Origin of the sequence: Xanthobacter agilis (genome assembly GCF_021730435.1) — a bacterium.
Taxonomy (GTDB): domain Bacteria; phylum Pseudomonadota; class Alphaproteobacteria; order Rhizobiales; family Xanthobacteraceae; genus Xanthobacter; species Xanthobacter agilis.
The window spans coordinates 1-55186 of record NZ_JABWGX010000011.1 but is presented as its reverse complement, the minus strand read 5'-3'; the positions used below and the strand labels follow the sequence as shown (position 1 = coordinate 55186).

Here is a 55186-nt window from a genome sequence, read left to right as displayed (position 1 = left end):
GCCGCCGGGCCCTGATCGCCGACTTCAAGAGCACCAATTATTCAGTGGTGGATGCGGACCTTATCGAGCGCATCTATGCCCTGCTCTATCAGCAGCAGGTGACCGGCGACCACCGTCATCAGGTTCGGCGGCTGACGCAGGTGACCCATGCCCAGGCGGTGGGTGGCGCGGCCGACGGCGCCATCCGGCTCGACCTGTCCATGGGTCCGGACGGGGTGGCGGGAGCGGAAATCTATGATGCGGTGGTGCTGGCCACCGGCTACAGCCGCGACGGCGGCCGGGCGCTGCTGAGCGGGCTGGAGCCCTATGTTGCCATCGGCGCGGTGGGCCGCGACTACCGGCTGGCGACGGTTCCTGAATTCCGTCCGGCGGTGTTCGTCCAGGGCACCAACGAGGGCACGCACGGCCTGTCCGACACCCTCCTGTCGGTACTGGCCACCCGTGGCCAGGAGATCGCCGATGCGCTGATCGCCGCCTGCGCGGCGGCCGAGGTGGCGGCCGAGACGCAGATGCTGCGCCAACTGGCACGGATGTGATGGAGCGCGCGCCGGCCCGGCTGGTGCTGCTGCCCCACGCGGGCGGGTCGGTGGCCGCGCTGCCGTGGCGTGCCCGCTTGCCGCGGGCGGTGGCGGAAGGCGTCGTCGATCTGGAGCTGCCGGGGCACGGCCGGCGGTTCGGCGCGCCGTTCGCCCCCAGCCTGCGTGCCCTTGCCGCCGCGCTCGCCGCCGACATTCGCGCGGCGGTGGGTGATGTCCCGGTGCTGTTCCAGGGGCATTCCATGGGCGCTCTCCTTGCCTATGAGATCGCGCGGGAGCGGTGCGCGCAGGGCGGCGCGGTGGCCGGTCTCGTTCTGTCGGGACGGGCGGCGCCCCGCTGGCCGGCGGCGCGCGACGCGCCCCCGCGCCACCTGTGCGCCGATGCCGTGCTGGTGGACGAACTGCGCCGCCTCGGCGGCACACCGGCCGAGGTGCTGGCGGCGCCGGACCTCATGGATCTGGTGTTGCCGGTCGTGCGCGACGATTTCCGCCTGGTGGAAACCTATCGATGGGAGCCCGGTCCGCGGCTTCGCGTGCCGGCGGTCGTCCTCGGTGGCAGGGACGATCCGGCGACGTCGCCCGCGGCGCTCGCGGCGTGGGGCGAAGTCATTACCGGTCCCTTGCGGGTGGAGCACTGGCCGGGCGGCCACTTCTTTCCCTACCCCGAGCCGCAACGGCTGGCCGATCTGATCGGGCATTATGCCGTCGCCGCCCCGCTTCCCGCCGGCGCGCACGCGGGCTGAGGCGGAAGGCGGGCGGAACTTTAAGTGAAACCGCCGGGCGCCGGTCGACGCGGGCGGACATCGCGGCCGGTTCCCTGCCGGAGGGACCGGCGCCCGCGCTCAGCTCACCACGGCCTGCCCGTCGCGGCGGGGATCGCTGGCGGCGGCGTAGCCTTCCACCGCCGGGTCGCCCATGCGCCAGATGAATTGGCCGGCGCCGAAATCCTGATAGGTGTCGTGCAGCACCGCGACCTCGTGGCCGAGCGCCGCGAGCCCGTCCAGGAGGCCCGGCGGGTTGCCGGGCTCCAGATTGATGGACAGGCCCTGGTCGAAGCGCCAGCGCGGCGCGTCGCAGGCGGCCTGGGGATTCTGGGCGAAGTCGAGCATGCGCACCAGGGTCTGCACATGCCCTTGCGGCTGCATGTTGCCGCCCATGACGCCGAAGCTCATCACCGGTGCGCCGTCCTTGGTGAGAAAGCCGGGAATGATGGTGTGGAACGGGCGCTTGCGCGGCGCCACCCCATTCGCGTGATCGGGGTCGAGGGAGAAGCCGAAGCCGCGGTTCTGGAGCGAGACGCCCCATTCCGGCAGCACCACGCCGGAGCCGAAGCCCATGTAATTGCTCTGGATGAAGCTGACCATCATGCCGGAGGCGTCGGCTACGGTGAGATAGATGGTGCCGCCCCGGACCGGATTGCCCGGCGCGAACGGCTGGGCCCGGCGCCGATCGATCAGGTGGGCGCGCGCGGCGTGCCCCCGGTGGCGAGCGCGCGATTGACCCGCCCGGCCGCACCGCGGGCGGCCAGCGGCTCCAGCACGAGGCGCAGGGCGAACACCTCCTCCACATCCTTCACCGTGATCGGGGCGACGCGGTATCCGTGGCGCGGCATGGACACCACGACCCCGTCCTGGATCAGCCGCTGCAAGGCGATGCGGCAGCTGGCCTTGCCGATGTCGAGGCGTTCCATCAGTTCCGCCTCGGTGAAGCGGGTGCCCGGCAGGAACCGGCAGGAGATGATTTCGCGCCGCAGCAGGTCGTAGGCCAGGTTGCCCTTCAGGGTGGCGCTGGGAACCTCAAGGACTGTTCCCGAACCCGATGCCCGATTGTGTCCGCGATCCTCGGTCACCTTGATCACTCCTCAGCAGCTTAGTGAGCATCTTAGTGAGAAGCCTACAGGGTTGCAGTGACGCATCAAAGATAAAAGAGGATGCAGATGAGATATATATAAATACTTGAAATAAAATTATATTACAGAATGCCGGCGCCAAGGCGAGCGCTTTCTGTGGGAAACCTACAGTGGGCCGCTCAAGATTTGCCCACGCGCCTGTCGCCGGCGGGGCGACACCGCCGTGGCGGGAGGGCTATGGCGGGTCGCGTCAGGTCGCGTTCAAGAGGCCGTCGGGGGTCCTTCGAGCGCGGCAGAGGAGGTGCTGCCGCCGGAATGACCGGCCTCGCGCACGACCTCGGCGATCTGTTCGAGCTGCGCCGACAAAGGGGTCGTCTTTCGCCAGACCATGCCGATGGTCCGCGAGGGGCGCGGGTGCGCCAGATGCGCGATGGAGACGGACGCGAGGCGGGTCTCCAAGGGCACCGCCATGTGCGGGATCAGCGTCACCCCGATGCCGGCGCTTACCATCTGCACCAGGGTGGTGAGCGAGCTGCCCTCGATCAGATCCTGAGGCGGGCGCAAGGGCATCCGGCAAAAAGACAGGGCCTGATCGCGGAAACAGTGGCCCTCCTCAAGCAGGAGCAGCCGCATCTCCTGCAGCCCTTGTGTGCCGGGCACCGGCCGGCCCTCGTCCGCGGCGGGGCGGACCAGGACGAACTCTTCCTCGAACAGGGGGTGTTCGCTCAAGGCGGGCTCGGAGAGCGGCAGGGCCACGATGGCGGTGTCGAGCCGGCCCCCGACGATGTCGGCCACCAGCTTCTGTGTCACCGCCTCGCGCGGGCGCAGGTCCATGTCCGGGAACCGGCGCGCGAGGCGCTTGATGACCGCCGGCAGCAGGTAGGGCGCGACGGTGGGAATGACGCCGAGCCGCAACGGGCCCGTTATCGGGCCGTTGGAGGCCCGTGCCAGCTCGTCCAGCTCATCGACAGCACGCAGAATGCCGCGGGCGCGGTCCGCCAGTTCCGCTCCCAGGGGCGTGAGCCGGACCTGCCGGCTTCCCCTTTCCACCAGGGGGGCGCCGAGGATCTCCTCCAGCTCCTTCACCTGCACCGACAAAGCCGGCTGCGAGATGGCACAGACCTGCGCGGCGCGGCCGAAGTGTCCATGCCGGGCCAGCGCCTCGAAGTAACGAAGCTGCTTCATGGAGATGTCTGTCATAAGAATTTCATATCAAAGCGATTAGAAAATGCAAATTTTAATTATCATTATCCTGATGTAGCTTGAACTCGCAAACCGGGGCGCGCAGCCTGCGTCATGACCCCGTGCCGACGGGGCCGGGAGCGATGCGCCACGGCAGCGGTTGGCGAACGCCACGCGGTGGAATTGGAGGGTCAAGGGCATGAACGAGACGAAACCCGCCGGTAAATGTCCGGTGATGCACGGCGCCAATACGGAAATCGGCGAATCCATCATGAGCTGGTGGCCGAAGGCGCTCAATCTCGACATTCTCCACCAGCACGACACGAAGACCAACCCCATGGGGCCGGGCTTCAACTATCACGAGGCGGTCAAATCCCTCGACTTCTCTGCCCTCAAGGCCGACATGCTGGCCCTCATGACCGACAGCCAGGAGTGGTGGCCGGCGGATTGGGGCCATTACGGCGGCCTCATGATCCGCATGTCGTGGCACGCGGCGGGGTCCTATCGCGTGGCCGATGGCCGTGGCGGCGCCGGCACCGGCAACCAGCGTTTCGCGCCTTTGAATTCCTGGCCGGACAATGTCAGCCTCGACAAGGCGCGCCGGCTGCTGTGGCCGATCAAGAAAAAATACGGCAACAAGGTGAGCTGGGCCGATCTCATCGCGCTGGCCGGGACCATGGCCTATGAATCCATGGGTCTGAAGACCTTTGGCTTCGGTTTTGGCCGCGAGGATATCTGGTCACCGGAGAAGGATGTCTATTGGGGACCGGAAAAGGAGTGGCTCGCGCCCAGCGACAACCGCTATGAGAATGTCGATAACCCGGCCACCATGGAAAACCCGCTGGCGGCGGTGCAGATGGGCCTCATCTATGTGAATCCGGAAGGCGTGAACGGTCATCCGGACCCGTTGAAGACCGCCGCGCAGGTCCGCGAGACCTTCGCCCGCATGGCCATGGACGACGAGGAAACCGTCGCCCTCACCGCCGGCGGCCATACGGTAGGCAAGACCCACGGCAATGGCGACGCCGCCAAGCTCGGTCCAGCCCCCGAAGCGGCGGAGGTGGACCAGCAGGGCCTTGGTTGGGCCAATCCCGACCAGAACGGCCTTGCCAGCCGCGCCGTGACCTCGGGCCTGGAAGGCGCGTGGACGACTCATCCGACCACGTTCGACATGGGCTTCTTCGAGATGCTGTTCGGCCACGAATGGGAGCTGCGCAAGAGCCCGGCCGGGGCCTGGCAGTGGGAGCCGGTGGATATCAAGGAGGAGGACAAACCGCGCGACGCCAGCGACCCGTCGATCCGGCACAACCCCATGATGACCGACGCCGACATGGCCATGAAGGTGGATCCGATCTATCACGCGATCTGCCGTAAGTTCATGGCGGACCCGGAATATTTCAAGGACACCTTCGCCCGCGCCTGGTTCAAGCTGACCCACCGCGACATGGGCCCGAAGGCGCGCTACATCGGTCCCGACGTGCCCGCCGAAGACCTGATCTGGCAGGACCCCGTTCCCGCCGGCCGCACCGATTACGATGTCGCGGCCGTCAAGGCGGCCATCGCCGCGAGCGGGCTCACGGTGAGCGAACTCGTCGCCACCGCCTGGGACAGCGCCCGCACCTTCCGCGGCTCCGACATGCGGGGCGGCGCCAATGGCGCGCGCATCCGCCTCGCCCCGCAGAAGGATTGGGCGGGCAATGAGCCGGAACGCCTCGCCAAGGTGCTCGCGGTGCTGGAGCCCATCGCCGCCAAGGCGGGGGCGAGTGTCGCCGACGTCATCGTGCTGGCCGGCAATGTGGGCGTGGAGCAGGCGGCCAAGGCGGCGGGCTTCGACGTCACCGTGCCGTTCGCGCCCGGTCGCGGCGATGCCAGCGCCGAGCAGACCGACGCGGCCTCGTTCGAGGTGCTGGAGCCGATCCATGACGGCTATCGCAACTGGCTGAAGAAGGATTACGCCGTCAGCGCGGAAGAACTCATGCTCGACCGCACCCAGCTCATGGGCCTGACCGCCCATGAAATGACAGCCCTGGTGGGCGGCATGCGGGTTTTGGGCGCCAATCACGGCGGCACCCGACATGGCGTGTTCACGGACCGCGAAGGTGCGCTGACCACTGACTTCTTCGTCAACCTGACCGACATGGGGCATATCTGGAAGCCGGCCGGCAACGGCCTGTTCGAGGTCCGCGATCGCAAGACCCATGCCGTGAAGTGGACCGCTACCCGCCTGGACCTCGTTTTCGGCTCCAACGCGATCCTGCGCGCCTATGCGGAGGTCTATGCCCAGAACGACAACACCGAGAAGTTCGTGATGGACTTCATTGCCGCCTGGGCCAAGGTGATGAATGCGGACCGCTTCGATCTGAAGCGGTGACGCCGCCGCCTCTCCCGTCCGCTCAGGGCGGGGGAGGCGTCTTTTTCTTGCGCAGCGCCCGTCCATGTGGCGTGAGAAAAAGCCAGCCGAGGATGCCGGTGACGCCCAGCGCGTAGCTCATGAGATCGGGGCGGACGGCGAACCGAAGAAGCGGGTTCGCGCCGTGGAGATTGCGCCAGAGGATGATGTGGCGTTGCCGGGTGTCACGGGTGCGGAACACGCAGGGCGAGACGCTGTTTCCGCGCGCGAAGAACGCAAGGCTCAAGCCCTCGTGATCCAGGCCATGGGTTGCCGCATAGGCTTGGCATAAGGGCTTGATCGCCGTGAGCGCCACCCACCAGGACATCAGGCTGGCCACCAGAACCACGGCGCTGAGCATCGTCATGAGCCGGATCGCCCTCTTTGCACGAGCGATGTGGGCCTGGAACTGCGGTGGCGGAGCGCACTGGGGCTGCGGGCGCATCAGTCGGCCAGAATCTCGACAAAGCGTCGGGCGACCCACCCCGTTCTGCACGGGCCAAGATAGGCCCGCCGGTCGGGTTTCGTCGCCGGTATGGTTTCGCTGAACTGGCATCGCTCGGCCAGGGACGGGCCGGCGCCCGTGTCGCCGACGTGGTCATAGATGATGCCGATGAAGGCATCCGCCTGACTGTCCGCCGGGTGGGTGGCGATGACGAAGGTGCCCGGACCGAGCCGGTCGATCTCGGCGGCGCGCACCGTGGGGCCCTCGCGCACAGAGACGAAGCCGTCGCCGCCCGCCTTGAGACCGACGATCCTGGCGATGGCGCCGCCGGGGTCGATGGGCCGGCCATCGAGAACGATGGGGTTGACCGTGACCGGCTGCGGTCGGTGCTCCGCGGCCACGGTGACGAGCCCGGACCCGAAGAGGAGGGCGGCGCCGCAAAGGCATCTCAACCATGCTGTTGTCATCGATGCGATCCGGCAGGTGCCGTGGTGGCGGCACCGGGGAAGCGAGCATGGGGACCGGTGCGGGGGATGCCGGGGCATGCTCGCTCCCCGGATCAGGGGCACGGTCCGACGCGCTTTCCGTGCGAAGTCAAAATCATGGGCGGCGCGCCGGGAGACGTCATGGTGACCTTTCCTTCCATGGTCGTGCGCCGGTAGTAGAATTCGGCCGTTTGAAGGAGGGAGTCGCAGGTCTGGCGGAAGGTCACGCGTTCAGCCTCCGCCGTCACCTCTTCGATCTTGCAGCCCGGGGCCTGGGCCTTGATGGCCTCGCGGATGTCGTCGGCGGAACCGCGCGCGCCGCGTGCGCTGTCTTCATCGATGCAGCGCGCGTCGACCGAGGACATGGCGCCGGATGCGCCGCTCTTGAATTGCGATTCGAATTCCCACTGACCCGGCTGCATCCGCTCCTGGGCCCGAGCCGGCGTGGTGCCGCCCGTGGCCGCAAGGGTGGTGATGATGGCAAGGCAGATCACGCGCGGGGCGGGGAAGGGGTTGACCATGGGAGGATCCCTGCGGTTCGGGTTCTGGGCGGGCACTGGCGGGCGGGCTCAGCGCTTGACGAGTTCGACGCGACGGTTCTTCGCGCGGCCGGCATCGTCATCATTGGGGGCGATGGGCGCGGCCATGCCGGCGCCGAACGGCGTGAGCCGCGGTGGCGCGATGCCCCGCCGTTTCAGATCCTCCACCACGGCGGTGGCGCGGCGGCGGGAGAGATCGACATTGTAGTCGAACGCGCCCTTGGCATCGGTGTGGCCGGTCACCACCAGGGAGAGGGCGGGATCGGCTTTCAGCAGCTTTGTGATCTCGTCGAGGGTGGCTTGAGATTCCGCCTTGATGTCGGCCTTGTCGAAATCGAACTGGATGCCGTAGAGCGCCACCCGCCCATCGGTGGAGAGGGCCTTCGTCATGGCATCGGCATCGACGAAGGCGATGCGGCCGGTTTCGACGGGCTTTTCCTCCACCACGATCACATGCAGCAGCGGGCCGCTCCTGCTCTCGCCCACATAGATGGCGGCGTAGACGTCGCCGGTGGGGCGCGCGGCCCTGGCGAGCAGGTAGCGCACGCCGTCGCCATAGCGGTAATTGATGGCGCCGTCCCCGGCGAATGCGCTCATGCGGTACGGGCTCGCTGGGCCCTTCATGCAGTTTGCGCCGGCGCAAGCGTAGAGAAGCTCGAAGCCCTTGGCCTTCAGCGCATCCTCATAGTTCCGCATGATCTCCAGGGCGGACCGGTCCTTCGGCGCGTCGTAGCGGATGCGGGTGACCTTGCCTTCGAGCGTCAGCGAATTGCCGTCGGTGAATTTTTCGCCGTCCGCCTTGAGATCCACCGGGGCGTTGAGAAGATGCTGCTCGTCAAAGGCGACGGCCTCGTAGCTTGTGATCTGGGCGCCGTCATAGCGCCCGACCAGCGGATGGTCCTTGCCGCCGGGAAGATCCTTGGCAAGAGCTGGGGCGAGGCTGAGCAGCATCACGACGGCAAAAGCTGAAGGTCGGGTGGTGCGGCGGCATTTCGGCATGGGGCGAGGTCCTCCCGAACAGGGCCGGCGCCCGGGAACGCGGTGGCCTGGGAACGGTGTTTACAGCCCCCGGCAACTGCGCAAAATTCCCTCTCGGGGGAGTGTTTGGCGTTTCCTCCGCAGGGAGGCGGTCCATGGCGCGGCGGGTCGCCAAGAGGATGTGGCACGAACTCGAACTCGTCTGCTCGACGGGCGTGGGGATCGCGGCCATCGCCCCGCACGCGTGCCGGATCTTGCGCGAGATCGTGGGCGCGGATGCCGGCGCCATCTTCTGGATGGACGAGCGCGGCTTGCCCACCGGCTTCTTCCACGAAGATTCCACCCCCGGAGCCCGCGATCTGTTCGCCAATGCGTTCGAGCGCCTCTTCACCGGCGAGGCGGAACTCAACGTCGCCACCCTGGTGCGCAGGACCGGGGCGGCGGCGGGCCACCTGCTGGTGCCGCCGACAAGCTATTGGGTCTCCAATACATACAACTTGCTGGTCCGGGCGAGCGGCCACCACCACACGATCGACCTGCGCATCGACCACGACGGGCGCCCGCGCGCCGTGGTGCTGTTGTTCCGGGTGCGGCGCCGTCCCTTCAACGAGGAGGATTTGGCCCTTCTCAAGCTGTCCGCCGACCTGCTCCGCCGCGCCTTCGTGCCCGTTCCCGGCTCAGACCACTGGGTGGCGAGCGCGCCGCCGGCTCACCTTGTGGTCGATCGCGCCGGCCGGGCGTTGCTGTTTGCGTCCGATGCGGCGCGGCTGCTCCTGCAGGACGGCAACCATGTGGCGCAGGGTGTGCCCGGCGATGGCCCGCTGCGTGAGCCGCCAGCCTTCGCCGGCTCCCTGTGCGCGCGGTTGTCGTGTGAGCCGCGGCCCAGCACGACATTGTCGGCACCCAATGGGCGGTTGGTGGCCTTCGCGGAACAATTGGGTGCGCCTGTTGGCGCCCCTGTCGTGCTGCTGACGCTCCAGGCGGAAACGCCCACCCGCCTGGGGATCGTCGAGCGCATCCTCGGACAGGACGTTTCCCCCAAGCAGAAGACCATCCTTCTGGCCGCCGCCTCGGGCGCATCGCGATCGGAAGCCGCGCAGTGCACGAACACCAGCCCGGAAGCGATGAAGAAGCACCTGGTGGCGATTTTCGCCGCCACCGGCGCGCGCTCGTGGGTGGACCTTGGCGCGATGTTCGGTGGCGCGTGATCTGTTCTGCCGGCCCGGAGGCTTCGGAGCCTTGGCCGGTTACTCGGCCGCACGGACATCGCTGCGGACCGTCGAGGTCACGCCTTATTCGTGACGCGAACCGTTATCCGCTGCGTTTGAAAGGGCTTTGAGGCCCACATCCGCGTGCGTCGTTTCGCAAGGAACCATGCCCCTTCGGCGGCCGCGTCATGAGACGTGGCCGGGGTGGTGCTGCCGGTCGGCGCGCGTCGCGGGATCGTCAGAAAAAGCGGGCCGGGTCCTGAAGGGTGTCGCTTGAGCCGTCCTGAAACTGCTGCTGACGGTCGAGACGGTTGAAGATCTCCCGCAGCCGCGATTCCACGCGCAGCATCCAAAGCAATGCCACCACCGTCACCACGGAGAGGATTGCGATCGTCATGCTCTGGCCCTCATGTTTCGGAGTGCGTCCCCACGGGCAGTCCGATGGTCCACGAAAACACCATTCCGCCCAAAACGCCGGTGGCTGAATCGAAGTTGCAGCAAGTCTCGTTTGCCAGCAACGGCATTTTGCGCGCAGGTGGCCACCTGCGGCTTTCGCACGCATGCGGGGGCGTGCGGGCGCGTACCCGTCAGGCCAGGGTGACGCGCCAAGCTGCCGAAAGGGAATAGCGCATGGGCGCGAACCGTTGCCAAAGTCGGCTCATGTCCGCGCAGCCGATCTCGTCGGAAGCCACCTGCGCCGCCGATGCCGTGGGGTCCGGCAGCCCGAGGCGTCGGGCCGCGTCCGCCAGCGCGTCGCTGGTCAGAAGCGGGTCGGTGTGAAGGGCGAGCGCTGCGCGGCCCATCAGGCGGTGGATGGCGCCGTCGTCCGAAGCGAAGGCGCCGATCAGCAGGCGCAGGGTCCACGCGGGTCGGGGTGGCGTAGCGCCAAGCGGATGGGCACCGGCCGCATGCAAAGGCGGGTGCGGGGCTCGCGTCTCCAATGCGAGGGCGTGGAGATGGATGAACAGGCCGAACTCCGGGGCCCGCCAAGGCGAACTCACGAGAACGCTCGGTTGGCCGGGCAGGTCGGCGATGGCCGTCTCGAGGCGGGTCCTCAGGGCTTCCACGGCAATGGCCGGGAGATCGGCTGCGCTCATAGGTCCTCCGTCGGCGGGGGCCTGGGGTCAGCTTGCGCTGCGCAGGCGCCAGGCGGCAGCGGCGAACGCGGCGCAGGCGAGTGCGGTGAAAATGGCGAGGCCGTGCACATGGAATTGCATGGACACCCCCGACAGCAGTGGTCCCACCAGTGCGCCGAACCCCCAGAACAGGCCGCTTACCGCATAGATGCCCACCAGGTCGCCGCCCTTGAAGCGGGCGCCGACGATGGTGATCATGATGGTGTAGATGCCCACGAAGGCGCCGCCCCAGACGAACAGCAGCGCATAGGTCGCAACCGCATGCCCGAGGACGAAGGGCCACACCGCGGCCCCCAGCGCCGAGGCCACCGCGAGCGCGATCACCAGACGGCGCCGGTCCATGGTGTCGCCGAGCCAGCCGATGGGCAATTGCAGCACGATGGCGCCGATCATCATCACCGACATCAGGCGCGTGGCGTCCTCCACCCCCCAGCCCAGGCCGATGGCATAGAGGGCGAGGAACGACAGGCCGGCGGTCTCGACGGCGGCGTTGAGCGCGGTCGCCGTGAGTGCCAACGGGGCGAGGCGCAGGTAATGCACCGGGGAGTCCACGGTCGGCTCGTCGAAATGGGGGGCCGGCACCTGGGGGGAGGCGACGAACACCGCCGCCGTCAGGCAGATCGCGGCGCCGAGCGCGTAGGGCACCAGTCCGGATGTGCCCACCAGCGACAGGATGATGGGGCCGAGCGCGAGACCCATCGACAGCGCCGCCGTATAGGCCGCCATGGCGCGAGCGCGGGTGGACTCGGTGGACAGGGCGTTGATCCAGGTCTCCGAGGTGACGAACAGCGCTTCGGCGGCCATGCCCAGTAACAGGCGCAGGGGAAACCACAGCCAGATCGCGGGCATGGCGGGAAACGCCATCAGCGTCAGCGCCGACAGGATGACCGAACCGATGATGACACCCCGCGCCCCGAGGCGTGCCACGATGCGCGGCAGCAGCATGGCGGTGACCAGCACGCCGATGGCGTGCATGGCGGCATTGGCGCCGATGAGCGCCTCCGACAGTCCGTGCTGGGCCAGGCCGAACGCCACCAGCGGCGCGCTCAGGGAATACGTGAGGCCGAACACCGCCGCCGTGGCGATGACGGCGCTGCGCGCCAGGATGTGGCGACCCGGCGGCGGCGCGCCGGCGTCGGCGGTGGCGTCCGTTGACGTCATGATGCGCTTTCCCCAGGAGTGGCGGCTTTTCGGGAGGTCAGGCGGCGCAGGAAGTCGGAGAGCCGGACCACCCAGGAGGCGGCGCCGGGCTCCACGATACGCTTCAAGGTGCGCGCATAGTCGAGCACCATGCCGGGGGTCCAGCTCATGGCCTCGGCGCGGGAGCGGATGTAGGCGGCGGCCCACAGGTCCGGGTTCAACATGAGACGCCCAAGCCGCACCCAGGGAAAGCGGGCATTGAGCGTGCCTTCCAGCGCGGAATCCAGCGCCGCCGCGACCGCCACCGAGCAATTGCGATTGGTGAGATTATAAGTGTTGTCCTGCCGGTAGCCGGCCCAGTAGGCGCGCAGGCGGCGCGCGTCATAGATGGAGAATTGGACCTTCTGGTCGGCGTCGCACCACTGGGCGGATTCATAGCCGTAGGACGGCTGGAAGCGTCCGCGCACATTGTTGTCGGCGGAGGCGCGCAGCATGCGCGCGAACTGGGCCGTGCCGGCCTCGATCTCCTCGGCCGGATAGTGGCTGATATAGACGTCCGGCTTCATTTCCAGGGCCGAATGGCCGGTGGAAATGGAGCCATTGGCGTCGACGGCGGCGATGTAGCGATCGACCAGAAGCCGACGCTCCCGCACATCGGCGGAGCCCACGGGGGTCCACACATAGACGGTCATGGGTTCGGCCTGCCGCCGCGGCCGCGGCGGCGGCGCATCGTCCGCATCCACCAGCACGGGCGCGTTGTCGTACCAGTTGCGCCGGCCGAACAGGGGCAAGGCGAGGATCGCCACCTCGTCGAGATGAGTGCGCAGCATCAGGCTGGTGCGCAGGATCACCCAGCCCGAGACCACCAGCAGCAGGCTGACGAACAGCGGCACGTTGAGCCGATAGGACATGGGCCAGCCGGTGACCACGAACAGCGCGAGCACCATTTCGGCGATGCCGATGGCCACCATGATCCGCCACCGCGGAAAGCGGATCACCGCCGACGAGGCGATGCGCGCCACCCCATCGACGGCAAAGGCGATGGCGAACAGAATTGCGACCGCCAGATCATTGTGAAAGGGCAGATCGGCGATCAGCACGCCGAGCGTGACGAGCAGCGCTGATCGCGCAAGGCCGAAGATCCGGCCGGCCATGTTCGGGCTGCCGAGCGCGATGAACAGGCCGAGCAGCCCTTCAAACAGGAACACATAGCCGAACATCTCTGTGGTCACGGACACCACGCCGTCCACCATGTCGGCCAGGATGAGCACCGCCAGGGCGAGCAGCACCATGGCGACGATGAAAAGCCCCCACCATCGCCGGCGCAGCGCGCGCGCGCCGACCAGGATGAACGCAAGCTGCACCATGGGGGTGGATTCCTCTACGCACGCCAATGAACGTGCGGACAAGATGGCTTGACCCGATGGCCGGCCGCAACAGCGAAGTGCGCCCGGCCACAGGTGCTTAGGGCGTATCGTTACAGAATGGTGCCATGCAGGAACAGCCAGGCCACCGAGAAGTAGATGACGATGCCGGTGACGTCCACGAGCGTGGCGATGAAGGGCGCGGAGGCGGTGGCGGGGTCAAAGCCCAGCCGCTTCAGCGCGAACGGCAGCAGCGAGCCGGCCATGGAGCCGAACGTCACGATGCCGATGAGGGCGGCGCCGATGGTGACGGCGAGCAGCCTCCAGTATTCGCCATAATCGAAGATGCCGGCTTCCTGCCACACCGCGATGCGGATGATGCCGATGACGCCGAGGATGGAGCCGAGCACGATGCCGGTGGGCAATTCGCGCAGCGCCACCCGCCACCAGTCCCTCAAGGTCACGTCCCGCAGCGCCAGGGCGCGGATGATGAGGGAGGTCGCCTGCGATCCCGAGTTGCCGCCCGAGCTCATGACCAGCGGGATGAACAGGGCGAGGACGATGGCCTTTTCGAGCTCGTCCGAAAACACCTGCATGGCCGAGGTGGTGAGCATTTCCGAGAGGAACAGCACGCACAGCCAGCCGGCGCGCTTCTTGATCATCTGTAGGAAGGAGATGTCGAGATAGGGCTCGTCGATGGCTTCCATGCCGCCCATGCGCTGGACGTCCTCGGTCTGCTCCTCGATCATCGCGTCGATGACATCGTCCACAGTCACGATGCCGATGATGTGGCCGGTGGTGTCCACCACCGGGACCGCCAGGAAGTCGTACTTGGAGATGGTGCGCGCCACTTCCTCCCGCGAGAGGGTGGGGGACACGGTAATGGGCGCGTAAGGCTGCGCCACGGTGGTGATGTTGGCATCCGGCGCGCCCGAGATGAGCCGGCGCAGGGTGACGGTGTTGATGAGCCGGCGGGTCACCGGATCAAGCACATAGATGGCGTAGATGGTCTCGCGGCTGCCCTCCACGGCGCGGACGTGGTCGAGGGTCTGCTGCACGGTCCAGTCGGAGGGCACGCTGACGAACTCGGTGGTCATCAGCGATCCGGCCGTGCCTTCCGGGAAGGTCAGCAGGTGGTCGATGGCGACCCGTGTTTCCGGCGTCATGCCGTTGCGCAGACGGGCTCGGGCCTCGTTGTCCACCCAGCGCAGAACGTCGACGACCCGGTCGGCGGACATGCCTTCCAGGAGGGCTACCGCCTTCTCCTGGGGCAGGGCCTCGATCACCTCGCAAGCGTCGTGGAACTGCGGCTGGTCGAGAACCTCGATCGCCCACGGAAGTGGCATGGCGGCGACCACGTCGGTGGCCTCCTGCGCCGTCTTGGCGTTCAGGAATTCGACGATGTCCGCGACGTGCTCGTGACCGAGGCGGCCGACCAGCGCGTGCGATGCAGTTCCGGCCATGGCATCCTCGTTGATCTTGCTCAGGTTCATCCCACTTCTCCCCCGTACAACGCCCCCCGCGACTGGTCTAGGAGCCGGCCAACGATTTGATGGCCTGTCGGTGCGGCAATGTGGCAACGACAGGCCTCGGGGAATCTCTAGTCTGCCGGTGATGACAGTATCAAATCACCGCCGGCGGGAATGTCAGACCGCCGCGAAGTTTCCGTCATCATTCATGATTTCCAGCCGGCCGCTGGCAACGCCGAAATAGGCGCCATGCAGCTTGAGGTCTCCCGCGGCCACCCGCTCACGCACCCAGGGGAAGCCACTCAGATTGGACAGCGAGAGCTTGACGCAGCACTGCTCGCAAAAGCGCTGCCTCAGCTCTCCGGGCAGGCCGGACTGCTCGGCCATGCGGCGCGCCGGCTCGGCGATTTCCATCCATTCGGCGACGAAGTCCTCGGCCCCGGGGGGCGCGCCGTCGAGCAGGGCATGCACGCCACCGCACTGGGCATGCCCCATCACCACCACCTGCTTGACCTTGAGCACCCGCACCGCGAACTCGATGGCGGCCGAAGTGCCGTGGTAGTTCGCATCCGGCTGGTAGGGAGGCACCAGATTGGCCACGTTGCGGACGATGAACATCTCGCCCGGACCGGCGTTGAAGATCATCTGTGGATCGACTCGGCTGTCGGAACAGGCAACGACGAGGGTTTGCGGCTTTTGTCCCTTGGCGGCGAGCTGCTCGAACACCTGCCTGCGTTCCGGCCAGGCCACTTCCCGGAAGCGCCTGTAGCCCGCGATTAGATCATCCACCGCGTTTCTCCTGACAACCATAAGCTCGGGCACCGAAGTCCGGCGCGGCGCGCGCGTCAAGGGGCGCGGCGACAAGATTCATGTCGCGGATCTGGCCGGCACGGGCGCTGTCATGTCCGCGCGGTTTGCCTACGCCAGCGGCGCGGCTGGTCAATAACTGATCGCCTGCCTGTTTTATGTTCAATGTGATGGTATCATACGGCGCCTTTTGGTGTCGTACGCGTTTGACCTGAGAAATCCCGGTTGCGAACACAGGATTCCGCCATCGTCGTCGCCATTGGCATAGCCCTTGCTGTCCCACCGTGTCCGGATGGGCGGTCCGGGGGCGCTCCAATTGCGGCCCGCGTGACGAAGATCACCGAGGGAGACGGGAATGCTCGGGTTGTTCAAAAGGGCGACGACGGGATTGAAGCGCCTCGCCGCCGTGTCGGCGCTCGCGGCCCTTGCGGCCGGCGCCGCGGGTGCGGCGAGGGCGGAGGACACCATCAAGGTCGGCATCCTCCATTCCCTGTCCGGCACCATGGCCATCAGCGAGACCACGCTGAAGGACGCCATGCTGATGCTCATCGAGGAGCAGAACAAGAAGGGCGGCGTGCTCGGCAAGAAGCTCGAGGCGGTGGTGGTGGACCCCGCGTCCAACTGGCCGCTGTTCGCTGAAAAGGCGCGCGAGCTTATCACCAAGGACAAGGTGGCGGCCGTGTTCGGCTGCTGGACCTCGGTGTCGCGCAAGTCGGTGCTGCCGGTGTTCAAGGAATTGAACAACATCCTCTTCTACCCCGTGCAGTATGAGGGCGAAGAGAGCGAGCGCAACGTGTTCTACACCGGCGCCGCGCCCAATCAGCAGGCCATTCCGGCGGTGGACTACCTTGCCAATGAGGAGAAGGTGGAACGCTGGGTGCTGGCCGGCACGGACTATGTCTATCCCCGCACCACCAACAAGATTTTGGAAGCCTATTTGAAGTCCCGCGGCGTGAAAGCCGAGGACATCATGATCAATTACACGCCGTTCGGTCATTCCGACTGGCAGACCATCGTGGCCGACATCAAGAAATTCGGCTCCCAGGGCAAGAAGACGGCGGTGGTTTCCACCATCAATGGCGACGCCAATGTGCCCTTCTACAAGGAGCTGGCCAACCAGGGGGTCAAGGCCACCGACATTCCGGTGGTGGCCTTCTCCGTGGGCGAGGAGGAACTCGCCGGCATCGACACCAAGCCGCTGCTCGGCCACCTCGCGGCATGGAACTACTTCATGTCCATCGACACGCCGGAAAACAAGGACTTCATTGCCAAGTGGCATGCCTTTACCAAGGATCCGAAGCGCGTGACCAACGACCCCATGGAGGCCAGCTATATTGGCTTCAACATGTGGGTGAAGGCGGTGGAGAAGGCAGGCACGACCGATCCCGACAAGGTGATCGCGACCCTGCCCGGCATCAAGCAGGCGAACCTCACCGGTGGCATCGCCGAAATGCTCCCCAATCACCACATCACCAAGCCCGTCTTCATCGGCGAGATCGAGGGTGACGGTCAGTTCGACGTGGTGTGGAAGACCAAGGAGCTGATTCCGGGCGAGGCCTGGTCGCGTTACCTCGAAGGTTCCAAGAGCCTCGTGGCCGACTGGGTGAAATACAATTGCGGCAACTACGACACGGTGAAGAATGTCTGCCTCGGCGCAGCGGCCAAATAAGGCGCCGCGCGCCCCGGTTCGTCCCGTTCGCCTCGGGTGATCCCGGTCGGCCTCCCGGTGGGGGCCGGCTCAGGTGGAGGCGAGGGGTCATTCCGCAAAGCAAAGCTCTCGGCCGCGCGGAAGGGCCTTACACCCGGCCCTCTCCCCCCTGCCCGGGGAGAGGGCGCACACCGGCCACCGGGCCGCATCCGTCCACCCCGCCGCGACGCCACGGCCCCGTCGCGCGGGGTGGTTCGGGGACCCGATGGCGCGCTGATCCCGTCCGGTGGGGCGGTTCCAGCCGCATCGTGTGCCCCATTCCGCGCGACCCAACCCTCTGGGGCGCGTCCGTTCAGCTCTGGATGTCCCGCCCATGCGCAGTCCAACCCCGCCCCGTCATGGCCTGTCCAAGCGAAGACGCCGCGCGTGGCCGCCGTCGGCGCCGGGCGTTGGAGCGCGGCGCTGGGTGCCGGCGGCGATGCGCGTTCTGATCCTGCTCTGTGGTCTGATGACGGTGGCGGCAGCGGCGCGGGCAGAGACGGCGCCGGACCTGACGCCTATGGTCGCGAAATTCGCCACCGACAGCTATTCCGACACGGCCGATGCCCTGGCGGCGCTCTCGTCCAGCGGCAGCCCCCGCGCGGCGGCCATCGTGGCGGCGCTGGCGGACGGGCGCCTGCTGTTCGATCCCGTCACCAAGGCGGTTCTTGTCCGCACCAAGGCCGGCGGCCTTGAGGAGGCGGCCACCGGCGCCCCGGTGGCGAGCGCGCCGGCCGATCTCTCCCCGGTGCGGGCCAACAATCGGGTGCGGCGGGCGATCGAGGCGGCGGCGGGCGCGCTCTCCCTGCTCGATGCCGATCCCGCCCGGCGCCGCGAGGCTGCGGCCGCCGTGTTCAAGTCTCGCGACGCGGCCGCGCTCGCGACCGTGGACGCCGCGCTGGCGCAGGAGACGGAGCCCGAGGTGAAGGTGGCCCTGGCCGAGGCGCGCGCCGCGATCCTCATCGGCAAGGCCGATGCGCCGGAAGCTGAACGGGTGGCGGCGGTGAAGCGCCTCGCCGCGCGCGGGGATCAGGAGGCTCTTGGCCTCCTGCGTACGGTACCAGCCGATGCTCCCGCTGCCGTGACGACCGCCGCGACCGCCGGCATCGCCGCCATCGAGGGCAATCTGAAGTTCTGGGCGGTGGCGCAAAACGTCTGGTACGGCCTGTCCCTGGGCTCGGTGCTGCTGCTTGCGGCCATTGGTCTTGCCATCACCTTCGGCGTGATGGGCGTCATCAACATGGCCCATGGCGAGATGGTGATGCTGGGCGCCTACACCACCTTCGTGGTGCAGAACATCATCCGCACCTCGGCGCCGGCGCTGTTCGACTGGTCGCTTGCGATCGCCCTGCCGCTCGCCTTCCTGTTCACCGGTCTGGTCGGCATCCTGATCGAGCGGACGGTGATCCGCTTCCTCTATGGCCGTCCGCTGGAAACGCTGCTCGCCACCTGGGGGGTGTCGCTCATCCTGCAACAGGCGGTGCGCTCCCTCTTCGGGCCGACCAATCAGGAGGTGGGCGCACCGTCCTGGATGTCGGGGGCGTTCCAGGTGGGGCAGATGTCCATCACCTGGAACCGGTTGTGGATCATTGTGTTTTCGCTGCTGGTGTTCTTCGCTCTGCTGCTGGTGCTGAAGCGCACGTCGCTCGGCCTCTATGTGCGGGCGGTGACGCAGAACCGGCGCATGGCGGCGGCCATGGGCATTCGCACCGGGCGCATCGACGCGCTCACCTTCGGCCTCGGCTCCGGCATCGCCGGCATCGCCGGGGTGGCGCTCTCGCAGATCGACAATGTGAGCCCCAATCTCGGGCAGGGCTACATCATCGACAGCTTCATGGTGGTGGTGTTCGGCGGGGTGGGGAATTTGTGGGGCACGCTGGTGGGCGCCTTCACCCTCGGCATCGCCAACAAGCTGCTGGAGCCGTTCGCCGGCGCCGTACTGGGCAAGATCCTGCTGCTGGTGGCCATCATCCTGTTCATCCAGAAGCGTCCGCGCGGCCTGTTCGCGCTCAAGGGCCGGGCGGTGGAATCATGAGAGGCATCATCGATCGCACCGGCGGCATCTTCCTCGTCCTCGTGCTGGCGGCGGCGGTGCTGGTGCCCGCCTCCAATCTGCTGCTGCCCGAGGGCAGCGCGCTGCATGTGCCCGACTACATGATCCCGCTCCTGGGCAAATATCTCACCTATGCGCTGCTGGCGGTGGCGGTGGATCTGGTGTGGGGCTATTGCGGCGTGCTCTCCCTGGGCCATGGCGCCTTCTTCGCCTTGGGCGGCTATGCCATGGGCATGTATCTGATGCGCCAGATCGGCCCGCGCGGGGTCTATGGCAATCCGGTGCTGCCGGATTTCATGGTGTTCCTGAACTATCACGAGCTGCCGTGGTTCTGGCTCGGGTTCAACTGGTTTCCCTTCGCCATGGTCATGGTGCTGCTGGTGCCGGGGCTGCTCGCCTTCGTGTTCGGCTGGTTCGCGTTCCGCTCCAGGGTCACGGGCGTGTATCTTTCCATCATCACCCAGGCCATGACGTTCGCGCTGATGCTCGCCTTTTTCCGCAATGACATGGGGTTCGGCGGCAACAACGGCCTCACCGATTTCAAGGACATCTTGGGTTTTTCGATCCAGGCGCCGGAAACGCGGCTCGTGCTGTTCGTGGCCTCGGCGCTGGCCTTGGCGGCGGGCTATCTCATCTGCCGGGGGCTGGTGACTTCCAAATACGGCAAGGTGCTGGTGGCGGTGCGCGATGCGGAAAGCCGCACCCGCTTCCTCGGCTACCGGGTGGAGAATTACAAGCTGGTGGCCTGGACCCTCTCGGCCATGCTGGCGGGGGTGGCGGGGGCGCTGTATGTGCCACAGGTGGGCATCATCAATCCGGGCGAGTTCGCGCCCGCCCAGTCCATCGAGATGGTGATCTGGGTGGCGGTGGGCGGACGTGGCACGCTGGTGGGCGCGGCGCTGGGCGCGCTGATCGTGAACGCGGGCAAGACCTGGTTCACGGGCGTGCTGCCGGAGGCGTGGCTGTTCGCCCTCGGCGCGCTGTTCGTGGGGGTTACGCTGTTCCTGCCCAAGGGCGTGCTGGGCCTGGGCGCCCAGCTCTCGGGCCGGCTGAGGAGACCTGAGCCGGCCGCTCCCTCGCCCACGCCCACGCCCGCGGAGTGAGCATCATGAGCCTCACCCCCCTGAACGCCCGGCAGCTCGCCGCCAAGACCCTGGCGGGGGCGCCTTTCCCCGGCACCACCGCGGCCTCGCCGCCGGAGGTGGTGAAGTCGCCCGGTGCCCGCTCGCTGGAGGCGGACGACCTCCTGCTTACGGCCGCGCGGCCGCCGCGCGATCCGCAGGCGCTGACCTCGGCTCTGCTCTATCTCGACGCCATCACCGTCTCCTTCGACGGCTTCCGGGCGCTGAACGCGCTGTCCCTTGTCATCGGCGACAAGGAGATGCGGGCCATCATCGGCCCCAACGGCGCCGGCAAGACCACCATGATGGATGTCATCACCGGCAAGACCCGGCCCAACACCGGCACGGCCCTGTTCGCCGGCGTGCACGATTTGACGGCGCTGGACGAGGCGTCCATCGCCCAGCTCGGCATCGGCCGTAAATTCCAGACCCCCACCGTGTTCGACATGCACACGGTGGAGGACAATGTTTTGCTCGCCGTGAAGGCGGACCGGCGCGCCTTCGCCAACATCACCTGGCACCGCACCGCCCACGAGCGCGCGCGGGTGGACGAGCTGCTGGAGCGCGTGCGTCTTCAGGACCAGCGCCTGCGCCGCGCCGGCGACCTCTCCCATGGCCAGAAGCAATGGCTCGAAATCGGCATGCTGCTGGCCCAGGAGCCGCGCCTGCTGCTGGTGGACGAGCCCGCCGCCGGCATGACCGACCAGGAGACGGCGGACACCGCGGTGCTCTTGAGGGAAATCGCCAAGACGCGGTCGGTGGTGGTGGTGGAGCACGACATGCAGTTCGTGCGCGACCTCGACGTGAAGGTGACCGTGCTGCACGAAGGCGCGGTGCTGGCCGAAGGACCCCTCGACCAGGTGAGCGCCGACGCGCGCGTCATCGAAGTCTATCTGGGAAGGTGAGCGGCCCATGCTGAAGGTGGAGAATCTCGACCTCTATTACGGCGCCGCCTATACGCTGAAGAAGGTCTCGCTGATGGCGGAGGCGGGCAAGGTCACCTGCGTGCTCGGGCGCAACGGGGTGGGCAAGACCTCGCTGCTGCGCGCCATCGTTGGGCAACGGCCCATCGCGGGCGGCTCCATCACCTTGCAGGGGGAGGAGATTTCAAGGCTCTCCACGCCCGATCGCGCCGCGCGCGGCATCGGCTTCGTGCCCCAGGGGCGCGAGGTGTTTCCGCTGCTCTCGGTGAAGGAAAATCTGGAAACCGGATATGCCCGCCTGAAGGCCAAGGACAAGTTCGTGCCGCAGGAGGTGTTCGAGCTGTTCCCGGTGCTGAAATCCATGCTCGGGCGACGGGGCGGCGACCTCTCCGGCGGGCAACAGCAGCAACTCGCCATCGGCCGGGCGCTGGTCACGCGTCCGCGCCTGCTGCTGCTGGATGAGCCGACGGAAGGCATCCAACCCTCCATCATCAAGGACATCGGCCGCGCCATCTCCTATCTGCGCGACAAGGGGGATATGGCCATCGTGCTGGTGGAGCAGTATTTCGAGTTTGCGCGGGAGCTGGCCGACAGCTTCATCCTGATGGATCGCGGCGAGGTGGTCGCGTCGGGCGACAGGAGCGGACTGGATGGAGACGACGTGCGCCGCCTCATGGCCATCTGAGGCCGGCCGGCCGGCGCCACGGCGCCAGCGCAGCGAAGGGCGGGTGCATGTGGCGGCGGCGGTGTTCGGCTCCGTCTCGCGCCTGTCGGACCTTGCCGAAAGCGGCGCCCTGCGCGCCCGCCTGCCACGGGGGGCCGAGGGGGTGGAAGCGGTGGTGGTGAACACGGCGGGCGGGGTGGCATGCGGCGACCTGTTCCGCATTTCCGCCACCGCCGGGGCCGGCGCCCATCTGACGCTGACGACCCCCGCCGCCGAGAAGGTCTATCGCTCCGATGGCGCGGTGTCGCGGATCGAGGTGAGCCTTTCGGCCGGTGCCGGGGCGCGGCTCGAATGGCTGCCCCAGGAGACCATCCTGTTCGACCGCGCCCGCCTTGCCCGACATTATGCGGTGGAGCTGGACCCGGCCGCCACCTTCCTGTCGTTCGAGGCGCTGGTGCTCGGCCGCCTCGCCCATGGGGATGCGATGGGGGAGGGGCACCTGGAGGATCACTGGCGGGTGCGTCGCGCCGGGCGGCTCGTCTATGCCGATGCGCTGCGTCTGTCCGGCCCCATCGGCGCGCTGCTGGCACGGCCGGCGGTGGCGGCGGGCCACCGGGCGCTCGGCACCCTGCTTTATGTGGCCCCCGACGCCGAGGGACGGCTCGACGAGGCTCGCGCCCTGCTCGAAGGGGCCGGCTGCGCGTGTGGCGCGAGCGCGTGGAACGGCCTGCTGGCGGTGCGCTGGCTCGCCGCCGACAGCGCGGCCCTGCGCCGGGCGGCGGGCGCGTTTCTGATCGGCTTCCGGGGCACGCCGCTGCCCCGCGTGTGGGCCACCTGATGGAGCGGCCGTCCGGGCTTGACCTGTCAGGAGGGTCATCCATCCTGGGCATGACGTATTCGGAACCGGTATGCGTTCGCCATCGGTGGATCGCCGGGGCCGGCCCGAAGGGACAAGGAGACACGCCGTGTTGCTGACGCCGCGCGAGAAGGACAAGCTCTTGATCGCCATGGCCGCCGAGGTGGCCCGAAAGCGCCTCGCCCGCGGGGTGAAGCTGAACCACCCGGAGGCGGTGGCGCTCATCACCGACTTTGTGGTGGAAGGCGCCCGCGACGGCCGCACGGTGGCCGAGCTGATGGAACAGGGTGCCCGCGTGCTCACCACCGATCAGGTGATGGACGGCATCGCCGACATGATCCACGACATCCAGGTGGAGGCCACCTTTCCCGATGGCACCAAGCTCGTCACCGTGCATCACCCCATCCGCGGCGCGCCCTCGGAGCTGGTGCCCGGCGAGATCGCGGCAGGTCCGGGCGAGATCATTTTCAACGCCGGTGCCGAGCCGGTGGAACTCACGGTGGCCAATACCGGCGATCGGCCGATCCAGGTGGGCAGCCACTACCATTTCTTCGAGACCAATCCGGCCCTTGCCTTCGAGCGGGAGAAGGCGCGCGGCATGCGGCTCGACATTGCTCCCGGCACCGCGGTGCGGTTCGAGCCGGGTGCTACGCGCGTGGTGAAGCTGGTGCCGTTCGGCGGCCAGCGCGAGGTTCATGGGTTCCGGGGTGCGGTGGCGGGGAGACTTTGATATGGCGGTTCAGCATTATTTCGGCGGGTGCCAGTGCGGCGCCGTGCGCTACGAGGTGGATGTGGATCTCGACCGCACGGTGACGTGCAATTGCTCCCGCTGCCGACGGCTCGGCGCCATCATGGCGTTTACGCCGGAAGCCGCCTTCAAGCTGGTCTCCGGCGAAGGGGCGACCACCGAATATCTGTTCAACACGCGCCAGATCCACCACCTGTTCTGCGCGACCTGCGGCATCCAGTCGTTCGCGCGGGGCGCGGCGCCGGACGGCACCGTGATGGTGGCCATCAATGTCCGTTGCATCGACGGGGTGGACGTGAAGAGCCTTTCCCCCATCGAGCATGACGGCGCGAGCCACTGAGGAGCCGGAAATGTCCGCCAAGATGCCCCGCGCCACCTATGCCCAGATGTTCGGCCCGACCCAAGGCGACAAGGTGCGGCTCGCCGACACCGCCCTCTTCATCGAGGTGGAGAAGGATTTCACACGCCATGGGGAGGAGGTGAAGTTCGGCGGCGGCAAGGTCATCCGCGACGGCATGGGGCAGTCCCAGGTGGCCAATGCCGGTGGCGCCATGGACACGGTCATCACCAATGCCGTCATCCTCGATCATTGGGGGGTGGTGAAGGCCGACGTGGGCCTCAAGAACGGGCGCATCGCGAAGATCGGCAAGGCCGGCAATCCGGATATCCAGGATGGGGTCGACATCATCATCGGCCCCGGCACGGAGATCATTGCCGGGGAAGGCAAGATCCTCACGGCGGGGGGCTTCGACAGCCATATCCACTTCATCTGCCCGCAGCAGATCGAAGAGGCGCTGGCCTCGGGCATCACCACCATGCTGGGCGGCGGTACCGGCCCGGCCACCGGCACCTTCGCCACCACCTGCACCCCCGGCCCCTGGCATATTGCCCGCATGATCGAGGCGGCGGACGCCTTCCCCGTGAACCTTGCCTTTGCCGGCAAGGGCAACGCCTCCAAGCCCGCGGCGCTGGAGGAAATGGTGCTGGCGGGGGCGGCGGCGCTCAAGCTGCACGAGGATTGGGGCACCACCCCCGCCGCCATCGACTGCTGCCTCACGGTGGCGGATGCGCTCGACGTGCAGGTGATGATTCACTCCGACACGCTGAATGAAAGCGGCTTCGTGGAGGACACCATCGCCGCCTTCAAGGGCCGCACCATCCATGCCTTCCACACGGAAGGGGCGGGCGGGGGCCACGCGCCGGACATCATCAAGGTGGCGGGCCTGCCAAACGTGCTGCCGTCCTCCACCAATCCGACCCGGCCCTATACCCGCAACACCATCGACGAGCATCTCGACATGCTCATGGTGTGCCACCATTTGGATCCGGAGATCGCCGAGGATCTCGCCTTTGCCGAAAGCCGCATCCGCAAGGAGACCATCGCGGCGGAAGACATCCTGCAGGATCTCGGCGCGCTCTCCATGATGAGTTCGGACAGCCAGGCCATGGGGCGGGTGGGCGAAGTCATCATCCGCACCTGGCAGACGGCGGACAAGATGAAGCGCCAGCGCGGCCACCTGCCGGGCGAGAGTGGCAACGACAATCTGCGCGCGCGGCGCTACATCGCCAAATACACCATCAACCCCGCCATCGCCCACGGCATGTCGCGCCACATCGGCTCGGTGGAGGCCGGAAAGCTCGCCGACCTGGTGCTGTGGACGCCAGCCTTTTTCGGCGTGAAGCCTGATCTCATCATCAAGGGCGGCGCCATCGCCATGGCGCAGATGGGCGATCCCAACGCCTCCATTCCCACCCCCCAGCCGGTGCACTACCGGCCCATGTTCGGCGCCTACGGCCGCGCCCTCAGCCGCACCTCCCTCACCTTTGTCTCCAAGGCGGCGCTGGAGGACGGGCTTGCCGCCCGGCTGGCCGTGGCCAAGGAGCTGGTGGCGGTGGAGAACACCCGCTCCGGTATCTCCAAGAAAAGCATGGTGAACAACGACGCCACCCCGGTCATCGAGGTGGACCCGGAAACCTATGACGTGCGGGCCGATGGCGAGCTTCTGGTCTGCGAACCGGCGGAGGTGCTGCCCATGGCGCAGCGCTATTTCCTGTTTTGAGGCTGGCGGGCCGCCCCGAAAGGGCGTCCGGGGAAGAGGCGTCAGCGGGCCGGCGCCCGTCTACGGGATGGTATAAGCTGCCATCGGGAGAGGATCCCGGAGGAAGAGATGATCCGCGCCACTGTTGTTGTCCGCCGTCCCGCCGTCCGCGCTGAGCGGGTGGCCGATGAATTGACCCTCGACCATCAGGCCCGGCATCGCCGCCGCTTCGCCTTCACCACCGACGGGGGCCTTGCCTTCCTGCTCGATCTCGACAAGGCGACCGTGCTCGACGACGGCGATGCGGTGAAGCTGGAGGACGGGCGGCTGGTGCGTATCAAAGCCGCGCCTGAGCGCCTGATCGAGGTGCGCACCCATAGCCCGCTGCGCCTCATGAAAGTGGCCTGGCACCTCGGCAATCGCCATGTGCCGGCGGAGATCACCGAGGACGCCATCTATTTCGCCGAAGATCATGTGCTCTTGGACATGGTGCGTGGCCTTGGCGCCAGCGCCACGGCGGTGGAGCGCCCGTTCCGTCCGGAAAAGGGCGCCTATGAAGCCGCCGCCGCGCACGGCGGACACGATCACAATGCGCACGATCATGGTGCGCACGATCATGATGGGCACGAGCACGATGGGCATGAGCAGCACCATGCCCATGCGGCGCACGCCCACGCCGGCAGCCATGAGCATGTGCATGGACCGGACTGCGGCCATGAGCATGCGCACGGCCACGCCCATGCCGATGCCGATGCCCATTCCTCCGGTGCGCACGCGCACGCCGAAGGCCATGCGCATGTGCACGGGCCGGGGTGCGCGCACGAGCACGGCCACGAACACGACCACGAGCACGCGCATGGTCATGAGGACGCCCATGGCCACGCGGAAGGGGCCGAGGGGGGCCATGTTCATGGGCCCGGCTGCGGGCACGATCACAAGCATGACTGACGCGGCACCGGTGTCGGACCCCGGGGCTGCGGTGGGCGCGCCGTCCCTTGGTCTGCTGCCGCTGTTCGCTTGGCTTTCCCCGGCGTTTCCGGTGGGGGCCTATGCGTATTCCCATGCCCTCGAATGGGCGGTGGAGACGGGCGATATCGCCACGCCCGCGCATCTGCTGGCGTGGCTTCAGGATCTGCTCGTCCATGGTTTTGCCCGCAGCGATGCGATCCTGCTGGCGCACGCCCATGCCGCGGCGGATGCGGGCGATGGCCTAGCGCTGCGTGAGGTGAACGACCTCGCCGTGGCCCTTGCCCCGTCCGCCGAGCTGCGTCTTGAAACCTGCCAGCAGGGGCGCTCTTTCCTCGACGCCGTTTCCGCCGCCTGGCCCGCGCCGCGCCTCCAGGACCTCGCGCCGGTCCTGGTCCCCGAGGTCGCCTATCCGGTGGCCCTGGGCCTTGCCGGGGCGGCGCACGGCCTGCCGCTCGGCGTGGTGCTTGACGCCTTCGTGCTGGCGCTGACGCAGAACCTGGTCTCGGCGGCGGTCCGGCTCGCGCCCATCGGCCAGACCGCCGGCACGCGGGTGGTGGCGGCCCTGGCGCCGCAGGCACGACGGCTCGCGGCCGAGGTGCGCGGACTCACCCTTGAGGAGATCGGCACCGCCACCTTCCGCGCCGATCTCGGCAGCTTTCGCCACGAAACCCAATATACGAGGCTGTTCCGCTCATGAGCTCCAGCACGTCCCCCTTGCGCGTCGGCATCGGCGGCCCGGTCGGCTCCGGCAAGACCGCGCTCATGGAAGCCCTGTGCAAAGTCTTCCGCGACCGCTACGACATCTGCGCCATCACCAACGACATCTATACCAAGGAGGATGCGCGCCTGCTCACGGTGGCCGGGGCGCTGCCGCCGGAGCGCATCCTGGGGGTGGAGACCGGTGGCTGTCCGCACACCGCCATCCGCGAGGACGCGTCCATCAATCTGCGGGCGGTGGCCGACATGCAGGCGAAGTTCCCGCGCCTCGATCTGGTGCTGATCGAATCCGGGGGCGACAACCTTGCCGCCACCTTCTCGCCGGAGCTGGCCGATCTGACCGTCTATGTGATTGATGTCGCGGGTGGCGAGAAGATCCCGCGCAAGGGCGGGCCGGGCATCACGCGCTCCGACCTGCTGGTGGTCAACAAGACCGACCTTGCGCCTTTGGTGGGCGCCGACCTCAAGGTGATGGAAGAGGACACCATCCGCATGCGGGCGGGACGCCCCTATGTGTTCTGCGCCATCCGCAACGGCAGCGGGGTGGAGCGGGTGGCGCATTTCATCGAGACCGCCGGGGGGCTCGGCCGCCGCGACTGAGCGCGCAGGGGTTCGCTGCAACCATGCTCGGCAGGACCGGTGTCGGCTCCAGTGGGCGGGGGGCACTCCCCGCGCGCGACTGTCAATCCGCGGTCATGGGGGGTAGCTAAAGCTATCCCGTCCCATAGGTGTCCGCAGCGAGCAGGAGTGCGTGCATGCGTTTGGCCGATCTGAGCATTCGTACGAAGCTTGTGCTCGCGGCCGGCGCGTTGTGCACGCTCTCCATGCTGGTGGTGGCCGGCGTCGGCCTGTGGGTGTCCGTAGAAGCCGCCACGCGCGATGCGCAGGCCCGTGCCACAGCGTTGCTCGGCCAATATGCGCAAACCATCGCCGGGCAGATGTCGCGCTCCATCACCATCGCGCAGACCGGGGCCCTGGCGGTCGAGGGCCTTCTCGATCGCAACATGGTGGACCGGGATGCCCTCGGCGGCGTGATGCGCCGCATGGTGGGCGGCAATCCCGATCTGGTGGGGATGACGCTCGCCCTCGAGCCGAATGCGCTCGACGGCAAAGACAACGCATTCACCGCCCATCCCTATTCGGACGCCACCGGGCGTTTCGTGCCGTATTTCTTCCACAAGCCGGACGGCACGGTGGACGTTGAAAAGCTCGTCATGACCAAGGAGGCCGGCACCGAAAGCTGGTACGACAAGCCGGTACGCGAGAACCGGTCGCTGGTCACCCCGCCTTACGATTATCCGGTGAACGGCAAGAGCGTGCTGATGACGACCACCAGCATCGTGATCCGGCGCGGAGGCCAGCCCATCGGCATCGTCACCACCGACCTGCCGCTGACCGGCATCACACGCTTCGTGCAGACGCTGCGGCCGTTCGGGGATGGCCGGGTGTCCCTGGTCGGCACCGACGACCTGTGGATCGCCAATGACGATCCCGATCTCCTGGGCAAGCCGGTCAAGGATGCGACCCTGCGGTCGCTGGTCGACGCCGTGAAAACGGGCGGGCGGGCCGAGGCGGAGACGGCGGACGCCGCCGGGCCGGTGTCGGTGATGGCGACGGCGGTGACTTTGCCCGGAGTCAGCGAGCGCTGGGTGCTGGTGATGAGCGTGCCTGAGGCCACCTTGTTCGCCGCCGTGGCCGATATCCGCAACAAGCTGTTGCTGACGGCGTTGGTGACGCTCGCCGTCATTCTGGCCCTGGTGTTCTTCGGCGCGGAGGCGCTGGCGCGTCCCATCCGGCGCATGACGGAGAAGATGCGGCTTCTGGCCAATGCCGACACCTCCATCTCGGTGGACAACATGGACCGCAAGGACGAGATCGGCGAGATGGCGCGGGCGGTCGATGTGTTCCGCCTCAACGCCATCGCCCGTCGGGAGCATGAGGCGGCCAATGCGCGGGCCGAGGCGGAGCGGGCCGCGCGGCAGGCCCGGATCGATGCGTTGATCGGTGGCTTCCGGCACACCGCGACCACGGTTATCGACGAGGTCACCCGCGCCATGAGCGACCTCGACACGGTGTCCGGCGAGCTGACCGGCGCGGCCGAAACGAGCCGGCTCGATGCGGCGTCCGCGCAACAGACCTCGCAGCGCGCGTCCGGCAATGTGCAGGCCGTGGCGGGGGCGGCGGAGGAGTTGAGCGCCTCGATCTCCGAGATCGCCCAGCAGATCGCCCGGACCTCGCAGATGGTCGCCAAGGCGGCGGACGGCGCGGGCATCGCCGATGCCAAGGTCGCCGGCCTTGCCGCCGCCGCAAACGGGATCGGCGAGGCGGTGGGGCTCATCGACGCCATTGCACAGCAGACCAATCTCCTGGCCCTGAACGCCACCATCGAGGCCGCGCGGGCCGGGGAAGCCGGACGCGGGTTTGCCGTGGTGGCGTCGGAGGTGAAGGAACTCGCGGGTCAGACCGCCCATGCCACCCAGGAGATTTCCCAGCACGTCGCCTCGATTCAAAGCGAGACGACGCAGGCGGTGGAGGCCATCCGCACCATTGTCACGCTGATGGGCGAGGTGGAGCATTTCGCCACCGCGATCGCCGGAGCGATCGAGGAGCAGACCGTCGCCACCAGCGAGATCAGCGCGAACATCGAGAGCGCCGCCGCAGGCACCGGCCAGGTGGCGGAGGATATCGAACGGCTGAACGTCGCCGTGAAGGGCACCAGCGCTTGCGCAACGCGGGTTCTGGACGCGTCACGATCGGTGGGTTCGGTCGCGGTGCGTCTCGACACCGAGGTGGACGGCTTCCTGGAGCAGGTCACGGCGGCTTGACCCGGCGCGTCGGGGCGGGCGACGCGGATCAGGCGCCGCCGCCCATGCGACCGACGGATCGCCGAGGTGCCCCTTGCACGGATGTCCCCTTGGGTTGGAACATGCGCGATGCCCGGCAGCGGCGGGGCCGAGCATCGCGGATCAGGAATCCCGTGAGGGACAATGCGTGGCTGAGAGCGCCGGGCAGACGACGTCAAGCTGATGGCCGCAGCCGCTTCCGCCCGGCCTGATGACGAAGTCAGCTCTTGGGCTTGCAGGCGGCCTCGAACTTGGCGAACACCTCGCCGACGCCCGACAGGCTGAGCTTCTGCTTGGCGCCCTTCACCTCGATGGAGAGGCTGGAGCCGCCCTTTGTCAGCGCCTTCACGTCAGCGAGCGTGGTCGGAGCTTCCACGTCCACGGCACCGGATTCCTCATTGGCGATGGCCTTGCCGGCGAGACTTTTCTTCACGCTGCCCGCGGACAGGATGAGGCGGGCGACCGCGTCCTTCTCAAGGCCCTTGGAGCCGATCTGGCTCTGCGCGGTCACCCCGTCCGCGCCCGGCTTGCATACGAAGAACAGCATGACCTCATCGGTCTCCGGCACGCCGAAGACCAGAGCGGCGCTCTCCTCGGTCTGTTGCAGGTGCCAGGCCATCTTCTGCTGGGCAGCGGCCGGGAGTGTGAGGACCGCGAGCGCGGAAGCGGCGAGCGCGGAAACGGCGAGGAGCGGACGGAGCATGAACGTGTTCCTTTTGTTCCGGCGCGGATCATAGTCGCTGTCGCGGGAAGGTGAAGAGGGCCCGGCGCGAAACGCCGGGGCACGCAGAGCATGGTGTGTGCCGCATTAGCGTCGCGTTTGGCAGGCCCTGCGAAAATCCGGCAGCTTCGCCTTGGCCCCGGCCAATGGGAAACTGGCGGTGGCGCCGGGCGCCCGCACGGTGAGGGTTTCGCCCTCGGAGAGAAGGTCGAGCACCCGATCGTCGAGGGCCACGGCCGCTTCCGCGACCAGCGTATCCTCGCCGACGCCGCGGAAGGTGGAGGCGGCCAGCTCCAGCCGGCGTTTGCCGGCGGCCAGCGACAGGGCAACCCCCTCGCCGGAACGAATCTTGGTGGATTTCACTTCCACCGTGAATTGCAGCAGCCGGGCGCCCGGCTGGCAGGACACCGCGAAGACGGGGTCGGCCGTGCCCGGTACCCCGAAACGCAGGACCGTGGTTTCGTCGGCGCGTGCGATGAACCAGACGCGGTTGTCCTTGGCCGTCTCCGGATGTTTCGCCGGCTTGGCCTTACCTCCGTCCGCGGCATTGGCCACGGCCGCGCCCAGCCCGAGCATCAGGAGGACGAGGAAAAGGCTCCGGCCGGGAGCGGGTCGCGCCGGTCTAGGTCTGATGTGCTGTCGCATGGGTCCGCGTTCCGTTGCACGCCAATACGCCCCGGCCGGCGGTCGTTCCCGCCCAGGTGACGTCCGCTTGGCATGCGATCGCCAATTTGCTTCCCCCGCGGGCATGGCATATCACGGCCATCATCCTCTCGCGACTACCCATTCTATGGCGTTGCGTCGCGGGGTCACCGCCGGGCTCGGTCGCGCGTTCAAAGGCGCGAAGCCGCGTTGCAGCAGGGCGCCGGGCATGCGCATTGATCGATTGTTGGTGGAGCGGGGCCTGTTCGAGAGCCGGGCGCGGGCTCAGGCGGCGGTGGCTGCCGGGCTGGTGCGGGTGAATGGTGTCGTGGTCACGAAGCCGGCGGCGGAGGTGGCGGCCGATGCCCACATCGAGGCCGCCGACGTGCATGATTTCGTCTCGCGCGGGGGGCTGAAGCTGGATGCGGGGCTGACCGCGTTCGGCATCGATCCGGCGGGGCTTCGCGCGCTGGATGTGGGGGCTTCCACCGGCGGCTTCACCGATGTGCTGCTGCGCCGGGGCGCGGCTCATGTGTTCGCCGTGGACGTGGGGCGGGAGCAGTTCCATGCCCGGCTGCGCGGCCGCCCCGAGATCACGCTCATGGAGGAGACCGACATCCGCAGCCTTGACCGCGCGGCCATTCCCGTGGCGGTGGATCTGGTGGTGGTGGATGTGAGCTTCATTTCCCTGAGCCAGGTGCTGCCGGCCGCGCTGGCCTTCGCGGCGCCGCGGGCGTGGTTGGTGGCGCTGGTGAAGCCCCAGTTCGAGGCGGGGCGCGACGGCGTGAAGAAAGGCATCGTGCGCGATCCGGCGGTGCGCGAAAAGGTCTGCACCGCCGCCGACGATCTGGTGACGGGGCTCGGCTGGCGGGTCAGCGGCATCGTGCCGTCGCCCATTACCGGCGGCGACGGCAATGTGGAATATCTTCTGGGAGCAGAGCGCCCGTGACGGCGATGATGGTGGATCTTGATGTGCGCCGCGTGGGGGCACAGGGCGATGGCGTGGCCGAAGGGCCGAATGGCCCGGTGTTCGTGCCCTATGCCCTTGCGGGTGAAAAGGTGCGTGGGGTGCTGGAGGGTGAGCGCCTGACCGGCCTTGAGGTTCTGGAGCCGAGCCCGGAGCGGGTGGCGCCGGAATGTCCCCATTTCGGCCGCTGCGGCGGCTGTCTTCTGCAGCATTGGCAGCTCGCGCCCTATCTCGACTGGAAGCGCACCCTGGTGGTGGACGCCCTGGCGCGGGAAGGGCTGGAGGTGGAGGTGGCGCCGCTGGTGGATGCCCATGGGGAGGGCCGGCGGCGGGTCATCTTCCATGCCCGCCAATATGGTGTGCACACGGTAGTGGGGTTTGCCGAACGTAAGTCGCACGCCATGGTCGCCCTGGAGGCCTGCCCGGTCCTGGCGCCGGGGCTCGATCTGGCTCTGCCGGCGGCGCGGGCCGTGGCGGAGGCGCTGGCGCCGCTGAAGAAGCCGCTGGACCTCCAGGTGATCGCCACCGATACCGGGCTCGACATGGATGTGCGCGGGTCGGGCCCGCTGCCGCCGGCCCTGCTGATGGACCTCGCCGTGCTGGCCGAGCGGTATGGCTTGGCGCGGCTCACCCGTCATGGCGAGCTGGTGCTGCAACGGACCGCACCGGTGCTGGTGATGGGCGTGGCCCGGGTGGAACTGCCGCCGGCCGCCTTCCTCCAGGCGACGCGATCGGGGGAGGAGGTTCTGTCGCGCATGGTGCTGGCGGCGACGGCGGGCGCGAAGTCGGTTGCCGATCTGTTCGCCGGGGTGGGGACCTTCGCGCTGCGGCTGGCCGCGTCCGCCCGTGTGTTCGCGGCGGAAAGTCATGCCCCGGCCATGGCTGCGCTGAAGAAGGCGGCCCACGCCCCCGGTCTCAAGCCGGTGAGCGGGGAGGCGCGCGACCTGTTCCGCCGGCCGTTGCAGGGGGCGGAATTGTCGGCCTTCGATGCCGTGGTGATCGATCCGCCGCGCCAGGGGGCGGAGGCGCAGGCCCGGGAATTGGCATTGGCCAAGGTGGGCCGGCTCGCCTATGTCTCCTGTAACGCGGCCACCTTCGCCCGTGATGCGCGCATTCTGGCCGGCGGCGGGTGGCGGCTCGATCAGGTGACGCCGGTGGACCAGTTCCGCTATTCGCCCCATGTGGAATTGGTGGCCACCTTCAGTCGGTAAGGTTCAAAAGCCGCAGATCTAGTGTTGAATAATGTACAGACACAAAATGTATGGATTATGTCTCCAGAGGCATGTAGGGCTGGCGGCTTAACGCCGATGCCGCAGCTGGCCAGGGCATGAAGGAGTAGCCGGGTCGATGTCGTCTGAGCGCATGACGCATTTGAAGCGTCTCGAGGCCGAATCCATCTTCATCATGCGGGAGGTGGCCTCGGAGTTCCACAATCCGGTGATGCTGTATTCCATCGGCAAGGATTCCGCGGTGATGCTGCATCTCGCGGTGAAGGCTTTCTATCCCTCGAAGCCGCCTTTTCCTTTGATGCACATCGATACCACCTGGAAGTTCCGCGAGATGATCGCCTTCCGCGATCGCATGGCGCGGGAACTCGGGTTCGAGCTGATCGTGCACTCGAATCCGGACGGGATCGCCCAGGGCGTCAATCCCTTCGATCACGGATCGAGCCTTTACACCCATGTGATGAAGACCGAGGCGCTGAAGCAGGCGCTGACCCTGCACGGCTTCGACGCGGCCTTCGGCGGCGCCCGCCGCGACGAGGAGAAGAGCCGGGCCAAGGAGCGCGTCTTTTCCTTCCGCACCGTCAATCACGGCTGGGACCCCAAGACCCAGCGCCCCGAGCTGTGGAACCTCTACAACACCCGTGTAAAGAGCGGCGAGAGCATCCGGGTGTTTCCGCTCTCCAACTGGACCGAGCTCGACATCTGGCAATACATCCTGGCTGAGCGCATTCCCATCGTGCCGCTGTATTTCGCCGCCGACCGGCCGGTGGTGGAGCGGGGCGGGCAACTCATCATGGTGGATGACGACCGCCTGCCCCTCCAGCCCGGCGAGGTGCCGCAGGTGAAGCACATCCGCTTCCGCACCCTGGGCTGCTATCCGCTCACCGCCGCCGTGGAGAGCGACGCCGACACGCTGGAAGCCATTGTCGGCGAAATGCTCACCGCCCGCACCTCCGAGCGGGCGGGGCGCCTTATCGACCATGACGAGGCCGCTTCCATGGAAAAGAAGAAGCGGGAGGGCTATTTCTGATGTCCGCGCAGCCCGAGTTTTCCAGCTTCAGCGATTATCTTGCCGCTCAGGAAGGCAAGAGCCTGCTGCGCTTCCTCACCTGCGGCAGCGTGGACGACGGCAAGAGCACCCTCATCGGCCGCCTGCTCTACGACACCAAGCTCCTGTTCGAGGACCAGCTCGCCTCCCTTTCGGCCGACAGCCGCAAGCACGGCACGGTCGGCGATGACCTCGACTTCGCGCTGCTGGTGGATGGCCTGGCGGCCGAGCGCGAGCAGGGTATCACCATCGACGTGGCCTATCGCTTCTTCGCCACCGACAAGCGCAAGTTCATCGTCGCCGACACCCCCGGCCACGAGCAATATACCCGCAACATGGCGACCGGAGCTTCCAATTCCGATCTCGCCGTGATCCTGGTGGACGCCCGCCAGGGCATCCTGACCCAGACCCGCCGCCATTCCTACATCGTCAAGCTGCTCGGGCTGCGCCATGTGGTGCTGGCGGTGAACAAGATCGACCTGGTCGGGTTCTCGCAGGCGCGGTTCGACGAGATCGTGAAGACCTATGCGGATTTCGCGGCCGATTTCGGCTTCGAGACCCTGGTGCCGATCCCGCTGTCCGCCCGCTTCGGCGACAATGTCATCGAACGAAGTGCCCATACCCCCTGGTATTCCGGTCCGACCCTGCTGGAGCATCTGGAAAATGTGGAGGTGGCGAGCAACGCGCTGGCCCGCCCGTTCCGCATGCCGGTGCAGTGGGTGAACCGGCCGAACCTCGATTTCCGCGGCTTTTCGGGCACCGTCGTCTCGGGCCTCGTGCGGCCGGGTGATGCGGTGGTGGTGGCCGGGTCTGGCGCGACCAGCCGCATCAGGTCCATCGTCACCAAGGACGGGGAGCTGGAGGAGGCGGGCGCGGGCGAGGCCGTCACCCTCACCTTGACTGATGAAGTGGATGTCTCGCGCGGCGATGTGCTGGCGGCGGCGGCCGATCGGCCGGAGGTGTCGGACCAGTTCGCCGCCCATCTCATCTGGATGCACGACGAGCCCCTTCTGCCGGGCCGCCCTTATCTCATCAAGATGGGCACCCGCTCGGTGGGCGCGCAGGTCACCGAGATCAAGCACAAGGTGGATGTGAACACCTTCCAGCGCCTCGCCGCCAAGACGTTGAGCCTCAACGAGGTGGCGGTGGTGAATGTCGCCATCCATGAGGCGATCGCGTTCGACCCCTTCGCCGAGGTGCCGGAGACCGGAGCCTTCATCGTCATCGATCGCATGAGCAATCTCACGGTCGGCGCCGGCATGGTGGATTTCGGCTTGAGGCGCGCCACCAACGTGCACTGGCAGCAGATCAACGTGTCGAAGGACAGTCGCGCGGCGATGAAGGGCCAACGGCCGGTGGTGCTGTGGTTCACAGGCCTTTCCGGCGCCGGCAAGTCCACGGTGGCGAACTTCGTCGAGAAGAAGCTCAACGTCGAGGGCCGCCACACCACCATGCTCGACGGCGACAACGTGCGCCACGGCCTCAATCGCGACCTCGGCTTCACCGAGGCGGACCGGGTGGAGAATATTCGCCGCGTGGCCGAAGTCTCGAAGCTGTTCCTGGATGCGGGCCTTATTACGCTGGTGTCCTTCATCTCGCCGTTCCGCGCCGAGCGGCGCATGGCGCGCGAGCTGATGGGTGAAGGCGAGTTCGTGGAGATCTTCGTCGACACGCCGCTGGCGGTGGCGGAGAGCCGCGACGTGAAGGGGCTCTATAAGCGGGCGCGGGCTGGGCAGATCAAGAACTTCACCGGCATCGACAGCCCCTATGAGGCGCCCGAGCACCCGGAGATCCGCCTGGACAGTGGCGTTTCCGCTCCGGAGGACATGGCCGACCAGATCGTGACCTATCTGCGCGAGCGCGGCTATCTGGGCTGAAGCCCGGTGCCGGGGGATCCGATGGAGATTACCGCGCCGCGCCGGCTTCCCGCGCGGCGCGGCCTTGCATGCCTGTCATCCCTGCGTTAGCGAGCGTCGTTGCCGTGGGTCGCGGTGACATGCTGAAGAGGTGGCCATGAGCCGAACGCCCGAAAAGCTCCCTGTCGCGCCTTCGGAAAACCCGGTCGCCGCTTCGCCGCAAGGCCCGTGCGGGGAGCCTGCGGCACCCGCTGCCCCGTTCTGGCGCACGACGCCCCTGGCGGCCATGAACACGGAACAATGGGAAAGCCTGTGCGACGGCTGCGGCCGCTGCTGCCTGGTCAAGCTGGAGGACGAGGAGTCCGGCGCCATCGCCTATACAGACGTGGCCTGCCGCCTGTTCGACGTCGAGGGCTGCGGCTGCCGTGACTACGCGCACCGTTCGGAGCAGGTGGAAGACTGCGTGCGGTTGACCCCCGAGGCCGTCGCGACCTTGTCCTGGCTGCCGCCCACCTGCGCCTATCGCCTGCTGCAGGAGGGCAAGGATCTGCCCTTCTGGCATCCGCTCGTCTCCGGCGATCGCGAGAGTGTGCGCGCGGCCGGGATCTCCGTGGCCGGCCGGGTGGCGGGGCTGGAGGACCAGTTCGGCGTCTTCGAGCTGGTGGAACGGCTGGTGAACTGGCCGGTGCGCTGGCCCAGGGGGGCCAAGGGGACGGGTAGAGCGACGGGTTCCGGTCAGCGGAACGCCGGCAAGCGTCCCAGCACGTTGAGGAGATAGGCATACATGGCGTAGTGCGGTGCCCATAGGCTGACGAGCACCGACGCCAGTGCCGAGCCGATGAACACGAACATGCGCCTCTCCCCGCGCCGCGCCTGCGGCCGCGCGTCCTGCGGAACCTCCATCCGATGCAGGGGGATGGAGAGGGCGCCAAGGGCGATCATGTTCGCCGCGTAGATCCACACCGCCGGCGGAAATTGCCCGTAGCGCCCCACCAGCGCCGACGAGAACGGCACCATGGTGACGAACAACAGGAACCACAGCCACAGATGCAGGGTCCGCGCGGCCACCGCGTCGGTGTCATGCCGGAGCGCGACCGCGTTGCGCCACATGGCGCCCAGGACGAAGAAGGAGATGACATAGGCCACGGCCTGGGCGCTGAGGCCGGCGAGCGCCTGCCACAGGGCATCGGTGCTGGTGACGTCCACGCCGTCCGGCACGCGGATATCCACCACCAGGAGCGTCATGGCAAAGGCGAAGATGCCGTCGGTCAGGGCGTCGACGCGGGCCTTCGGGAATGGGCGCATGGGGAGCCTTCAGCGGTGCGTTCGCCCCATCATAGCGGGCATGGCGCGGGCGTGGGCAGGCCCATCTTTCGGTCGATCCGGCGGGGTGAGGGCCGCATTTTGGCGCTTGTCGCGGACGGGAATGGGCATTTTTTGATCGTGATCAAAGTCTGTCCATGGCGCCGCCGCTATTTTGTCGGCGAGGGGTTTCCGGTGCCGCCTGCAGGCGGGGCTTGAGGCGCCTTCGGTTTTCCTTCGCCGTTTTGGCGATCCCCGCATTGATCACGGAGCATTCCATGTCCGCCGTTGCCCAGACCGCCGATGAAGTTCTCATCCACGTCCGTTTCCAGCCCAACGCTGAAGTGTGGACCATCGACAGCTGCCCGGAAGGTCTGAGCCCGAAGGCGTGGTACGAGCGTCTGCTGGCCGGCGCCTCTTCCTATTACCAGACCCTGGCCAACGGCCGCGGCTTCTTCCGCATCCCCACCGCCACCTTCGCGAGCCTCGCCGCGAAGTGATCCGGAATTGAAATGATCCGGCATATGCCGCGATCATGTCCATCGGCCGCCTTTTAGGGGGCGCAACAGTGTCACGCACCTCGGGGGCTCGGCCACCGGGGTGCGTTTTCGTATGCGTGGGCCCCTTCCGCTGCCGGCTCCGGGCGCCTGTCATCGCGATGGATATGGCGCGGGGTGGAATGCGCGGCGTCCCCTTGCCCGAGTCGCCGGCTGGTGTGGCTGAGCGGGCTCCACGCGAACGCGCCAGCAAAGGCTTCCGGCGGTAGGCGCAGCACACTGAGCAAGAATGGAGCCACGCGAATTGCGGGGACACGGGGCGCGTTGGCTGGTGGCGCCTGGCCTGCTGTTGCCCGTGGATGACTGTGGCGTGAGGCGCGGCCGGCGCCTCGCGACCCTGCGGCGGTATCGTCGGTGCGATGCGCGGGGGGAGGCTGAACACGCGGGGTGCTTGGGGCGCCTCATGCTGTTCGTCCTTGGCACTGTGGCCGTCTTCGAGCGGAGGTGCTCCTTACGGGGCGTTCGGTGGAGCGGTTCTGGATCGTCTGAGCGAGGTTTTTTAGTGTGCCTGCAAGAGGCGCGGGTGAGTGGGGGCGGGGCGGTCGGCGGTCGCGCTCAGCTACTTGCCTTTTTAGGGCAAACAGCTTCGTAAGTCCCAAAAGGCATCTCTGGCGATGCAAAATATCCTGTCAAAGTCGTCCCATTCAAATGAGAATGGGCGCTTCACGCTCTGGCCGCCCCCAAATGTGGCCACAACCTCGTAATATTCGGCGATCGCAGCATAGTCTTTTGCACCCTCCTTGTCGGTCTTCGGGGCGGGATATCGACCAGACCACATGAGCGTTGTCTTGACGAGCAGCAAACGGCCTGGGTCTTGCCCTGTCAGGGAGGGAAGTTTGGCATCACGCCACAGCGCCGGGACATCATGGGTGTGGCGGACCTTGGTTACGTGGTCTTGCGCCACTCCAAGTTCGATCTGCTGGGCGATGACCGCTTTGACGACCAGTTCCAGGGCAATGGAAGCTTCGCGTTGAAAGGCTTCCAGCAAGGCTATCGAGGGGGCTCCATCGTAGTCGACTGGCGCAGCTTCAGTGGCGGAAATCTGCTCAGGACGTGTCGATAGGATGCGCGCCGCAAACCGGGCGTTGTCCGCCCTCTGCCAGTAGTGGAACGGTGCGCGTCGGCGCATTTCATAGGTCGATAAATGTTGCGTCGTTGGGGGCAGCACGTCCGGCTTGTCTCCAGGTGCACACCTCAGCGCAGGCCCCGCCTAAGTCGCGGGCCTTTTTCCGAAAGATTCTTCAATGAAGAGCAATTGGTGGAGCCGAGGGGAATCGAACCCCTGACCTCTGCAGTGCGATTGCAGCGCTCTCCCATCTGAGCTACGGCCCCGTTCCTTGGGAGGCGCCCTTTTACGGGGCACCTCCCCTGGGTGTCAAGCGGAGGGGTGCGGATTTTCCGATGTCCTGTGGATGGCGTCCATGTTGTCCACATGACCTTGAGGCCGTTCGCGCTCGCCCCGCAGCGCCACATAGATGGCCGGGATCACCAGCACGGTGAGCGCGGTCGAGGACAGGAGCCCGAAGAACAGGGAGATGGCGAGCCCCTGGAAGATCGGATCGGTCAGGATCACCGCCGCGCCGATCATGGCCGCCACCGCCGTCAGCAGGATCGGCTTGAAGCGGATGGCGCCGGCTTCCAGCAGCACTTCCTTCAGCGGCCGTCCCGGCGTGCGGGCATGGCGGATGAAGTCCACCAGCAGGATCGAGTTGCGCACAATGATGCCCGCCAGTGCGATGAAGCCGATCATCGACGGGGCCGAGAACGGCGCGCCGAACAGCCAGTGGCCGAACACGATGCCGATGAAGGTGAGTGGGATGGGCGTCAGGATCACCAGCGGCAGCTTGAACGAGCCGAACTGCGCCACCACCAGGATGTAAATGCCCAGGATGGCCACGCCGAAGGCGGCGCCCATGTCGCGGAAGGTGACCCAGGTCACCTCCCACTCGCCGTCCCACAGGAGGGTCGGCTTGCTTTCGTCCGCCGGCTGGCCGTGCAGCGAGATGACCGGCTTGGGCAGGTCGCCCCAATCCATGGCGTCGATCGCCTTGCCCACGGCGATCATGCCGTACACGGGCGCCTCATAGGCCCCGGCTAGATCCGCCGTCACCATCTCGGCGGCGCGTCCGTTGTGGCGGAAGATGGGGTAGGACGAGGGCTCGCGGCTCACGTTCACCACATCGCCCAGCTCCAGCACGCCGCGCCCGCCCGGCACCGCATTGGCCGGCACCGGGGTTGAGAGGGTGCGCGCGTCCACCTGGCGGTCCGCCTTGGACAGGGCAAGCCGGATCGGGATTGCCGGGCGGCCCTCGCCGCGATGGGAATAGCCCACCGTGGCGCCGCCATAGAAGGCGCGGATGGCGTCGTAAACGTCCGCCTGCTCCACCTTGTAGAATTCAAGATTGTCCTGGTCGATGGAGAGCCGCACGCGCTCGGCTGTGGTGCCGAAGCTGTCGTCCACGTCCACGATGAAAGGCACGCTCTCAAACGCCTGGCGCACCTTGTGCGCCACCGCGCGGCGGGTGTCCGGATCGGGGCCATAGATCTCCGCCAGCAGGGTCGCCATGACCGGCGGGCCGGGGGGCGGCTCCACCACCTTCAGGGCGCTGCCGGCGGGCAGGGGAACGGCCTTGAGCCGCTCGCGCAGCTCGAGCGCGATGTCGTGGCTGGTGCGGTGGCGCTCGCCCTTGGGACTGAGGTTCACCTGAATGTCGCCCTGGCGCGGCGCGGCGCGCAAATTGTAATGGCGCACCAAACCGTTGAAGTTGAAGGGCGAGGCCGTGCCGGCATAGGTCTGGAACGAGACCACTTCCGGCACCGGCGAGAGCGTGTCCACCATCTGCTGAAGCAGCCGGTTGGTGTCTTCAACCGAGGCGCCCTGCGGCAGGTCCAGCACCACGTTCAGCTCGGTCTTGTTGTCGAACGGCAGGAGCTTCACCGTGACGTGCTCGGTGTAGAAGGTGGAGAGGGAGGCGAGCGTGATCGCGCCCACCACCAGCAGGAAGGTCCACGACCGCGCCTTGGTGCGCAGGATGGGTTCGGCCACCCGCACATAGAGCTGCCCGAGCTTGCCGCCGTTTCCCGCCTCGTGGGCATGGGCCACCGCCGCCTTGGAACTCGCCGCCTTCAGCATCAGCCAGGGGGTGAGCACCACGGCGACGAAAAAGGAGAACACCATGGCCGCCGAGGCATTGGCGGGGATGGGGCTCATGTAGGGGCCCATCATGCCGGACACGAACAGCATGGGCAGCAGCGCCGCCACCACGGTCAGCGTCGCCACGATGGTGGGGTTGCCCACCTCCGCCACCGCCTCGATGGCGGCCTGGTCGCGCTTTTTGCCGTCCTTCATGGCCCAGTGGCGGGCGATGTTCTCGATGACGACGATGGCGTCGTCCACCAATATGCCGATGGAGAAGATGAGCGCGAACAGGCTCACCCGGTTCAGCGTGTAGCCCATGAGCCGGGACGCGAACAGCGTGAGCAGGATGGTGGAGGGGATGACCACGGCCACCACCAGCGCCTCCCGCCAGCCGATGGCCACGCCCACCAGCACGACGATGGACAAGGTGGCAAGGCCGAGATGCAGCAGCAGCTCGTTGGCCTTCTCATTGGCGCTTTCGCCATAGTTGCGGGTGATGGTCATCTCCACGTCGGAGGGGACCATCTGGCCGCTCAGCTCTTGCACACGGCGGAGCACTTCGTCGGCGATGACGACGGCATTGGTCCCCGGCCGCTTGGCGATGGCGAGCGAGACCGCCGGCACCCGCACCAGCTGGTCGCCGGCGCCGTGGCGCACGTCGTAGACGCGGCTTTCCTCCGGCTCGGTGGCGAGCGTCACCTTCGCCACGTCGCGCACATAGACCGGGCGCCCGTCGCGCGCGGTGAGCAGCAGGTTGCCGATCTCGGCCGGGGTCTGGAGGGTCTGGCCGGCGACCAGTGTGCGCTGCTGGCCATGCTCGCGCACCGTGCCGGCCTGGAACGAGCGGTTCGCCCCCTCGATCTTGGCCGAAAGCTGGGTCAGCGTGATGCCGTAGAGCGAGAGCTTCTCGGGGTCGGGCTCGACCCGGATTTCCTCGGGCTGGTCGCCCACGATGTAGGTGAGGCCGATGTCCGGCAGCTTGGTGATTTCCACCTGGAGCTCGCGGGCGATCCGCGTCAGGCCGTTGGCGGTCCAGCGGGCGGCGGCATCCGGCTTGGGGGTGAGCGTCACCACCAGGATGGCCACGTCGTCGATGGAGCGCCCGACGATCAGCGGCTCGGGAATGCCCACCGGCAGGCGATCGAAATTGGCGCGCAGCTTCTCATGCACGCGCAGGATGGCGGCATCCGGATTGGTGCCCACCAGGAAGCGCGCGGTGACGAGCACGCCGTCGTCGGCGGTGTTGGAATAGACGTGCTCGACCCCGTCGATGCCCTTGACGATGGTCTCCAGGGGCTCGGTGACAAGCTTCACCGCGTCTTCCGCCTTAAGCCCGTTGGCGGTGACATGGATGTCCACCATGGGCACGGAAATCTGCGGTTCCTCCTCGCGCGGGAGCGTGACGAGCGCGATGATGCCGAACGCGAAGGCGGCCATCAGCAGCAGCGGCGTGAGCGGGGACGTGATGAAAATGCGGGTGAGCGTGCCGGCGATGCCGAGCTTCACGGGGGGCGTGGGGGTCGGGCTCACGGCATCACCACCTTGTCGCCGTCGGCAAGGCCGGTAAGGACCTCCACCCGCGCCTTGCCGCCATCGGCGAAGCGCTCGCCGAGCACCACCGCCACATCCAGCGGCCCTTGAGGGGTTATCAGGCGCACATAGTCCACGCCATGGCGGGTGGTCACCGCCTCCGGCGGCACCGCCAGCACCGCGCGGCGGCTGATCTCGATCCACACCAAGGTGCGCTCATTGACGAAATAATCGCCGAGCCCGGCCACGTCCACGTCGGCCATGACCCGGCCGCCGGTGATCTCGGGATAGACCTTTACGATGCGCCCGTCCCGCGCGGTGGCGAGGCCGCCGGCCTTGTCCGGGGAGATACCCCGCGCGCCGATGCGCACCAGCCCGCCTTCGCGGATGTCCGCCGCATGGCGTTCGGGCAGGGAAAGGCGAAGGTAATATTGCCCGGAGGCGATGCGGGCGATCTCGTCTCCGGCCAGCACCACCGAGCCGGGCGTGACCGGCACGGTGAGCACGCGCCCGTCGGCGGGGGCGAGCACGGTGCCCTCGCGCTCGCGCTGCACCACCACGGCGCGGTCGGCCTCGGCGGCGGCCACCTGGTTGGCGGCGACGTCGAACTGCGTCTTGGCGGTGTCCACCCGACTCTGACTGGCGAAGCCCTTGGCGAGCAACTGCTGGGCGCGGTCGAGCTCGGTGCGGGCGTTCTCGAGCTGGGAATTCAGCTCCTTGATCTTGGCGTCGGCCGCGTTGAGGGTGAGGGCGAGCTTGTCGTCCACCACCAAGGCGATCTCGTCGCCCTTCCTGACCTCGCTGCCCTCGGTGACCTTCACCTCGTGCACGGTGCCGCCGATGCGGGCGCGGGCGGGCACCACGGTGCGGCTTTCCACCTCGCCGAACACGCCCTTCATCTCCGGGATATCCTGGCGGCGAACCGGGAACGGGGCTCTTTCCGTCGGGCCGGCGGTCACCTGCGGCGCGGGTGGCACGGGCTGGGCCCCGGCGGGGGTGAGGGGGCCGGCAAGCGTGACGCCGCAGAGCGCCAGGGCGAGCAACGGCGCGCGGAACGGCGCGGGGAGGGCGCGGAGAGTGGCAGCAGACATCATGTTCCATTCCGGGCGGCCGGCGCCGCCCCTGTGCTCAGGAGAAGGCGCAGCCGACCTTGAGGCCGAGCTTCTTGAAAATCAGGGCCGCCGGGCAGAAGCCGGTGACCGCGGCCTGCATGAGATTGACGCCCACGAAAGCGGTGAGCCACAGCCAGTAGGGCGAAACGAACACGCCGAGGGCCAGGGATAAAAGCACCATGAACCCGGCAAACATCATGACGGCACGATCCACCGACATTATCCTATCTCCCGATTGCGCGCGGGGCAGCCTGTTTGCCCCGCGTCCGTCGGGTTGCAGATAACATTCAAAAGTTATAAATTCAAGATCATGAATGTAGTTGATATGATCCCGGCCTCCGAAAAGGCGGCGGAACTGATGCGGTCCCTGTCGCATCCCCAGCGCCTTCTGGTGCTGTGCGCGCTGGGCGGCGCGGAAAAATCGGTGGCGCAATTGCGCGAGGAGTTGGGCATCGACCAGGTGCCCATGTCGCAGCAACTCATGCGCCTGCGGGCGGACGGCCTTGTCTTCGCGCGCCGCGAAGGCACCAGCGTCTTCTACCGCATCGCCCGCCCGGAGGTGATCCAGGTGGTTGAAGCCCTGCATGGGGCGTTTTGCGGGAAGGCGGGGGCGGGGTGTTGAGAGTTGTGATATAAAGCTCTAAAATCAAAGTACTTATCTCCACATTCCAAGTATATGATGAAGAATGTCTTCCGATTGCGGGGCTAATAATGGGTGGGGCGACGGCGTTTGGCTGTTCAAGGCTCTGGCGGCGGCGCCGCGCAATGGATGCATGGAGGAACTGCATATCCAGATCATTAAGCATGCAGATGAGCTTGTGAACCTTTCTGGACGGGAGTTCTGTGAAGCCCTTGGTATTGGTGTCTCGTTTGGAACGGAGTTCGCAAAGATGCGCAAGATCGCGCCGCGTTTGCGATCCGCAGGGCCTGATGTGTCCAAACTTTAATTCGAATATCGGTGGTATGTGCCCTATCTTGAGCGGCAGGTCAGTTTACCCCCGGCTATGCCCTCTCCTCACCACCCCAATCGCCGCCCCCAGTTCCTCCGCCAGCCGTCCTTTCTCCTCCGGTCCCAAGAAGCTGCCCACCGCGATGTGCCGCGCCCCGCTCACCAGGGCGACCTCCTGGGTGCCGAAGTCTTCGTCGTCGCGGCGGAACAGGCGGGTCCAGAAGGGGTTGAGGCGCTCGGTGCGGGTGGGGCCGCGGGCGGGCGCGTGGCGCACCTCGATCAGGGTGGTGGTGATGGTGATGTGCTCGCGGGCCCGCGCCCCGGCATAGCTGGCGCGGAACGCCAGATAGAGCAGCAGCACATCGAGCCCGAAGAAGCCGAACACCGGCCACGCCCCCAGCGTCAGGAACAGCGTGCCGGCGCCGAAACTCACCAGCGCCATGGCGCCCATCACCACCCGGAAGCCGGTGGGCGACAGGGAGCGGTGGGGCGCGAGCGTCACCGCATAGACGAGGGGGTCGTCCGTGTCCGGTCGGTTCGGCGCGGGAGCGGTGGCATTGCTCATGAAGCGGCAGTATAGGGGAAAAATGCCGCGAAAACCGCAAGCCCCGCGCCCGCCCCGCGCCGCCGCCCCCAAGGGCCTGGATGTCGAGCCCCGTGATGTCGGGTCCCGTGATGTCGGGCCCCTGGAGCCGGAGGTCTTTGATCCGCAGGCCATCGACCCGCTCGCGGACCTTATTTCGCCGCCGCGCGGCGCCAAGAGTGCCGCTAAGGCCAAGAGCACGATTAAGTCCAAGAGTGCCACCAAGGCCAAAAGCGCCGCGCAGCCACCGGTCAAAGGCGGCGCCAAGGGGGCCGCGCGCCCGGTTCCCGCCGCCCCGGTTCCGCCGCCCCGCCGCAACAAGGCGGTGGCCAATGCGGCGGCCGCCGTCCATGGCAAGACCGTCGCAGCCTGGAGCGACGAGGAGATCGTCGAGGCCTTCTCCCGCTTTGAGGCGCAGAATCCCGAACCCAAGGGCGAGCTGGACCATACCGATCCCTACACCCTGCTGGTGGCGGTGGTGCTCTCCGCCCAGGCCACCGACGTGGGGGTGAACAAGGCCACCAAGGGCCTGTTCGCCGCCGCTTCCACCCCGGCCGCCATGGTGGCGCTGGGGGAGGAGCAGGTGGCGCATTATATCCGCACCCTCGGCCTCTATAAGAACAAGGCGAAGAACGTGGTGGAGCTCTCCCGCCTGCTGCTGGAGCGCCACCATGGGGAGGTGCCGCGCGACCGCGAGGCGCTGGAGGCGCTGCCGGGGGTCGGCCGCAAGACCGCCAATGTGGTGTTGAACATCGCCTTCGGCGTGCCCACCATCGCCGTGGACACCCATCTGTTCCGGGTCGCCAACCGCACCGGCCTTGCCCCCGGCGCGACCCCGCTCGCGGTGGAGGAGGGCCTTGAGGCGCGCATTCCCGATCGCTTCAAGCTGCACGCCCACCATTGGCTGATCCTGCACGGGCGCTACATCTGCAAAGCCCGAGCGCCCGAATGCGGGCGCTGCCTCATCGCCGATCTGTGCCGTTGGCCGGAGAAGAACTTTTGAGCCATGGCCGGACATCCCGCCCGCGCCGCGCTTGAGCTTTGCGCGTGGGTGGGCTAAGCGGAGACAGGGTCCGCAGTTCACCCAGGCGTCACCGCCCCGCGAGGGGAGCTAAACCTGCAGCTTTCGCCTTCGACCGACAGCTTATCCCGCGCCGCGTCGCAAGCCGGTGACCATCGACATCCGCATTCGGAAACGGCGCATCGTCGAGGATAAGTCATGTCCAGACCGGTCTTTGCCTTCGCGGCGGACGACATTTCCGCCCTGGCCCGCGCGCTGCGCGGCCAGCTCGCCGCCTGCGATCACCTGCCGAGCCATCTCGAAATGCTCAACATGCTGGCGCGCGCCAGCGGGCACCGCAATTTCCAGCACTTCCGCGTGGTCCAGCACTTCCGCGCGCGGGCCGAAGGCGCGGAGGCCACGCCCGCGGCGGCACCCGCACCCGCCGCCGCGCCGGTCGACGACAAGCGCGTGGAGCGGGTGGCGCGCCTGTTCGATCCGCAGGGCCGCCTCACCCGCTGGCCCGGCAAGGAGAGCTGGCGCGCCTTGTGCCTGTGGGCGCTGTGGTCCACCTTGCCGGCGGGTGAAACCTTCACCGAGCGCGAGATCAACACCCGTCTCAACGCGCGTCACCTGTTCACGGACCATGCCCTGCTGCGGCGGGAGATGGCCGACCGCGGCATGGTGTGGCGCACGGCCGACGGACGGGCCTACCGTCGCATCGAGCAGCCGCCGCCGGCCGAGGCGCGGGCGGTAATCCGCCGTCTGGCCTTGCGTCGTCCGCCGCCGCCGGCAACGGTGTCGCACGAAACGGTCGTCCTTGCGCTAAAGAAGGGGCCATGCCTGCCGCTGGGGCGCGTTTCTCCGAATCGCGGACTTGGTGCAGAGTCCTGAAGGGACGCGTCGCGGGCGCGGCGGGGGAGAAAGCGGATGCATCCTGTGGCGAAGGCGGACGAACTGCTGGCCTCGATCCCAAAGCCACGGTTCATCGAGACCCCCCGCGGCGGGCTGTCCTGCGCCATCGGCGGCGAGGGGCCGCCGCTGCTGGCGCTTCATGGGATCATGGGCGGGCTCGACCAGTCATGGTTGCTGGCGCGGGCGTTGCTGCCCCTGTGGCAGGAGCGGCGGATCATCGCGGTGGCGCGTCCCGGTTATCCGGGCACGCCGCTCGCCACCGGCCGCACTGCCGAGGCGCAGGCCCACGCCTATGCCGCGCTGCTGGATGTCCTGGGGCTCAAGACGGTGCAGGTGGCGGCATTCTCGGGCGGCGGCCCTTCGGCCCTGGCGTTCGCGCGCCTTTATCCGGAACGATGCCGCGGCCTCGTTCTCGTCAGCGCCTGCACCGGCCGGCTGGAGACGCAGCCGGCGGCGCTGGCCGGCCTTGAGCGGGCGGGCGTGTTCGCGAGGTTGCCGGGCCTCAATCATGTGCCGGCATGGCTGGTGCGGCACTGGCCCGATACCGCCGCGCGTGGCTTCGTGCCCGATGACCGGCAGCGGGCGCAGGTGCTGGCCGATCCGCAGGCGGGGCCGCTCTTGACCGCGCTCCTGCTCAGTTCATGCCTCGCCATGGGCGATCGCATGCCCGGCACCCTCAACGATGTGGCGGAATTTGCCAATTTGCCGCCGTGCTGCGGCACCGGGATCGCGGCCCCCGTGCTGGCGGTGCATGGCACGGCCGATGGCATCGTGCCGCTCGCGCAAGGGCTGTCGCTGGCGGACCAGATGCCCACGGCGCGGCTGCTGGCGCTCAAAGGCGCGACGCACATGGCCCTGTTCACCCACATCGCCACGGTGCGGCGCGAGGCGGCGTGGATTCTGGATGCGGAGGGCTGAGCGCGCCGGTGTTCAGCGCACCTCGGCCAGGAACGCGCGCACTTCGGCCGGGTCCACGTCCCTGGCGACGAAGGCTTGGCCGATGCCCTTGACCAGGATGAAGGTGAGCGCGCCGCGGCTGACCTTCTTGTCCTGGGAGATGAGGGTCATCAGCCCATCGGTGTCCGGCAGCTCGCCGGGTACGTCGGAAATCTTTGTGGGCAGGCCGGCGGCCTGGAGGTGGTGCACCACCCGCGTCACCTCCTGGCCGGAGCACAGGCCGAGCCGCGCGGAGAAGGCGAACGCCAGCGCCATGCCGATGGCGACGCCCTCGCCGTGGAGCAGACGATCGGAAAAGCCCGCTCCGGCCTCCAGGGCGTGGCCGAAGGTGTGCCCGAGATTGAGCAGGGCCCGATCGCCGGTCTCCTTCTCGTCGCGGGCGACGATGGCCGCCTTGGCGAGGCAGCTTGCCGCCACCGCCTCGATGCGCGCGGGGCCACCGTTGAGCACGCCGGCGAAATCCTTCTCCAGCCACTCGAACAAGGCGTGGTCGCCGATCAGCCCGTATTTCACCACCTCCGCATAGCCGGCCGTGACCTCACGGGCGGGGAGGGTGTCGAGGGCGCCGGTGTCGGCCAGCACCAGCACCGGCTGGTGGAAGGTGCCCACCAGATTCTTGCCCTGGGGCGAGTTGATGCCGGTCTTGCCGCCGACCGAGGAATCCACCTGGGAGAGCAAGGTCGTGGGCGCCTGCACCACGTCCACGCCCCGGCGCAGCACGGAGGCGGAGAAGCCGGCGAGGTCGCCGACCACGCCGCCGCCCAGGGCCAGCACCAGATCGCGCCGCTCGATGCGGGCCGCGATCAGGCCTTCCACCACCTGTTGGAGGCCGGCCCAGCATTTGGTCTTCTCGCCCGGCTCCACCACGATCGCGGTGTGCGCGATGCCGGCGGCGTCCAGGGACGCTTCGACGGTGGCCATGTGGCCGGCTGCCGCGACGTTCCGGTCGGTGACGATGGCCACCCGCGCGCCCTTGCGCAGGGCGGTGACGTGGGTGCCGGTCTCGGTCAGGAGGCCGGGGCCGATGAGGATGTCGTAGGGCCGGCCCGCCAGGTCCACGCGCACGGCACTGCGCTGGGCGCCGGGGGGAACGGACGGGGCAGGCGAAACGGGCATCGTTGAAGGTCCTCGATCTGGAGATGTCAGGTGCCGGCCGAGGGCCGCGACCACCTCGTCCACCACCACGTCATGGGCGACATCACGGGAATCAACCACCACATCGGCGCCGGCGTAGGTGGGGCTGCGATGGCGCAGCAGCGCGGCCAGCTTGGCGGCGGGATCGCCTTGGGCCAGCAGCGGGCGGTCGGTGCGTTTCTTCACGCGGCGGAGCAGGGTGTGGAGATCGGCCCGCAGCCAGATGGAGATGCCGTATTGGGCGACGATGGCGCGGGTCTCCGCGCTCATGAAGGCGCCGCCGCCGGTGGCAAGCACCATGGGGCCCGATTGCAGCAGGCGCGCGACCACGCGCTTTTCGCCCTCGCGGAACTCCGCCTCGCCGCGGCGCGCGAAAATCTCGGGAATGCTCATGCAGGCGGCGCGCTCGATCTCCTCGTCGGCATCGACGAACGGCAGGCCGAGACGCTTGGCGAGCCGGCGGCCGACCGAGGATTTGCCCGCGCCGGGCATGCCCACGAGCACCACCGCGCGCGTGCCGAGCCGTGCCAGAATGTCTTCGGCGGGGAGCTGGCCGTGCGGGCGCACCGTGGTCATGGTCCGGGTGTCCTCTGCTGGCTGCACGATCTTCTGTGTCTGCACCCGAAATGTCCTTGGGCTCCAGCCGTGCCGTCGTCTCCCTCAAGGGGGGCAAGGCCGTTGCGACAGGTGGGGCTTATCCCCTTTCCATCCGACAGCACGGGGCTCTAGCATTGGCCGAAGGGGTCGGCAATGCGGTTGAACACGACGGCCGAGCGTGTCACCTCTTCCCCACAGGCGCGGAGCTGCGGCGATTCGCCGGGGCGGGAGGAGCGACAGTGCCGACTCTCATTCGTCTGATCGTGGTGTTGGGCATCCTGGTGGGGCTTGGCTATGGCGCCCTGTGGGCGCTTGCGAACTGGGTCGAGCCCAAGGAACGCGAGATCACCTTCACGGTGCCGCCGGACCGGATCGGCAAATGAGCGCATCCGGCCCCCTCGCCCTGTTCCTGGACATGCAGGCGGTGGAGCGCGGGGCGAGCCGGCATACGCTGGATGCGTACCGGCGTGACCTCGACGACTTTGCCGCCTTCCTCGGCGCGGGCGCGCCGGCCGATGCCGGCACCGATGCCATCCGCGCCTATCTGGCCGATCTCGACAAGCGCGGCTTCAAGGGCACCACCATCGCGCGGCGCCTGTCGGCCATCCGGCAATTCTACCGCTTCCTGTTCGCCGAGGGTCACCGGGCCGACGATCCGGCGGCGGTGCTCGAAGGGCCGAAGCGGGGCCGCCCCCTGCCCAAGGTGCTCACGGTGGCGGAGGTCAGCCGCCTGATCGAGACCGCGCACGCCCGCGCCGCCGAGGCGCCCGCTTCAGACGACGGCGAGGGCGCCCGCGCCGCGCGGGCGGAGGTTCTGCGGCGGCTGCGAGTGGCGTGCATCGTCGAGCTGCTCTACGCGAGCGGCTTGCGCGTCTCGGAGCTGGTGAGCCTGCCCGCCACCGCCGCGCGGTCGCGGTCCGACGCCATCATGGTGATGGGCAAGGGCCGCAAGGAGCGTCTCGTCCCCCTTTCGACGCCGGCGAAGGCGGCGATGGCCGCTTGGCTGGACGCCCGCAAGGCGGCGGGCCTGGAGGCCGCGCGGTGGCTGTTTCCCTCGTCCGGAGAGAGCGGCCATGTGACACGCCAGCAGGCGGCGCGGGACCTGAAGGAACTGGCGCTGGCGGCGGGCCTCGATCCCGCCAAGCTGTCCCCCCATGTGCTGCGCCATGCCTTCGCCAGCCACCTTTTGGCCCACGGCGCCGACCTGCGCGTGGTGCAAACCCTGCTCGGCCATGCGGATGTTTCCACAACGCAGATCTACACCCATGTGCTGGACGAGCGCCTGAAAGGCATGGTGCGGGATCTCCACCCTCTCTCGGAGGACTGAACCGGAGGTCGCGATGGTAGCATCCCGCGGCTTTGCCCGACTTTGTGGCCCGCGGCCCCTTTCCAGGGGCTGAGGGGACGCTTATATTCCCTGTGCCGGTGCAAACCGGCTATGGCGATAAATGGTAGTCGGAATAAGCCATTCGGACCCGGGGGCGGTACCCGGCGCCTCCACCAAAGCCCGTTGCCTGCTCCTTGAAGATGTGGGGACGCGGGCTCCGGCGGGGGCGAAATAGGATCGACGAGGGTGTAAAGGGCTTTCTTTCGCTCGGCATGGTTCCGCCGTTATCGGGCTAAACTTATAGTTGCGAATGACAACTATGCTACGGTTGCTCAGGCCGCGTGAGCGGTTTGAAAGACCAAATTAAAGTCCTACCGGGTAGCACTGGATAGGCGGGGTTCGGAGGCACCTGGCAACAGAAGCCTCCACTTCCCTCCGGCGCAGCCGGATCGGCGGGAAGGTTGCATCACCGCTCCCGCGCATGACGCTCCCGCATGTGACGCAGCGCCTTTCGGGGAGGTGGCGGTGGAGGGTTGGGTCCGGCTGGGGAACAAGGCTCAAGCGGGCTCATGTCGGTCGATCACATCCGCTACGATCTTCTCGCCCAGGAAGCGCTGCGCTCGGTTGTACGGCGCGTGCTGTTGGACGTGGCCAAGGACGGCCTGCCGGGCGACCATCATTTCTACATCTCTTTCGACACGCGCGCCCCGGGCGTGCGGCTGTCCCAGCGCATGCGGGAAAAGTATCCCGAAGAGATGACCATCGTTTTGCAGCATCAGTTCTGGGACCTGTCGGTCAACGAGGCCGCCTTCGAGGTGGGGTTGTCGTTTGGCGGAATTCCCGAGAAGCTGCTCATCCCCTTTTCCGCCCTGAAGGGCTTCTTCGACCCGTCGGTGAAGTTCGGCCTCCAGTTCGAGCTGGCGGTGCCGGAGAGCGACGACGACGCGGACGGCGAGAGCCTGGACGAGGCGCTGGCCCGTCCCAGCGGCATCAAGCCCGTAGGCGCGCCCACCGTTCTCAAGCAGCCCTCGCGCGGGGCCGCGTCGGAGCCGGCGCTGTCCAGCGCCAACGCGGGCGCCGCGCCGCTTGACGCGGCGGCGGACGAGGCCGCCGCCGCGCCTCCCGCCGGCAGCGCGCAGGTGGTGCAGCTCGACGTTTTCCGAAACAAGAAATAGGGCGCCCCGCGGCGAAGCGCGGACGCGTCGCCGCGGTGCGCCGACGACAAAGCTGCGGCGACGCACGGGCACCCGCTTCCACCGTGGCCATGCCCCACTTTCCCGCAGCCCGAATGAGGGACGTCGATCCTGATCCCGGCCGATCACAGGGCGGTCCTCCTGGGTCCCATCTTCTGGGCACGCTGGGCTATGGCCTCGGATCGGAGGTGCCGTGCATGCCCGGAGCCCTCGTCCGCGAGCGGGCCGGAGCTGTTCGAGGCCACAGGGGCCCAAAGACAGAGCATCGACCGTCGTTCGGGAGGGGCCCTTCGCCACGCCTGCGATCGGCTTCCCGCACGACGGGCTTGCGCGCGCGCAGAGCCTCGGCGGCCGCGCGTTCTTCCCGGTTCGGCTCCGGACCGGGCCCTGTCGAAACATCCGATCCAGGCAGAACAACCTATGGAACAGTCGCTGCCGGTGTCCGTCGCGGGGGCGTTCTCATGACTTGCACGCCGGATGTGGTCGTCATCGGGGCGGGGGCTGCGGGCCTGGCGGCCGGCGTCCGCCTGATGGAGGCGGGGGCTGATTTCCGCGTGCTTGAAGCGGCCTCCGTGAGGGGCGGCCGGGCGGCCACCGACCGCGAGACCCTCGGCGTGCCCTTCGATCTGGGCTGTCACTGGCTGCACGATGCGCGCGCCAATCCCTTTGTCCCCATCGCGCGGGCGCTGGGCTTTGCGTTCGACGATTCCCGTGGCGGCCGGCGGGGGAGTCGGGTGCACCTCGGCGCGCGGTTCGCGACGCCGGACGAGGCGCGGGACGCCGAGGACGCGGTGGAGGCTGCGTTTGAAGCCGTCACTGCCCACGGTCGGGCGGGACACGACGTGGCGGCCAGCGAGGTGCTGCCCGATCTCGGCCGTTGGGAGCCGCTGGCGCGCCATTGGCTGAGCCTGATGTCGGCGGCGCCGCCGGACCGGATTTCCACCCTGGATTTCAGCCTTTATCGCGACACCGAGGACAATTGGCCGGTGCTGGACGGCTATGGCGATCTTGTGCTCGCCCATGCCCGTCATGTTCCGGTGACCCTCAACTGTCCCGTCACCCGCATCGACCACAGCGGCCCGCGCATCGTGATCGAAAGCGGGGAGGGAACGTTGCACTGCCGGATCGTCATCGTTGCCGTCTCCACGGCGGTGGTGGCCAAGGGGCGGCTCAGTTTCTCGCCGGCGCTGCCGCCGCATCTGGGCGAGGCCTTCGCCGCCCTGCCGCTTGGTGTGGCGGAGAAGGTGGCGCTGCTGTTCGACAAGGATGTGTTCGGGGTCGCGCCTCGCACCGGCCTCGATGCATTCGACGAGAGCCGGGCGGAGGCCCTGGCCGTGTCGGCCATCCTCAACCCCGCCGGCGTACCGGCGGCGGTGGTGCACATCGCCGGTCCGGATGCCGGGGCACTGGTGCGCGCCGGCGAAGGCGCGATGGTGGATTTTGCGGCTTCGGCCCTGGGAAGGGCCTTTGGTCCCGATTTGAAGCGTCATGTGCGGCGGGCGCGTGTGAGCCGGTGGTCGGCGCAGCCGTTCATCGGCGGGGCCTATTCCTGCGCGCTACCGGGGGCCGGCGACCTGCGTCACCTCTTGGCCGAGGGGCTCGACGCGCGTATCTTCTTCGCCGGCGAGGCCGTTGGCGGGCCGGCGTTTTCCACAGCTCATGGAGCGCATCTGTCCGGCATTGCCGCGGCTGAGGCCGCTCTCGCGCGCCTGGGACCGTCCTCCCATGACTGACACCTTGTACGATCCTCTGTCGATCCCGCTCGCGGTCATCGTGGCGGTGGCCGCGAATGGAGTCATCGGACGGGCCGGCGCCTTGCCTTGGCACCTGTCCTCGGACCTGAAGCGGTTCCGCGCGCTCACCTGGGGCAAGCCGCTCATCATGGGGCGGCGCACCTTTGAATCCATCGGCAAGCCGCTGCCGGGGCGGGTGTCTGTGGTGTTGAGCGCGGATCCCTCATTCACGGTGCCGGAGGGTGTGGTGAAAGTGCCCGATCTGGTGGCCGCGATCGCTGCGGCGGAGTCGGCCGCGCGCACAATGGGGGCGGGCGAGATCATGGTGATCGGCGGCGCGCGGGTGTTCGCCGAGACCTTGCCCCTGGCGCGGGTGCTGCACCTCACCGAGGTGGACATGCGCCCCGAGGGGGACGTCCATTTCCCGACGTTTGATCGCGCCCCCTGGCGGGAGATCTCTCGCGAGGGGCCGCTGCGCGGGGACCGCGACGATGCGGCCTTCTCCTACGTGACCCTGGAGCGACGTTAGGCGCCGCCGCCCGCGCCATGGT

General features: G+C 67.7%; 55 protein-coding genes, 1 tRNA gene and 1 other RNA gene (1 of these 57 cut by a window edge). 34 read left to right on the top strand and 23 right to left on the bottom strand.

The window, feature by feature from the left end; genetic code table 11:
- On the top strand, positions 1–536 hold the 3' portion of the coding sequence (locus HUW53_RS09965) for a SidA/IucD/PvdA family monooxygenase (protein ID WP_307500094.1). The gene continues 112 nt to the left of window position 1, outside the view; the window shows 536 of its 648 coding nt (coding positions 113–648); its start codon lies beyond the left edge, outside the window; it ends in the stop codon at positions 534–536.
- Positions 536–1279 carry a thioesterase II family protein gene (locus HUW53_RS09960; RefSeq protein WP_237345600.1) on the top strand — a complete coding sequence of 248 codons (744 nt, stop codon included), beginning with the start codon at positions 536–538 and terminating at the stop codon, positions 1277–1279. The genes HUW53_RS09965 and HUW53_RS09960 overlap by 1 nt, the downstream gene beginning before the upstream one ends.
- 99 nt (positions 1280–1378) lie before the next feature.
- On the opposite strand, the gene HUW53_RS09955 is transcribed toward HUW53_RS09960, so the two are convergent.
- The 3 genes from HUW53_RS09955 to HUW53_RS09945 all read right to left on the bottom strand — a co-directional run bounded on the left by HUW53_RS09955 (position 1379) and on the right by HUW53_RS09945 (position 3585).
- Positions 1379–1990 carry a gamma-glutamyltransferase gene (locus tag HUW53_RS09955; protein ID WP_307500124.1) on the bottom strand — a complete coding sequence of 204 codons (612 nt, stop codon included), beginning with the start codon at positions 1988–1990 and terminating at the stop codon, positions 1379–1381.
- Positions 1990–2385, bottom strand: a complete 396-nt coding sequence (locus tag HUW53_RS09950; protein ID WP_237345599.1) for a GntR family transcriptional regulator — start codon at positions 2383–2385, stop codon at positions 1990–1992. Before HUW53_RS09950 ends, HUW53_RS09955 begins: the two co-directional genes overlap by 1 nt.
- 261 nt (positions 2386–2646) lie before the next feature.
- Positions 2647–3585: a LysR substrate-binding domain-containing protein gene (locus HUW53_RS09945; RefSeq protein WP_237345598.1), complete on the bottom strand. Its 939-nt coding sequence runs from the start codon at positions 3583–3585 to the stop codon at positions 2647–2649.
- A gap of 181 nt (positions 3586–3766) precedes the next feature.
- Here HUW53_RS09945 and katG point away from each other — a divergent pair, with 181 nt between their 5' ends.
- Positions 3767–5938: a catalase/peroxidase HPI gene (gene katG, locus HUW53_RS09940; RefSeq protein WP_237345597.1), complete on the top strand. Its 2172-nt coding sequence runs from the start codon at positions 3767–3769 to the stop codon at positions 5936–5938.
- Between the two features lie 22 nt (positions 5939–5960).
- Here the strand turns inward: katG and HUW53_RS09935 are convergent, their stop codons facing one another.
- The 4 genes from HUW53_RS09935 to HUW53_RS09920 form a co-directional block, all read right to left on the bottom strand.
- Positions 5961–6323 carry a hypothetical protein gene (locus tag HUW53_RS09935; RefSeq protein ID WP_237345596.1) on the bottom strand — a complete coding sequence of 121 codons (363 nt, stop codon included), beginning with the start codon at positions 6321–6323 and terminating at the stop codon, positions 5961–5963.
- A gap of 77 nt (positions 6324–6400) precedes the next feature.
- The gene (locus HUW53_RS09930) at positions 6401–6802 is read right to left on the bottom strand and encodes a hypothetical protein (protein WP_237345595.1); all 402 of its coding nucleotides are present in this window, start codon (positions 6800–6802) and stop codon (positions 6401–6403) included.
- Between the two features lie 158 nt (positions 6803–6960).
- Positions 6961–7407: a DUF3617 domain-containing protein gene (locus HUW53_RS09925; protein WP_237345594.1), complete on the bottom strand. Its 447-nt coding sequence runs from the start codon at positions 7405–7407 to the stop codon at positions 6961–6963.
- A 48-nt stretch (positions 7408–7455) separates the two neighbouring features.
- Positions 7456–8424: an OmpA family protein gene (locus HUW53_RS09920; protein WP_237345593.1), complete on the bottom strand. Its 969-nt coding sequence runs from the start codon at positions 8422–8424 to the stop codon at positions 7456–7458.
- 134 nt (positions 8425–8558) lie between these two features.
- Between HUW53_RS09920 and HUW53_RS09915 the strand changes: the two genes are divergently transcribed.
- The gene (locus tag HUW53_RS09915; protein WP_237345592.1) at positions 8559–9611 is read left to right on the top strand and encodes a GAF domain-containing protein; all 1053 of its coding nucleotides are present in this window, start codon (positions 8559–8561) and stop codon (positions 9609–9611) included.
- A 238-nt stretch (positions 9612–9849) separates the two neighbouring features.
- Here the strand turns inward: HUW53_RS09915 and HUW53_RS09910 are convergent, their stop codons facing one another.
- The 6 genes from HUW53_RS09910 to HUW53_RS09885 form a co-directional block, all read right to left on the bottom strand.
- A complete protein-coding gene (locus HUW53_RS09910; RefSeq protein ID WP_237345591.1) occupies positions 9850–10008 on the bottom strand; it encodes a hypothetical protein in 159 nt (52 codons plus the stop codon).
- 190 nt (positions 10009–10198) lie between these two features.
- Complete coding sequence (locus tag HUW53_RS09905; protein ID WP_237345590.1) at positions 10199–10708, bottom strand: Pvc16 family protein; 510 nt, start codon at positions 10706–10708, stop codon at positions 10199–10201.
- Positions 10709–10735: 27 nt separating this feature from the next.
- The gene (locus tag HUW53_RS09900) at positions 10736–11908 is read right to left on the bottom strand and encodes an MFS transporter (RefSeq protein WP_237345589.1); all 1173 of its coding nucleotides are present in this window, start codon (positions 11906–11908) and stop codon (positions 10736–10738) included.
- Positions 11905–13254, bottom strand: a complete 1350-nt coding sequence (locus HUW53_RS09895; RefSeq protein WP_237345588.1) for an HdeD family acid-resistance protein — start codon at positions 13252–13254, stop codon at positions 11905–11907. Before HUW53_RS09895 ends, HUW53_RS09900 begins: the two co-directional genes overlap by 4 nt.
- Before the next feature lie 110 nt (positions 13255–13364).
- Entirely contained in the window at positions 13365–14744 is a 1380-nt protein-coding gene (gene mgtE / locus HUW53_RS09890; RefSeq protein WP_370877796.1) for a magnesium transporter, read from the bottom strand.
- 153 nt (positions 14745–14897) lie between these two features.
- Complete coding sequence (locus tag HUW53_RS09885) at positions 14898–15509, bottom strand: carbonic anhydrase (protein ID WP_237345587.1); 612 nt, start codon at positions 15507–15509, stop codon at positions 14898–14900.
- Between the two features lie 373 nt (positions 15510–15882).
- Between HUW53_RS09885 and urtA the strand changes: the two genes are divergently transcribed.
- The 13 genes from urtA (at position 15883) to HUW53_RS09820 (ending at position 30129) form a co-directional block, all read left to right on the top strand.
- Positions 15883–17196 (top strand): urea ABC transporter substrate-binding protein, encoded by a 1314-nt coding sequence (gene urtA, locus HUW53_RS09880; protein WP_237345586.1) that lies wholly within the window; start codon positions 15883–15885, stop codon positions 17194–17196.
- A gap of 457 nt (positions 17197–17653) precedes the next feature.
- Positions 17654–19249 carry an urea ABC transporter permease subunit UrtB gene (gene urtB, locus HUW53_RS09875; protein WP_370877795.1) on the top strand — a complete coding sequence of 532 codons (1596 nt, stop codon included), beginning with the start codon at positions 17654–17656 and terminating at the stop codon, positions 19247–19249.
- Positions 19246–20370 carry an urea ABC transporter permease subunit UrtC gene (urtC, locus tag HUW53_RS09870; RefSeq protein ID WP_237345585.1) on the top strand — a complete coding sequence of 375 codons (1125 nt, stop codon included), beginning with the start codon at positions 19246–19248 and terminating at the stop codon, positions 20368–20370. Before urtB ends, urtC begins: the two co-directional genes overlap by 4 nt.
- Before the next feature lie 5 nt (positions 20371–20375).
- Positions 20376–21293, top strand: coding sequence for an urea ABC transporter ATP-binding protein UrtD (gene urtD, locus HUW53_RS09865; RefSeq protein WP_237345584.1), 918 nt, complete (start codon positions 20376–20378; stop codon positions 21291–21293).
- A gap of 7 nt (positions 21294–21300) precedes the next feature.
- Complete coding sequence (urtE, locus tag HUW53_RS09860; RefSeq protein WP_237345583.1) at positions 21301–21996, top strand: urea ABC transporter ATP-binding subunit UrtE; 696 nt, start codon at positions 21301–21303, stop codon at positions 21994–21996.
- On the top strand, positions 21962–22813 hold the full coding sequence (locus HUW53_RS09855) for an urease accessory protein UreD (protein ID WP_237345582.1): 852 nt from the start codon (positions 21962–21964) through the stop codon (positions 22811–22813). Before urtE ends, HUW53_RS09855 begins: the two co-directional genes overlap by 35 nt.
- 127 nt (positions 22814–22940) lie before the next feature.
- Positions 22941–23561 carry an urease subunit gamma gene (locus tag HUW53_RS09850; RefSeq protein WP_237345581.1) on the top strand — a complete coding sequence of 207 codons (621 nt, stop codon included), beginning with the start codon at positions 22941–22943 and terminating at the stop codon, positions 23559–23561.
- Between the two features lies 1 nt (position 23562).
- Positions 23563–23919 carry a GFA family protein gene (locus HUW53_RS09845; protein ID WP_237345580.1) on the top strand — a complete coding sequence of 119 codons (357 nt, stop codon included), beginning with the start codon at positions 23563–23565 and terminating at the stop codon, positions 23917–23919.
- A 10-nt stretch (positions 23920–23929) separates the two neighbouring features.
- Positions 23930–25639, top strand: coding sequence for an urease subunit alpha (gene ureC / locus HUW53_RS09840; RefSeq protein WP_237345579.1), 1710 nt, complete (start codon positions 23930–23932; stop codon positions 25637–25639).
- A 108-nt stretch (positions 25640–25747) separates the two neighbouring features.
- Entirely contained in the window at positions 25748–26566 is an 819-nt protein-coding gene (locus tag HUW53_RS09835; RefSeq protein ID WP_237345578.1) for an urease accessory protein UreE, read from the top strand.
- On the top strand, positions 26559–27284 hold the full coding sequence (locus tag HUW53_RS09830) for an urease accessory protein UreF (protein ID WP_237345577.1): 726 nt from the start codon (positions 26559–26561) through the stop codon (positions 27282–27284). Before HUW53_RS09835 ends, HUW53_RS09830 begins: the two co-directional genes overlap by 8 nt.
- A complete protein-coding gene (gene ureG / locus HUW53_RS09825; protein ID WP_237345576.1) occupies positions 27281–27904 on the top strand; it encodes an urease accessory protein UreG in 624 nt (207 codons plus the stop codon). The genes HUW53_RS09830 and ureG overlap by 4 nt, the downstream gene beginning before the upstream one ends.
- 155 nt (positions 27905–28059) lie before the next feature.
- Entirely contained in the window at positions 28060–30129 is a 2070-nt protein-coding gene (locus HUW53_RS09820) for a methyl-accepting chemotaxis protein (protein WP_237345575.1), read from the top strand.
- Positions 30130–30367: 238 nt separating this feature from the next.
- On the opposite strand, the gene HUW53_RS09815 is transcribed toward HUW53_RS09820, so the two are convergent.
- Entirely contained in the window at positions 30368–30850 is a 483-nt protein-coding gene (locus tag HUW53_RS09815; protein ID WP_237345574.1) for a hypothetical protein, read from the bottom strand.
- A gap of 105 nt (positions 30851–30955) precedes the next feature.
- A complete protein-coding gene (locus HUW53_RS09810; RefSeq protein WP_237345573.1) occupies positions 30956–31513 on the bottom strand; it encodes a hypothetical protein in 558 nt (185 codons plus the stop codon).
- 226 nt (positions 31514–31739) lie between these two features.
- Here HUW53_RS09810 and HUW53_RS09805 point away from each other — a divergent pair, with 226 nt between their 5' ends.
- From HUW53_RS09805 to HUW53_RS09785, 5 genes are all read left to right on the top strand, one after another.
- The gene (locus HUW53_RS09805) at positions 31740–32459 is read left to right on the top strand and encodes a TlyA family RNA methyltransferase (RefSeq protein WP_237345572.1); all 720 of its coding nucleotides are present in this window, start codon (positions 31740–31742) and stop codon (positions 32457–32459) included.
- Positions 32460–32464: 5 nt separating this feature from the next.
- Entirely contained in the window at positions 32465–33688 is a 1224-nt protein-coding gene (locus HUW53_RS09800) for a class I SAM-dependent RNA methyltransferase (RefSeq protein WP_237345661.1), read from the top strand.
- Positions 33689–33824: 136 nt separating this feature from the next.
- Entirely contained in the window at positions 33825–34733 is a 909-nt protein-coding gene (gene cysD, locus HUW53_RS09795; RefSeq protein ID WP_237345571.1) for a sulfate adenylyltransferase subunit CysD, read from the top strand.
- The gene (cysN, locus tag HUW53_RS09790; protein WP_237345570.1) at positions 34733–36628 is read left to right on the top strand and encodes a sulfate adenylyltransferase subunit CysN; all 1896 of its coding nucleotides are present in this window, start codon (positions 34733–34735) and stop codon (positions 36626–36628) included. The genes cysD and cysN overlap by 1 nt, the downstream gene beginning before the upstream one ends.
- Before the next feature lie 136 nt (positions 36629–36764).
- Positions 36765–37385 (top strand): YcgN family cysteine cluster protein, encoded by a 621-nt coding sequence (locus HUW53_RS09785; RefSeq protein ID WP_272904176.1) that lies wholly within the window; start codon positions 36765–36767, stop codon positions 37383–37385.
- Here the strand turns inward: HUW53_RS09785 and HUW53_RS09780 are convergent.
- Positions 37343–37912: a TMEM175 family protein gene (locus tag HUW53_RS09780; protein ID WP_237345569.1), complete on the bottom strand. Its 570-nt coding sequence runs from the start codon at positions 37910–37912 to the stop codon at positions 37343–37345. The genes HUW53_RS09785 and HUW53_RS09780 overlap by 43 nt on opposite strands.
- Before the next feature lie 275 nt (positions 37913–38187).
- Between HUW53_RS09780 and HUW53_RS09775 the strand changes: the two genes are divergently transcribed.
- Entirely contained in the window at positions 38188–38409 is a 222-nt protein-coding gene (locus HUW53_RS09775) for a hypothetical protein (protein ID WP_237345568.1), read from the top strand.
- A 628-nt stretch (positions 38410–39037) separates the two neighbouring features.
- Here the strand turns inward: HUW53_RS09775 and HUW53_RS09770 are convergent.
- The 5 genes from HUW53_RS09770 to HUW53_RS09750 all read right to left on the bottom strand — a co-directional run bounded on the left by HUW53_RS09770 (position 39038) and on the right by HUW53_RS09750 (position 44467).
- Positions 39038–39634 (bottom strand): hypothetical protein, encoded by a 597-nt coding sequence (locus tag HUW53_RS09770; protein WP_237345567.1) that lies wholly within the window; start codon positions 39632–39634, stop codon positions 39038–39040.
- A gap of 88 nt (positions 39635–39722) precedes the next feature.
- Positions 39723–39798, bottom strand: a tRNA-Ala gene (locus HUW53_RS09765).
- 43 nt (positions 39799–39841) lie between these two features.
- Positions 39842–43111, bottom strand: a complete 3270-nt coding sequence (locus tag HUW53_RS09760; protein WP_237345659.1) for an efflux RND transporter permease subunit — start codon at positions 43109–43111, stop codon at positions 39842–39844.
- A 20-nt stretch (positions 43112–43131) separates the two neighbouring features.
- A complete protein-coding gene (locus tag HUW53_RS09755; RefSeq protein ID WP_237345566.1) occupies positions 43132–44229 on the bottom strand; it encodes an efflux RND transporter periplasmic adaptor subunit in 1098 nt (365 codons plus the stop codon).
- A gap of 34 nt (positions 44230–44263) precedes the next feature.
- Entirely contained in the window at positions 44264–44467 is a 204-nt protein-coding gene (locus HUW53_RS09750) for a YgaP family membrane protein (RefSeq protein WP_237345565.1), read from the bottom strand.
- A gap of 90 nt (positions 44468–44557) precedes the next feature.
- On the opposite strand from HUW53_RS09750, the gene HUW53_RS09745 reads away from it, so the two are divergent.
- The gene (locus HUW53_RS09745; RefSeq protein ID WP_237345564.1) at positions 44558–44869 is read left to right on the top strand and encodes an ArsR/SmtB family transcription factor; all 312 of its coding nucleotides are present in this window, start codon (positions 44558–44560) and stop codon (positions 44867–44869) included.
- A 64-nt stretch (positions 44870–44933) separates the two neighbouring features.
- The gene (locus HUW53_RS09740; protein WP_237345563.1) at positions 44934–45194 is read left to right on the top strand and encodes an HTH-like domain-containing protein; all 261 of its coding nucleotides are present in this window, start codon (positions 44934–44936) and stop codon (positions 45192–45194) included.
- Between the two features lie 45 nt (positions 45195–45239).
- Here HUW53_RS09740 and HUW53_RS09735 read toward each other — a convergent pair whose 3' ends face one another.
- Positions 45240–45761, bottom strand: a complete 522-nt coding sequence (locus tag HUW53_RS09735; RefSeq protein ID WP_237345562.1) for a DUF2244 domain-containing protein — start codon at positions 45759–45761, stop codon at positions 45240–45242.
- 220 nt (positions 45762–45981) lie between these two features.
- Here HUW53_RS09735 and nth point away from each other — a divergent pair, with 220 nt between their 5' ends.
- The 3 genes from nth (at position 45982) to HUW53_RS09720 (ending at position 48612) form a co-directional block, all read left to right on the top strand.
- On the top strand, positions 45982–46782 hold the full coding sequence (nth, locus tag HUW53_RS09730; protein ID WP_419836125.1) for an endonuclease III: 801 nt from the start codon (positions 45982–45984) through the stop codon (positions 46780–46782).
- Between the two features lie 216 nt (positions 46783–46998).
- Complete coding sequence (locus tag HUW53_RS09725; RefSeq protein WP_307500080.1) at positions 46999–47673, top strand: DUF2087 domain-containing protein; 675 nt, start codon at positions 46999–47001, stop codon at positions 47671–47673.
- Positions 47674–47709: 36 nt separating this feature from the next.
- Positions 47710–48612, top strand: a complete 903-nt coding sequence (locus HUW53_RS09720) for an alpha/beta fold hydrolase (protein WP_237345561.1) — start codon at positions 47710–47712, stop codon at positions 48610–48612.
- Positions 48613–48624: 12 nt separating this feature from the next.
- Here HUW53_RS09720 and aroB read toward each other — a convergent pair whose 3' ends face one another.
- Positions 48625–50361, bottom strand: coding sequence for a 3-dehydroquinate synthase (gene aroB / locus HUW53_RS09715; RefSeq protein ID WP_237345657.1), 1737 nt, complete (start codon positions 50359–50361; stop codon positions 48625–48627).
- 260 nt (positions 50362–50621) lie between these two features.
- Between aroB and HUW53_RS09710 the strand changes: the two genes are divergently transcribed.
- The 6 genes from HUW53_RS09710 to HUW53_RS09685 all read left to right on the top strand — a co-directional run bounded on the left by HUW53_RS09710 (position 50622) and on the right by HUW53_RS09685 (position 55164).
- Positions 50622–50765 (top strand): hypothetical protein, encoded by a 144-nt coding sequence (locus tag HUW53_RS09710; RefSeq protein WP_237345560.1) that lies wholly within the window; start codon positions 50622–50624, stop codon positions 50763–50765.
- Positions 50762–51709, top strand: a complete 948-nt coding sequence (locus HUW53_RS09705; protein WP_237345559.1) for a site-specific tyrosine recombinase XerD — start codon at positions 50762–50764, stop codon at positions 51707–51709. Before HUW53_RS09710 ends, HUW53_RS09705 begins: the two co-directional genes overlap by 4 nt.
- A gap of 55 nt (positions 51710–51764) precedes the next feature.
- Positions 51765–52139: a transfer-messenger RNA gene (gene ssrA, locus HUW53_RS09700) on the top strand.
- Between the two features lie 139 nt (positions 52140–52278).
- Positions 52279–52884 (top strand): SspB family protein, encoded by a 606-nt coding sequence (locus HUW53_RS09695; RefSeq protein WP_237345558.1) that lies wholly within the window; start codon positions 52279–52281, stop codon positions 52882–52884.
- Positions 52885–53363: 479 nt separating this feature from the next.
- On the top strand, positions 53364–54635 hold the full coding sequence (locus HUW53_RS09690) for a flavin monoamine oxidase family protein (protein WP_237345557.1): 1272 nt from the start codon (positions 53364–53366) through the stop codon (positions 54633–54635).
- On the top strand, positions 54628–55164 hold the full coding sequence (locus HUW53_RS09685) for a dihydrofolate reductase (RefSeq protein WP_237345556.1): 537 nt from the start codon (positions 54628–54630) through the stop codon (positions 55162–55164). The genes HUW53_RS09690 and HUW53_RS09685 overlap by 8 nt, the downstream gene beginning before the upstream one ends.
- The last annotated feature ends 22 nt before the right edge of the window (positions 55165–55186 follow it).

Excerpts from the sequence above, each read along its gene's own strand:
- HUW53_RS09960 (WP_237345600.1), top strand. The coding sequence starts at position 536 with ATGGAGCGCGCGCCGGCCCGGCTGGTGCTGCTGCCCCACGCGGGCGGG.
- HUW53_RS09945 (WP_237345598.1), bottom strand. The coding sequence starts at position 3,585 with ATGACAGACATCTCCATGAAGCAGCTTCGTTACTTCGAGGCGCTGGCC.
- katG (WP_237345597.1), top strand. The coding sequence starts at position 3,767 with ATGAACGAGACGAAACCCGCCGGTAAATGTCCGGTGATGCACGGCGCC.
- HUW53_RS09935 (WP_237345596.1), bottom strand. The coding sequence starts at position 6,323 with ATGACGATGCTCAGCGCCGTGGTTCTGGTGGCCAGCCTGATGTCCTGG.
- HUW53_RS09925 (WP_237345594.1), bottom strand. The coding sequence starts at position 7,407 with ATGGTCAACCCCTTCCCCGCCCCGCGCGTGATCTGCCTTGCCATCATC.
- HUW53_RS09920 (WP_237345593.1), bottom strand. The coding sequence starts at position 8,424 with ATGCCGAAATGCCGCCGCACCACCCGACCTTCAGCTTTTGCCGTCGTG.
- HUW53_RS09915 (WP_237345592.1), top strand. The coding sequence starts at position 8,559 with ATGGCGCGGCGGGTCGCCAAGAGGATGTGGCACGAACTCGAACTCGTC.
- HUW53_RS09910 (WP_237345591.1), bottom strand. The coding sequence starts at position 10,008 with ATGACGATCGCAATCCTCTCCGTGGTGACGGTGGTGGCATTGCTTTGG.
- HUW53_RS09905 (WP_237345590.1), bottom strand. The coding sequence starts at position 10,708 with ATGAGCGCAGCCGATCTCCCGGCCATTGCCGTGGAAGCCCTGAGGACC.
- HUW53_RS09900 (WP_237345589.1), bottom strand. The coding sequence starts at position 11,908 with ATGACGTCAACGGACGCCACCGCCGACGCCGGCGCGCCGCCGCCGGGT.
- HUW53_RS09895 (WP_237345588.1), bottom strand. The coding sequence starts at position 13,254 with ATGGTGCAGCTTGCGTTCATCCTGGTCGGCGCGCGCGCGCTGCGCCGG.
- mgtE (WP_370877796.1), bottom strand. The coding sequence starts at position 14,744 with ATGAACCTGAGCAAGATCAACGAGGATGCCATGGCCGGAACTGCATCG.
- urtA (WP_237345586.1), top strand. The coding sequence starts at position 15,883 with ATGCTCGGGTTGTTCAAAAGGGCGACGACGGGATTGAAGCGCCTCGCC.
- urtB (WP_370877795.1), top strand. The coding sequence starts at position 17,654 with ATGCGCGTTCTGATCCTGCTCTGTGGTCTGATGACGGTGGCGGCAGCG.
- urtC (WP_237345585.1), top strand. The coding sequence starts at position 19,246 with ATGAGAGGCATCATCGATCGCACCGGCGGCATCTTCCTCGTCCTCGTG.
- urtD (WP_237345584.1), top strand. The coding sequence starts at position 20,376 with ATGAGCCTCACCCCCCTGAACGCCCGGCAGCTCGCCGCCAAGACCCTG.
- urtE (WP_237345583.1), top strand. The coding sequence starts at position 21,301 with ATGCTGAAGGTGGAGAATCTCGACCTCTATTACGGCGCCGCCTATACG.
- HUW53_RS09855 (WP_237345582.1), top strand. The coding sequence starts at position 21,962 with ATGGAGACGACGTGCGCCGCCTCATGGCCATCTGAGGCCGGCCGGCCG.
- HUW53_RS09845 (WP_237345580.1), top strand. The coding sequence starts at position 23,563 with ATGGCGGTTCAGCATTATTTCGGCGGGTGCCAGTGCGGCGCCGTGCGC.
- ureC (WP_237345579.1), top strand. The coding sequence starts at position 23,930 with ATGTCCGCCAAGATGCCCCGCGCCACCTATGCCCAGATGTTCGGCCCG.
- HUW53_RS09835 (WP_237345578.1), top strand. The coding sequence starts at position 25,748 with ATGATCCGCGCCACTGTTGTTGTCCGCCGTCCCGCCGTCCGCGCTGAG.
- HUW53_RS09830 (WP_237345577.1), top strand. The coding sequence starts at position 26,559 with ATGACTGACGCGGCACCGGTGTCGGACCCCGGGGCTGCGGTGGGCGCG.
- ureG (WP_237345576.1), top strand. The coding sequence starts at position 27,281 with ATGAGCTCCAGCACGTCCCCCTTGCGCGTCGGCATCGGCGGCCCGGTC.
- HUW53_RS09820 (WP_237345575.1), top strand. The coding sequence starts at position 28,060 with ATGCGTTTGGCCGATCTGAGCATTCGTACGAAGCTTGTGCTCGCGGCC.
- HUW53_RS09815 (WP_237345574.1), bottom strand. The coding sequence starts at position 30,850 with ATGCTCCGTCCGCTCCTCGCCGTTTCCGCGCTCGCCGCTTCCGCGCTC.
- HUW53_RS09810 (WP_237345573.1), bottom strand. The coding sequence starts at position 31,513 with ATGCGACAGCACATCAGACCTAGACCGGCGCGACCCGCTCCCGGCCGG.
- HUW53_RS09805 (WP_237345572.1), top strand. The coding sequence starts at position 31,740 with ATGCGCATTGATCGATTGTTGGTGGAGCGGGGCCTGTTCGAGAGCCGG.
- HUW53_RS09800 (WP_237345661.1), top strand. The coding sequence starts at position 32,465 with ATGATGGTGGATCTTGATGTGCGCCGCGTGGGGGCACAGGGCGATGGC.
- cysD (WP_237345571.1), top strand. The coding sequence starts at position 33,825 with ATGTCGTCTGAGCGCATGACGCATTTGAAGCGTCTCGAGGCCGAATCC.
- cysN (WP_237345570.1), top strand. The coding sequence starts at position 34,733 with ATGTCCGCGCAGCCCGAGTTTTCCAGCTTCAGCGATTATCTTGCCGCT.
- HUW53_RS09785 (WP_272904176.1), top strand. The coding sequence starts at position 36,765 with ATGAGCCGAACGCCCGAAAAGCTCCCTGTCGCGCCTTCGGAAAACCCG.
- HUW53_RS09780 (WP_237345569.1), bottom strand. The coding sequence starts at position 37,912 with ATGCGCCCATTCCCGAAGGCCCGCGTCGACGCCCTGACCGACGGCATC.
- HUW53_RS09775 (WP_237345568.1), top strand. The coding sequence starts at position 38,188 with ATGTCCGCCGTTGCCCAGACCGCCGATGAAGTTCTCATCCACGTCCGT.
- HUW53_RS09755 (WP_237345566.1), bottom strand. The coding sequence starts at position 44,229 with ATGATGTCTGCTGCCACTCTCCGCGCCCTCCCCGCGCCGTTCCGCGCG.
- HUW53_RS09750 (WP_237345565.1), bottom strand. The coding sequence starts at position 44,467 with ATGTCGGTGGATCGTGCCGTCATGATGTTTGCCGGGTTCATGGTGCTT.
- HUW53_RS09745 (WP_237345564.1), top strand. The coding sequence starts at position 44,558 with ATGAATGTAGTTGATATGATCCCGGCCTCCGAAAAGGCGGCGGAACTG.
- HUW53_RS09740 (WP_237345563.1), top strand. The coding sequence starts at position 44,934 with ATGTCTTCCGATTGCGGGGCTAATAATGGGTGGGGCGACGGCGTTTGG.
- HUW53_RS09735 (WP_237345562.1), bottom strand. The coding sequence starts at position 45,761 with ATGAGCAATGCCACCGCTCCCGCGCCGAACCGACCGGACACGGACGAC.
- HUW53_RS09725 (WP_307500080.1), top strand. The coding sequence starts at position 46,999 with ATGTCCAGACCGGTCTTTGCCTTCGCGGCGGACGACATTTCCGCCCTG.
- HUW53_RS09720 (WP_237345561.1), top strand. The coding sequence starts at position 47,710 with ATGCATCCTGTGGCGAAGGCGGACGAACTGCTGGCCTCGATCCCAAAG.
- aroB (WP_237345657.1), bottom strand. The coding sequence starts at position 50,361 with ATGACCACGGTGCGCCCGCACGGCCAGCTCCCCGCCGAAGACATTCTG.
- HUW53_RS09705 (WP_237345559.1), top strand. The coding sequence starts at position 50,762 with ATGAGCGCATCCGGCCCCCTCGCCCTGTTCCTGGACATGCAGGCGGTG.
- HUW53_RS09695 (WP_237345558.1), top strand. The coding sequence starts at position 52,279 with ATGTCGGTCGATCACATCCGCTACGATCTTCTCGCCCAGGAAGCGCTG.
- HUW53_RS09690 (WP_237345557.1), top strand. The coding sequence starts at position 53,364 with ATGACTTGCACGCCGGATGTGGTCGTCATCGGGGCGGGGGCTGCGGGC.
- HUW53_RS09685 (WP_237345556.1), top strand. The coding sequence starts at position 54,628 with ATGACTGACACCTTGTACGATCCTCTGTCGATCCCGCTCGCGGTCATC.